Raw genomic sequence first — 55,551 nt, 5'->3', positions numbered from 1 at the left:
CCGGCAAGCCTGGGCTGCGAGATGCTGCAATTCAGCGCCAAGGCGAAGGCCAACCCCCTGGCCGAGCGCAAGCAGGATCCGAACAACCTCTTCTCCGAAGCTGTCGCCGTCGAACTGGACTTCACCGCCGAGACCGCCGTCTCCGTGCCCGCCGCCGGCTTTGCGGCGAGCATCAAGAAACTGTTCGCGCGCCAGGACAAGTCGGAAGCCGGGAACGATGCCCGCCATGCCGACACGCAGGAAGCCGTACAGACCGTTGCCAAGGAAGTGCAGACGCTGGGCGAAACCTTCACCAAGGCCATGAATGGCGTGACGAAGCGGCTGGATGCCCTGCAGGCTGATCAGGCCAAGGGCAAGGAAGAATTCAGCACGCTCAGGGGCGCGCTGGAGAAGAAGGAAGACTTCACCCGCCGCCCGCCCGCCACCGGTGGCGACGGCACCGTCATCGAAACCGACTGCTGAGCCGGCCGCCGGACAGCGACAACACCACCCATCCCGGAGCCAACTCAATGCGCAACGATACCCGCCGCCTGTACGCGGCATACGAAGCCAAAGTCGCCGAGATCAACGGCGTCGAGCGCGTGGACCGCAAGTTCAGCGTGCAGCCCAGCGTCCAGCAAAAGCTGGAAACCAAGGTGCAGGAATCCAGCGAGTTCCTCGGTCGGATCAACGTCTACGGTGTCACCGAGCAGGAAGGCGAGAAGATCGGTCTCGGCGTGTCCGGCCCGGTGGCCAGCACCACCGACACCGCGGCACAGGACCGGCAGACCAGCGATATCGCATCGCTGGATGACCGCCGCTACCGCTGCGAGCAGACCAACTCGGACACCCACATCACCTATCGCATGCTGGATGCATGGGCCAAGTTCCCCGACTTCCAGACACGGATCCGCGACGCCATCCTGCGGCGCCAGGCGCTGGACCGGATCATGATCGGCTTCAACGGCGTCAGCCGCGCCGCCACGTCCAACCGCGCGACCAATCCGATGTTGCAGGACGTCAACAAGGGCTGGCTGCAGCATCTGCGCGAGGAAGCGCCCGAGCGCGTGATCAAGGAAGGCAAGGCCGTCGGCAAGATTGTCGTGGGCGGCCCGGACACCGATGCTGCACGCGACTATGCCAGCCTCGACGCCCTGGTGTTCGACATGTGCAGCCACCTGGTGGCGCCGTGGTATGCCGAGGATCCCGACCTGGTGGTGGTGTGCGGTCGCCAGCTGCTGGCCGACAAGTATTTCCCGTTGCTGAACAAGGACCGCGACCCGACGCAGAAGCTGGCAGCGGACATCATCATGAGCCAGAAGCGCATCGGCAACCTGCCTGCGGTGCGGGTGCCCTACTTCCCGCCCGATGCGCTGCTGGTCACGCGCCTGGACAACCTGTCGATCTACTACCAGGAAGGCTCGCGCCGCCGCACGATCGTCGACAACGCCAAGCGCGACCGCATCGAGAACTACGAGTCCAACAACGACGCATACGTGGTCGAGGACCTGGCTTGCGCCGCGATGGCCGAGAACATCGAGGTGGCACAGGCATGACGAGCCCCGCCCGCAACCATTTCCTGCGCGTGAGCGCCCAGCGGGTGGCAGCCTCGGCCGAGGCCGACAACCCCCTGCGCCACGCCTCCGGCCATGAGCTGATGCTGGCGCAGCTGGCCGAGCACAAGCGCCAGCTCAAGCAGATCCAGTCGATCGAGCGCAAGGCCGACGCCAAGCGCGCCATGCTGCCCGCCTATGCAGCCTGGGTACAAGGGGTGCTGGAGGCCGACACCGGTGTGCAAGACGAGGTCTTCATGTCGGTGATGGTCTGGCACATCGACGTGGGCGACTTCGCCGGCGCGTTCCCACTGGCGCGCTACGCCATCCGGCATGGCCTGGTGATGCCCGACCAGTACCAGCGCACCACCGCCTGCCTGATCGCGGAGGAGTACTCCACCATGACGATCAAGGCCGTGGAGGCCGGACAGTCGGTCGATGTCGACACCCTGGGCGAGATCGGCGCGCTGGTCCACGACCAGGACATGCCCGACGAGGTGCGCGCCAAGTTGCACAAAGCCATTGGATACGCGCACGCTGCCCTGGTCGACACCACGGCACCCGACCGGCAGCAGGACCGGCGCGAGTTCGCCCTGCGCAACCTGCGCCGCGCCCTGGAGCTGCATGACAAGGTCGGCGTCAAGAAGGACATCGAGCGCCTCGAGCGCGAGATCAAGAACGCAGCACCGGCCGGCGCCAAGGAGGGCGACGGCCGCGGCTGACACCGAGCGTGACCCCGCGCATCAGGCGGCACGGGGCATCCGAGGGGCGCACCGGCCTCGCGCCGGCCAACCCTGCAGGTTGCCCCGTCCACCGCCTCCACGACCAGCGAACCCATGTCATCTTTCATCGCCACCGCCCCAGCGAGCGCCGGCCAGAACCTGATCGTCAACGATGGCTTCTTCCCGGACATCGAGGTTGACCAGGCGTTGGCCGCGATGCGCCAGGACGGCACTGTGACACCGGATCGCTTGCGCGCGGCCCTGGTCGAGGCGGCACTGTCGGTCAACGCGGAACTGGACGCCTGGAAGGCCGGCCAGCAGGCCGCCGGCCATGCCTCCCTGCAGGCGGTACCGGCCGCGCAGATCGACGGAAAGTCCGCCAACCTGCACCGCTACTTGCGTGCGCTGTACTGCCAGGCGCGCGCCGGGCTGATCGAGCGATACCGCGACTACGACGCCACCGCGTCCGGCAACAAGGCCGCGGAGGCGCTACTGCAGGCAGTGGATGACCTGCGCCGCGACGCCCGGTGGGCCATCAGCGACCTGCTCGGCATCACCCGCAGCACCGTGGAGCTGATCTGATGCGCGTGCGAGCCCTGCAAGGCGACACCGTCGACGCGGTATGCCAGCGCGTCTACGGGCGCACCGCCGGCGTCACCGAGGCCGTGCTTGCGGCCAATCCCGGCCTGGCCGATCTCGGTCCGGTCCTCCCCCACGGTACGGTCATCGACCTGCCCGACACCTCTCCGCAGCCGGCCGTTCAGCGCGTGCAGCTGTGGGACTGACCCAAGGATTCGACCATGGCTGAACCCATTTCCACCGGCACCACCACCGCCATTGCCGTAACCGGCGTTGGGGCCATCACCCTGCTGCCAGGCGTGGACGCGGCGACGGTGCTTGGTGCCTTCGCCGGCGCTGCGGTGTTCGCTCTCAATTCCGACGACATGTCGACCGCCAAGAAGCTGGCCTTCCTGGTGCTGTCCATCGTGGCCGGCTGCCTTGCCGCACCGCTGGCCGCGGCGCTGATCGCCAAGGCGCTGCCCACCGACGCGGAGGTAAGCCATGGCGTCGGGGCACTGGTGGCCTCGGCGGTGATGGTCAAGCTCCTGATGGTTCTGATCCGCCTGGCTGGCAACGGCGACTGGCTTGTCGGGATCTTCCGGGGCAACGGACAAGGAGGCAACAAGTGACGATCCTCTTCATGATTCAGGCGGCGCTTTGCGCGCTGATCGCCATCCGCCTGCTGCTGTTCCGGCGCGATGGCGCCGCTCACCGACCCTGGGCTGCACGACTGGCCTACGCGCTGATTGTGCTGGCGGGCGCCGTCACCATCGGCGTGCTGTTCGGTCGCTACGAGTGGGCGATGCTCGCCCAGAGCGGCATCACCACGGTGCTGTGCCTGGCGGTGTATGCCGTGCGGGGAAATGTGGTGGAGCTGTTCCGCATGACGGAGACCGACGGCGGTTGCTCCTGGCTCGTCCGATTCCTGCGGAGATCCTGCGATGACTATCCTGCGACCCGGTGAAGTCGGCGCGGACGTCCGCGAGCTGCAGCGCCTGCTGCGCGAGCGCGGCGCGCGGCTCGACCTGACAGGTGACTTTGACGCCGTGACGCTCGCCGCCGTGCGGGCCGCGCAAGCACGCTACGGCCTGGTGGTCGATGGCATCGCCGGCCCGAAGACGCTGCAGGCCCTGCAGCGCGACACGCGGCAGCCACGGCACCTGAGCGCCGCCGATCTACAGCGCGCCGCCGCAAGGTTGGATGTGCCCCTGGCGGCGGTGCGGGCGGTGAATGAGGTGGAGAGCCGCGGTTCTGGCTTCCTACCGGATGGGCGCCCGGTGATCCTGTTCGAGCGGCACATCATGTACCGGCAGCTGGGCGCGGCCGGTCGCGACGCCGATGCGCTGGCACGGCAGTTCCCGAACCTGGTCAAGCCCGCGCGCGGCGGCTATGCGGGCGGTGCTGCGGAGCACATGCGGCTCGCCCGCGCCGCCGAGATCGATGAAGCCTGCGCGCTGGCCGCCGCCAGCTGGGGATTGTTCCAGGTGATGGGCTATCACTGGGAGCGCCTTGGCTACGCCAGCGTGCAGGCGTTCTCGGCGTGCATGTGCGATAGCGAAAGCACGCAGCTCGACGCGTTCCTGCGCTTCGTCCTGACCGACCCAGCGCTGCACAAGGCGCTCAAGGCGCGCCGATGGCCGACGTTCGCCAGCCTCTACAACGGCCCGGCATACCGGGACAACCTGTACGACGTGAAGCTGGCGCGCGCCTTCGCACGCTATGACGCCGAAGAAAAGGAGCCAGCATGAACCGAACATTGGCTCTCGTTCTCGCCGGCGCCGTGCTGGTGCTGGGCGTCGCCGGCACGGGCGCTTGGATGACCGACCGCTACAAGGCAGCGCAGCAGCGCGCCAGCGACGCCGAAGCGATCACCGCCAGCTTCCGGGCACAGCTCGACAGCACCGAGGCCGGCGTCATCAAGGTGACCGAGTACGTCGACCGCGTGCAGACCGTCTATGTCAAGGGCGACACCATCATCAAGGAGATCCCGCGCTATGTCCCCGCTCAAGCTGATGCCGCTTGCACTGTTCCCGTTGGCTTTGTCCGCATGCATGACGCCGCCGCTGCCGGCACCGTGCTCGGTCCGGGTGCCGGAGATTCTGATGCGGCCGGCTCGGGAATTGCACTCTCTGCCGTCGCCGGCACCGTTGCCGGCAACTACACCAGCTGTCGCGCCAACGCCGAGCAGCTGAGCGCGTTGCAGCAGCTGCTGCGTGACCAGGGCGCGACGATCATTGGGGAGGCACCTGCGCCATGATGAAGCCCAACAGTCTGCGCGAAGCGCTGACGGCAGCGGTACCGGATCTGGCCCGCCACCCTGAGAAGCTGCACGTGTTCGTGGACGAAGGGCGACTGGTGGCTACCGGCGCCAAGACGCTCTCGTTCGAGTACCGATACACGCTGACGCTGATCGTAACCGACTTTGGGGCCGGCTCCGACGAGATCATGGTGCCGGTGCTGGCCTGGCTGCGCGCCAACCAGCCCGAGCTGTTCTTCAGCCCAACCCAGCGCGAGGATGGCGTGAAATTCGAGGCCGACATCCTCAACCACACCACCGTGGATCTGGCCCTGAAGCTGCCGCTGACCGAGCGCGTCACTGTGCGCGTCAGTGGGACCGGCTACCAGGTAGAGCACCGCCCGGAACCGGTCAACGAGGACGACGACCCATCCACGTGGCGGCCGGTGGTGCCATGAACGACTTCCGCGCCCTGGAGGCATGGGCAGGCGCCCTGCTGTCGAATCTGGAGGCGCCAGCGCAGCGCGCGCTGGCGCGGGCCGTGGCCGCGGAGATGCGCCGCCGCCAGGGCGCCCGTATCGCCGAGCAGCGCAATCCTGACGGGTCGGCCTATGAACCGCGCAAACCGCAACTGCGGCTGCGTCCGGGGCGCGTGCGCCGCGCGATGTTTGCGCGCCTGCGCACTACCCGCTTCCTCAAGACCGAGGCAAGCCCGGACACGGCGGTCGTGACCTTTGTCGGCCGCGCGCATCGCATCGCTGCGGTACACCAGTTCGGGCTGCGTGACCGTGTCAACCGCGCCGGGCTCGAGGTCACGTACCCGCAGCGCGAGCTGCTCGGCTTTGACGACGCCGACGTGGACCGAATCACCGAACTCGTCCTCGCGCATCTCACCGCCTGATACCGGCTGTTGTACGGGCTGATGCCACAACACCCGCCGCGTGACGGGCTCGCGCGCGCACGGCACGCTGGCGGGCATGGACTCCACCACCGAACTCGCCCGCCTGATCGAGAACCTGATTCGCCTCGGCACCGTTGCCGAGGTCGAAACCGGCACGCCACCGCGCGTGCGCATCGCCACCGGCGGCATCACCACCGACTGGCTCCCCTGGCTCGAGCAGCGCGCCGGCGCGACGCGCACCTGGAACCCCCCGACCGTCGGCGAACAGGTGGTCATGCTGTGCCCGAGCGGGGAGCCGCGCAACGGCATCATCCTGACGGGCCTGCCCTCCGACGCACACACAGTCCCCAGCCACAGCGCTGACGAAACCGTCACCCTGTACCCGGACGGGGCCAGCACGCGCTACAACCACGCAGCCGGCGCGCTGGAGGTGAGCGGCGTAAATACCGTGCTGCTCCGGGCTGGCCAGGAGGTGGTGGTGGACTGCCCTCAGACCATCTTCAAGGGGAAGGTCACCGTCGAAGGCCTGTTCACCTATCAGGGCGGCATGTCCGGCCAGGGTGGCAGCGGCGGCGCCGGCACGCAGATCCGCGGAAACCTCACCCACACCGACGGCGCGCTGTCGTCCAACGGTGTGGTACTGGACGATCACGACCACGGCGGCGTCCTGTCCGGCAGCGCCTGGACGGAGGACATCCGGTGACCTACCGCGGCATGAACGCCAGCACGGGCCGTGCGCTGACGGACCGCGAGCACATCGTGCAGTCGGTACGCGACATCCTCACCACGCCTATCGGCACCCGCGTGATGCGGCGTGACTATGGCTCGCTGCTGCCGCAGCTGGTCGATCAGCCCCTGCACCGCGCCACGCTGCTGCGCGCGATGTCTGCTTCGGTCATGGCCCTGATTCGCTGGGAGCCGCGGCTGCGGGTCACCCGCGTGTCGTTCGAGGCCGGCGCGGATGGTGCGCTCTTTATCGACATCGAAGCCGAGCGGGTGGACGGGCCGCGCGCTCAGGCGACCAGCCTGCGCATCCCGCTGCGTGGAGGCAACCCATGACCACAACACCCATCGATTTGTCCCGCCTGCCCGCACCGAACGTAGTCGAAGTGATCGACTACGAAACGCTGCTGGCCGAGCGAAAGGCGCATTTCGTCTCGCTGCATCCCGAGTCAGAGCGAGCGGAGGTCGAAGCGACGCTCAAGCTCGAATCCGAGCCGATCGTCAAGTCGCTGCAGGAATCCGCCTACCGCGAGATGGTGCTGCGCCAGCGGGTGAACGATGCGGCGCGCGCGGTCATGCTCGCCTACGCCAGTGACGCCGACCTGGACCACCTCGGTGCGCTCTTCGGCGTCGAGCGCCTGACCATCACACCCGCGGATCCCGAGAACGGGATCGCCGCGGTGATGGAGAGCAATACGGACTTCCGCAAGCGCGTTCAGCTCGCGCCACAGGGCTTTTCCGTGGCTGGCCCTGCCGGCGCCTACCGTTCGCACGCGCTCGGCGCAGATGGCCGCGTCCTTGACGCCCTGGCGACCAGCCCGGCGCCCTGCGAAGTCGTGGTGACGATCCTCTCCCGGGAAGGCAACGGCCAGGCGCCGCAGGAATTGATAGACGCGGTGGCCGGCGTGCTGGGCGCTGATGATGTGCGCCCCCTGACCGACCAGGTCACGGTTCAGTCGGCGCAAATCGTGCCCTACCAGGTACGCGCGAAGATCTACACGTTCCCCGGCCCGGACTCGGGCGTGGTGCTTACCGAGGCCAACATGCACCTGGGAGCTTATACGGCGGAAACGCACCGGATCGGACGCGAGGTCACGCTGTCGGGTCTCTACGCCGCCTTGCACGTCGACGGCGTCGAGCGCGTCGAGCTGCTGGAGCCGCTGGCCAACGTCAACGCGACCCAGACCCAGGCAACCTACTGCACCGGCACCGATATTCAGCACGGTGGCATCTATGGCTAACCTGCTGCCGCGCAACACGACACCGCTCGAGCGCAACCTGGCCAAAACCAATGCCCAGCTCGGCGACGTTCCGTCGCCCCTGCGCGCGCTGATGCGGCCCGACGAGATACCGATTTCCGTGCTGCCCTGGCTCGCCTGGCACATGGGCGTCGACGCCTGGAAAGCCTACTGGCCCGACCAGGTCAAGCGCGCCCGCGTCAAGGCAGCCATCCCGATCGCACGCAAAAACGGTACCGCGGCCGCCGTGCGCGAGGTCGTCGCGGCCTTCGGCGCAAACATCGCCCTGCGCGAGTGGTGGCAGCTCAACCCGAAGGGCCAGCCCGGCACGTTCTCCCTGGTCCTGACCATCAGCGGCCGCGATGGGCAGGCGGCGACGGCGGACTTCGTCGCAGACGTGATTGCGGAGATCGACCGGACCAAGCCCGTACGCGCCCACTACACCGTCACCCAGGGCCTGCAGGCGCAGGGTGGCCTCGCCTTCGGCGGCGGCGCGCGCGCTGCCATCTACACCCGCCTCTCTCTTTCGGACGCCTGAGACATGCCAGGACTTCTCTTCAAGCTCACCAGCGCCGGCCGCGCCGCCTTGGTCAACCCGGACAACACCGGCACCGTTTCACGCGAAGTCGTGTCGGTCGGCATTGCTACCGCCCCATTTATCCACGATGACGGCCTGACCGCGCTACCGAACGAGCGCGTGCCGCGGCTGACCACCGTCGCGGGAGATACCGTTGCCCCCGACACAGTCCACGTCACCATGACGGACAACTCGGCCGACCAGTACACCATGTACGGGTTCGGCCTGTACCTGGACAACGGGACCCTGCTGGGCACCTACGGCCAGAACACTCCGATCCTGGAGAAGTCGCCGGCGGCAATGATGTTGCTCGCGACCGATATCCTGCTAACCACGATCGATGCCGCGTTGCTGACATTCGGGGACACTTCGTTCCTGAACCCTCCGGCGACGACGACCGTGCAGGGAGTTGTCGAGCTGGCCGACAACACCGAAACACAGGAAGGCACCGACGACACACGCGCCGTCACGCCGGCCGGCCTGGCATCGCGCACCGCCACATCGACCCGCACCGGTCTGGTCGAGCTGGCCGACAACACCGAAACGCAGACCGGCACCGATGCAACGCGCGCCGTGACGCCGGCCGGGCTAGCGTCGCGCACTGCGACGGAAACGCGAACTGGCTTGCTGGAGATCGCGACGCAAAGCGAGGTCGACGGCGGAACCGACGACGCGCGCGCAGTGACTTCTAAGAAGTTGCTCGCTCGCCTCAAGGCTCTTGGGTTCGCCGGCACGGATACGACCGGCAGCATCGGCGACATGGACGATGCAACGGTGCCTGGTGGGCTTCTGTACGTGACAGGCGCCACAACCAATATCCCGATGAACCTCGGCTCCGGCGTTGTCCTGCATCGTGTTTATGGCACCGCCGGAATGCAGCTATTTTTCCCATACAGCAGCAGCCGCGTTGTATTCCGTCGCCGCCGGGACAACGTATGGCAGGCGTGGTTCGAGCTGGCAATTACCGACAGCCCGACCTTTATCGGCACGCCGATCGTGCCAACCGCGGCCAAGGGCACGAACAGCGGCCAGGCGGCCAGCACGGCATTTGTTGCGAGCGCTATCGCCGACCTGGTCGCATCCTCTCCTGGCACGCTCGATACGCTCAACGAGTTGGCCGCGGCGCTGGGCAATGACCCGAACTTTGCGACCACCATCACAACCCAGCTCGGCAACAAGTTCGACAAGGCCGGCGGCGTCATCGGCGTGCAAACGTCTGGCTGGGACGCCATCAATGCACCCACCGCGCGAATCGTCGATGGCGGCAATACACAGGCGGCCGCAGGTCCGAATGGTGGCCTGGCGATTGAATCCTACGGCCCCGGCGTGCAACTGATTGACCGCTCCGTAGGGACGCGCAATGCGCGCTTGATGCTGGACGGCAGCACGATGTCGATTGCCTTCGACACGACGGCCGCGCCCGGTTCTTACGTAGGCACGTTCTGGTTCAACGCGGACGGATACATGGCCCTCGGCCAAATGTCGTCTGCCGCTCTTTTCCGCCTCGGTCTAACGGTGCCTGGTGGCGCCTCTACGCAGTACGGCATCTACAACAACGTCGAGTTCAACGAGGCAACGACTTCCGCTGGCGCCACCTATTGCGCGGTGCCGCGTGTCAAGGATGCCGCTTTTACGATGGCGAACCTGGTCGGCTTCTTTGCTCCATCGCCTGCTGTTGGCGCAAGCGCGACAGTGACTGAGTACGCCGGCTTCATGGTGAATGACCTCGCACATTCGAACATCGTGCGCAAGATCGGCGCCAGGCTTCGGCTGATTGCAGGCCCGGATAAGTGGAACGTGTACGCGGACGGTTCGGCTTCGAACTACCTTGCAGGCAAGCTGCTGATCGGAACTACGACTGACAGCGGCCAACTGCTACAGGTCAACGGCGCGTCGCACTTCGCTGGGCGCCTGCTGCGCGGCTTGTCTGCCGAGTTTTCTGTCGGTGATACCGGCATTGCCGGCGTACAGAATGCAGGAACCGGGAACGACGGCTACATGAGCACGTCGCGCTTCTCGAATGACACCAATCCGGCCGGCCTGAACATCGGGAAGTCCCGCGGCAACACCATCGGCACGCAGGGGGCTGTGCTCGCCGGCGACTACATTGCCCGAATCAACTTTTGCGGCTCGGATGGCGCCGGCATCGTCGCCGGCGCGCAGATCGACGCGCGTCCCAGCGAGAATTGGACGTCAGCCGCCCGCGGCACACACCTGGAATTCCGGACCACCTCCCCCGGCTCCGTGGTGCGATCGCAAAAGATGATCCTGACGGACGTTGGCAATCTGCTGATCGGGTCCACTGCCGATGACGGCAGCAGCGCCAAGCTGCAGGTGACAGGGTATGCGACCGCCGACACTCCGCCGGCCGGCGACAGTACGCGCAAGCTCGCCACCACTGCCTGGGTCATGTCGACCCTGCTCAACGCCGCGATCGGCCAAATCATCATCGAGCCACGCACCACCGCGCGCGCCGGATGCTTGAAGCTGAACGGTGCGCTTCTGAACCGTGCCGACTACCCCGAGCTGTGGGCCTACGCTCAGGCGAGCGGCGCCATCGTTACAGATGCCGCGTGGCTGGCCGGTTCCTGGGGATGCTTTTCGCACGGCGACGGCAGCAATACGTTCCGCATTCCTGAGTACCGGGGCGAGTTCTTGCGCTTTTGGGATGACGGGCGTGGCGCTGACGTTGGCCGAGGCATCGGCGTATTCCAGGACAGCCAGAACAAGACCCACGCGCACACCGCGTCGGCTACGGCTGTCGGCGACCACGCACATACGGCCTGGACTGATGCGCAAGGCTGGCACGGTCACGGCGTCAGCGATCCGACCCACGCGCACACCTACGATGTGCCACCGCCGGCAACAGACTGGGACGGCCAAGGCGCGGCGTCGGGCGGTAGTTGGCTCGACCTGACGAAGTACGGCCAGCGCGGCACCTACGGCGCCTATACGGGCGTCTCAATCAACGGTGACGGCTCGCACGGCCATAACGTAGGCATCGGCAACGCAGGCGCTCACAACCACACCATCACTGTCAACGCAGACGGCGGCGCAGAGGTACGGACGCGCAACATTTGCGCGCTCGCCATGATCCGCGCTTTCTAAGGAGTTTCAGCAAATGATGATCCACCACTACGACAGCCATACTGGCCAGTACATCAGCAGCGCGCTTGCCGATCCGGACCCGCGCAATCCCAGCACCTGGCTGCAGCCGGCATTCACCACGCTCGTTCAGTTGCCGAATCGCAACCGCTACGAGTGGCCGTTCTTCCGTGACGACGCGTGGGTCATGCTGCCGGATTACCGAGGGGTCATTCTGTACCGCACCGAAAACGGCGAGCCGGCCGAGCTGGGCGCGCCTGGCGTTACGCCCCAGGAGGCCGGACTTACCCCTGATCCGCGGCCGTCTGAGCTGCACCGCTGGACCGCTGAAGGCTGGGCGCTCGACGCGTCCCTGGTCGCGGAGCGAACCCGCGCCGCCGCGATGGCGGAGTTCGACCGGCTGATGGCGATTGCCAGGAATGCGAATGCCGGCAAGGCCGACGCACATGCCGCCGGCCTGCTGAACGCCGTGGAAACCGCCCTCTTCAAAGCTTGGTCCGCTTACCAGTTGGACCTGGTGCGCGTCGTCAACTCGAACGACTTCCCCATCGTTGCCGACTGGCCCGAGGAACCGAACGTAGAAGCCATTGCCGCAGCCGTCGAGGCCGAGGAAGCAGCAAAGGCTGCTGCGCGCGCCGAATATGACGCCCTCCTGGTGCTGGCAAACGAAGCGACGGCCGGCAAGGCCGAGGCATACGCGGCTGGGCAGCTCGACGCTGTGCAGAAGGCCATCTACGAGGCGTGGCTGTCGTTCCTGCTGCAGCTGCAGCATCTGGCACTTGCCCCGACCTTCCCCCTTGGCGTCACCTGGCCGGCACAGCCGGATGAAGCGGCGATCGAGGCTGCGACCCTGGCCAAAGCGGAAACAGGTAGCGCTCCCGACGGCGCGTAAGCAACCACGACGAGGGCGTCAGACACACCGTCCTCAGCTTTTCGTTGTGCCGCTTCTGCCTACAACAGTAAGCGGCAGACCGCCACGCGCGTGCGCGGCATCCTACCGGGACGATGCTTTCCATCGTCTGCCAAATCTCCCGGAGGACTGCATGGCAACCGATTACCACCACGGCGTACGTGTCATCGAGGTCAACGATGGCACCCGCCCAATCCGCACCATCGCCACGGCCATTCCGGGCCTGGTGACCATCGCCGATGACGCCGATGCCACGGCGTTTCCCCTCGACACGCCCGTATTGCTGACCAACCCGCAGGCTGCCATCGGCAAGGCCGGCACGCACGGCACGCTGCGCGCGAGCCTGGAGGCCATCACCGATCAGGCCAATCCCATGACGGTCGTCGTTCGTGTCGCCGAAGGCGCCACGGAAGCCGAGACGACCAGCAACCTGATCGGCACCACCAACGCCGCCGGCCGCTACACCGGCATGAAAGCATTGCTGGCCGCGAAGACGCGCTTCGGCGTGACGCCGCGCATCCTAGCCGTGCCGGGACTGGACAAGCTGGAGGTCGCCACGGCGCTCGCCTCGATCTGCCAGAAGCTGCGCGCCTTCGGCTATGTCAGCGCACACGGCTGCGCCACCAAGGAAGAGGCGGCCACCTACCGCGACAACTTCGGACAGCGCGAGCTGATGCTGCTGTGGCCGGACTTCGTGGGCTGGGACACGGCCAACAATACCGAGCGCAACCTGTGGGCAACCGCACGCGCGCTCGGCCTGCGCGCCAAGCTGGACGAGTCGGTGGGCTGGCACAAGACGATTTCGAATGTCCCGGTCAACGGCGTAACCGGCGTCTCGAAGGACATCTACTGGGACCTGCAGGATCCGGCGACTGATGCCGGCTACCTCAATAGCAACGAGGTCACCACCCTGATCAACTTCGAGGGCTTCCGCTTCTGGGGCTCGCGCACCTGCAGCTCGGATCCGCTGTTCGCCTTCGAGAGTGCCACCCGCACCGCGCAGATCCTCGCCGACACCATGGCCGAGGCGCATGCCTGGGCTATCGATCTGCCGCTCACGCCCTCGCTGGCACGCGACATCGTAGAAGGCCTCAACGCCAAGTTCCGCGAGTGGACGCGCCTCGGCTACCTGATGGGCGGCGGCGCCTGGGTCGATGCCGGCATCAACACCAAGGACACGCTGAAGGACGGCAAGCTGTGGATCGACTACGACTACACGCCGGTTCCGCCGCTGGAAAACCTGCAACTGCGCCAGCGCATCACCGACCGCTACCTGATGGACTTCGCCGCGTCGGTGAACGGCTGATAGCGGGCATTCAAGAGAGGAAACCACCATGGCAATGCCACGCAAACTCAAGAACTTCAACGTCTTCGCCGACGGCGTGAGCCACGTCGGCGAATGCGAGGAAGTCACCCTGCCGAAGCTCACGCGCAAGCTGGAGGAATACCGCGCCGGCGGCATGAACGGCCCTGTCGATCTGGACCTGGGCAATGAGAAGCTCGAGCTGGAGACGACCTACGGCAGCATCATGCGCGAGATCCTGAAGCAGTACGGGGTCACGCAGGCCGCCGCCGCGATGGTGCGCTTCGCAGGCGCCTACCAGCGCGACGACACGGGCGACATGGACGCTGTCGAGGTCGTCGTACGCGGCCGGCACACCGAGATCGACCTCGGCACCGGCAAGGTTGGCGATAGCAGCCAGTTCAAGGTCAAGTCGTCGTTGACCTACTTCAAGCTGACGATGAACGGCGAAGTGTGGATCGAGATCGACCACGTCAACTTCATCGAGATCGTGTTCGGCGTCGACCGCCTGGCCGAGCAGCGCCGCGCAATGGGTCTGTAACAGTCCGCTGGCCCGCCCGGGCCAGCCCTCCTATTCTTCCCGAGAACCATCATGAACGAAGCGAAATCCGAAACCATCACGCTGGACACTCCCATCAACCGCGGCAAGGAAGTCATCACCGCCATCACCGTGCGCAAGCCTGCCGCCGGCGAACTGCGCGGCTGCAGCCTGGTCGACCTGATGCGCATGGAGGTCACCGCCCTGCATACGGTGCTGCCGCGCATCACCACGCCGACGCTGACCGCGCATGACGTGAGCCAGCTGGATCCGGCCGACATGACGCAGCTTGCCACCGCGGTGAGCGGTTTTTTGCTGCCGAAGGCGGCGAAGGCCGAGGCCTACCCGCCCGAGTCGAAGACGCCATCGCCGACGTTGCAGTGATTTTTCATTGGCCGCCCGACCGTCTGTTTGACATGGGTGTGGCCGAATTGATGGAGTGGCGCGAGCGCGCCCGGCAACGAAGCGGAACCGACGAATGAGCGTGCCTCGCAACCTGAGACTGGAAGTCGTCCTGCAGGCGGTGGACCGCCTCACCCGACCCTTCCGCAACGCCATGGGCAGCAGCACCGAGCTGGCGCGCACGGTAAGGGCCGCGCGCGACCAGCTGAAAGAGCTGAACCGCACGCAGGCCAACATCGACAGCTTCCGCAAGCTGTCCAAAGACGCGGCGATCGCGGGCAACCAGCTGCGTGCCGCGCAGGCCCGCGTCAAAGCCCTCGCGCAGGAAATGGATGGCGCCGAGCGCCCGTCGGCCGCCATGACGCGCAATTTCAACGCGGCGGTCCGCGAGGCGCAGTTGCTCAAGCAGCGCGGCGCTGACTTGCAGCAGAACCTGGAAGGGGTGCGCGGCCGGCTGCAGGCCGCCGGCATCAGCACCACATCGCTCAGGCAGGCCCAGGGCGACCTGCGCAGCCAAATCGCTCTGGCCACCCAGGCGCTGACGCAGCAGGAAGCCCGGCTGAAGGCGGTCGGCGAGCACCAGCGGCGCCTGGCTGCCGCCCAGGCCGGCTATGCCAAGGGCATGGCCACCCGCAATGCCATGCTTGGCGCGGGCGTGTCAGCATCGGCCGCCGGCGGCGTGGCTCTCACGCCAATCGCCAAGGCGGTGAAGGACTATGTGTCCTTCGAGGACGCCATGCTGGGCATTGCCCGCCAGGTGGAGGGCGCGCGCGATGCAGGAGGCAAGCTGACTGCGGTCTACTACGACATGGCCAGGCAGATCAAGCTGCTGGGCGAAGAGCTGCCGATCCCGACCACGGCCATCGCGGAGATGGTGACTGCCGGCGCGCGCATGGAAGTGCCGCGCGAAGAGCTGGTCGCCTACACCCGTACGGTTGCCATAATGGCCACCGCCTTCGATGCGGTGCCGGACGAGATTGCCGAGAGCATGGGGAAGGTGGCGAAGAACTTCCGCATCCCGGTCAACCAGATCCAGGCACTCGCCGACTCGATCAACTACCTGGACGACAACGCCATCAGCAAGGGCGGGGACATCATCGACGTGCTGAACCGGATTTCCGGCGTGGTGTCGACGGTGAAGATGTCCTCGTCGGATGCCGCCGCGCTCGCCTCGACCCTGCTCACGCTGGGCGAGCGACCGGAGACAGCCGCTACGGCAGTCAACGCCATCGTCCAGAAGTTCGCAGCTGCCGAGAAGGGCACCAAGAAATTCCAGGCCGCCGTGCAGGAGATCGGCCTGTCCAGCGCCGCCATCCAGAAGGGCATGGCCACCGACGCCACCGGGACGATCTTCCAGGTGATCGAGGCGGTGCAGAAGCTGCCCAAGGACAAGCGCATCGGCGTGATGGTGGAGCTGGTCGGCATGGAGCACTCCGACACGCTGGCCAAGCTGGTCGACAAGCCGGATGAACTGCGCCGGCAGCTCATGCTGGCTAACGGCAGCGACGCCGAGGGGTCGATGGCCCGGGAGTTTGCAGCGCGCCAGGAGACCATCTCCGCACGCTGGCAGCGCCTGCAGAACCAGCTGTTCAATGGCAGCAGTGCCGCCGGCGAAGCGCTGCGCTCGACCATCGTCGGGCTGATGGATACCGTCGGCAACCTGGTCAGCCGCTTCAATGCCTTCGCACAGGCGAACCCGGCACTGGTGGGATGGCTGATGAAGGGCGCTGCGGCGGCGGGCGTGCTGCTTGCCGCCATGGGCGCGCTGACGCTTGCCATGGCTGCGGTGCTGGGGCCGCTGGTGATGACCCGATATGGACTGCAAATGCTTGGCATTCGGCTCTCCACATTAGCGCCAACCCTCACCCGCGCATCGACGGCCACCACCCTGCTCTCGCGCAGCGCCCAACTGCTGGGCGGCGTCGGCAGCCGGCTGGCGCCAATCTTCAATGTCGCCACCAGCGCGGCCGGCCGCTTCGGCACGCTGCTGGCCGGCGTGACGAGCCGGGTCGGGGCACTCTTCAATGTCGTGCGTGGGCTGGCGCTGCTGCCCTTTGCCTGGCCCATCCTGGCCGCGGTGGCGGCGCTGGCCGCTGGCGCAGCGCTGGTCTACAAGTATTGGGCTCCCATACGGGCATTCTTCTCCGGCCTGGGCAGCGGCATCGCCAGCGCCTTCGGGCCGGCGGCCGCAGGCTTCGCCGACGCCTTCATGCGCGCGGTGACGGCGGCCTGGCGCCTGGCCACTGCAATTGGCAGCGTGGTCCTGGCCATTCCGGGCGTCAGCACCGCGTTTGCCCTGGTGTGGCAGGTCGTGGGCCCGCTCTTCTTCAATCTGTGGGGATGGCTGACGCGCCTGGTCACACCGGTGGAGGATATTGGCGGCGCGGCGCAGTCGATGGGGCAAAGGATCGGCCAGGCCCTCGGCACGGTGCTGGGCATGCCGCTGCAGTTGGCGACGGCCTTCTACGATGCCGGCGCGCAGGTGATGGCGGGCTTTGCCAACGGCATCACCAGCGGCCTCGCCCGCGTGCGGGATGCTGTGACCGGTGCGGCTGGCGCGGCGGTCACCTGGTTCAAGGAGAAGCTCGGCATCCACTCCCCCAGCCGCGTCTTTGCCGAACTGGGGGGATTCACCATGGCGGGGCTCGAGCAGGGCATCAACCAGGGCCAGGGCGGGCCGATGGGCGCCATCGCGCGCGTCACGCAGGCCCTGACAGCCGTCGGGGCCGGGGTGGCAGTTGGCGCCACGCCCGCGGTGGCAGCCGTGAAGTTCGATACGGGGCCGCCTGTGTCCGCGCCGGCCAGCGCTTCCGCGGCAGCCCCGATGCTTCAGGCCGCGCCGATCACCATCAACGTCTACGGCGCGCCTGGCATGGACGAGCGGGAAATCGCGCGCCTGGTGGAAGAGAAGCTGCGGCAGGCCGAAACCCAGCGCGCCGCCCGGGACCGTTCCCGCTTAACCGACAGGGATTGACACCATGATGATGGCCCTCGGGCAATTTGTGTTCAGCTTGGACACTGCTCCCTACCAGGACTTCCAGCAGCAGATCGGCTGGCGGCATCCGGCCAACAGCCGCACTGGCCGCCGCCCTGCCCGCCAGTTCCTCGGCCCCGACGACGAGACGATCACGCTTGCCGGCGTGCTGGCGCCCGAACTGACGGGGGGCGACGACTCGATCGAGGATCTGCGCAAGCTCGGTGACAGCGGCGAGGCCTATGTCCTCATCGAGGGCACCGGGCGCAACTACGGCCTGTTCGTGGTCGAGAACCTGCAGGTCACGCGTACCTACTTCTTCCAGGACGGCAAAGCCCGGCGGATCGAGTTCACCGTCAAGCTGACCCGCGTGGACGACGAGGCCGAAGCGTTGATCGGCAGCGGGGAGGGTGATGTGGAATGACGCTTTCAGCCGACCGCGCCGAGCCGCGCACCACTGCTGGACGCGAGCCGCGGCCGGTCTACCAGTTGGTCCACAACGGGAAGAACATCACCACCCGCTTCCAGGGGCGGCTGATGTCGCTCACCCTTACCGACAACCGCGGCTTCGAGGCCGACCAGCTCGACATCGAACTGGACGACCACGACGGCATGCTGGACCTCCCCGAGAAGGGCGTGCGGCTGGCGCTGGCGCTTGGCTGGAGCGACGCCGGCGTGGTGGACAAGGGCATTTTCAAGGTGGACGAGATTGAGCACAGCGGCCCGCCTGACCGGCTCACGATTCGCGCGCGCAGCGCCGACCTGGGCAGCGACCTGACGACGCGGAAGGAGCGGAGCTTCCGGGACAAGACCATCGGCGCCGTGGTGCGCGCGATCGCCAGCCGCAACCAGCTCGCCGCGGTGGTCGCGCAGCAGCTGGCCAACCAGGTCATCGAGCATCTGGACCAGACCGGCGAATCTGACGCCAACTTGCTCTCTCGCCTGGCGAAGGACTATGACGCGATCGCGACGGTCAAGCAGGGCAAGCTGCTGTTCATCAAGGCCGGCGAGGCACTCAGTGCGTCCGGTATCCCGCTGCCCACTGTCCTCATCACGCGGGCCAGCGGCGACACCCACAGGTTCATGGTGGCCGACCGGGAGAACTACAACGGGGTGAAGGCAAGCTACCAGGACACGCGCCTGGCGAAGAAAGGCGAAGTGGTGATCGATGCGTCGAATGCCGCGGCGGTCACCGAGAAGCCGGCCCAGGGCAAGAAGGCGCGGTCAGTTGCCACGGCGCCCAACCCCGACAATGTGAAGGTGCTGCGCCATACGTATGCGTCGAAAGCCAATGCGGAGCGGGCGGCGCGCGCTGAATGGCAGCGGATCCAACGCGGCATGGCGACCTTCACGATCATCCTCGCGCGCGGCCGGCCGGATCTTTTTCCGGAGCTGCCCGCAGCGGTACATGGCTGGAAGCCACAGATCGATAACACCGCTTGGATCGTCACTAAGGTCACCCACAGCCTGACTGAACAGGGATACACCACGTCGCTAGAGTTGGAAATCAAGCCCTCCGCGCTGGACGATGCGGAGCAGAGATAGGCGACGGCGGTCAACGCTTTTGTAGCTTCAGCGCCCACAACACCCTGAGGATGCACTTCGCACGCGCGCGGGGCATCATGGCGGTGCCCTGTGATACCGGCGCGACCAGAATAGGCGCGCGGAGAATGGGGGGCCTCGCAAGGGGCGCGCCGGCATAGAGCCGGCGCCGGGAAAAAGACGCGGCGACGTGGCAGGTGTTGGAGCACCGGCCACGACCCGCACCAGCAGAACGGACCTGCCAGTTCGGCCAGGGCCGCGCCACCTCGCGAGGCGCCGGCATCCTAGCACATCGCTGGAAGATCAACCGAATGCAGGAAATCCGCTGCGGCAGCTGCAACCGCAAGCTCGGCGTGGGCGAATACACTCGCCTCGCCATCAAATGTCCGCGCTGCGGCACCATGAACCAACTGAGGGCCGAGCGCCCCGCACCAGAAGGCCGTCGAGCTTCGTGTACTGGAGATGCCATCCATGAACCCGACCGCCCACGCGCCGGCCCTCGATTGCCTGTACCGTGAAAACGCGCTCGATGTGCTGCGCGGCTTGCCCGACCAGTCCGTCGACCTCTTCTTCACCGATCCGCCCTATTCGTCCGGTGGCCTGCATGCGACCACGCGTGCGCAGACGCCTGGCCAGAAGTACATCGGCAGTGACGTCAAGATCAAATATCCTGAGTTCGGCCACGACAACAAAGACCAGCGCTCATGGACCTTCTGGTGCATGAGCTGGCTAGGCGAGGCGTTTCGTGCGGCCAAAGAAGGCGGGCACCTGGTGTGCTTCACCGACTGGCGGCAACTGCCGAGCCTCACCGATGCCATTCAGGGTGCTGGATTCATCTGGCGCGGCGTGGCCGTGTGGGACAAAACCTCGGGCGGTGCGCGCCCGCGCCTGGGCGGCTTCTCACAGCAGTCCGAATTCATGGTATGGGCGACCAAGGGCGCGGTGCCGACGGGCCATAAGGTCCACCTGCCCGGCGTGTTTGCTGAGCGCCTACCTCGCCCCAAGCGCCACATGACCGAAAAGCCTATGGGACTGGCGCGAGAAGTGGTCCGCCTAGTGCCGCCAGGCAGCGTGGTTTGCGATCCGTTCGCCGGTTCGGGTACTTTCCTGGTTGCCGCCAAAGAAGCTGGCCACCGATGGATTGGCTGTGAGCTGGAACCCGCTTACCACGAAGCGGCGAACGACCGGCTGATGGGGATCGAGGCGAGCGCCGCCTAAGCGCCGAGGAATCCGATTGTTACAGGCGTCCAGGGACAGCTCGGACGCCTACTACCTGCTTTGCGAGCGGATCAAAGTCGCATTGATAGAGGTGGTTCTGCATGGCGCCAAAGCCATTTTGGAACTGGATCTTGTCGCCGATATAGGTGATCGCCGAATGGTCCTTGTTCGCCCAACGGAAGCGGGGGAACTTGGTTTCCATCATGCCGTCGGTCCACTTGTGACTGTACTTGGCAAGTTTTTCAACTGCGGGCGCGCAAGCAATGCCCGCGGCGATTGCGTGCTTGTCGCCCCAGCATTGCAGGTCTGACCTGCAGGCAGCTTCCTTGGCGGCGATTTGCTCAGGAGTCTCCTTGGCAGCTGCATCCGCCTTATCTGTGCCGCCTTCCTTCGAACCGCCCATGCATTGCATCAACATCACGGCGACCGTTAGCATCGCCACCAGGCCTATAAGCGTCTCCTTGCCACCGACAGCGGGATTCTTAACGCCACAATGCGGACACAGCTTCGCCTTATTTGAAACTTCCTTTTTGCATTCTTTGCATTTGACCAGAGCCATTTTTCTTATTTCCTTCGCGGTTCTTGTGAATGTATTAAAAGCGTCGTTTTAACGCGCTGCCGAGATTGCGCGCTGGCACCCACTTCGGTGTCGATTCACCTTCCGCTTGGCACTCGTACACGCCCACTGGCGGCATTGCCGTGACGCTGCCGATCGAATACGGCTTGCCTTGGAACTGGCAGATATTGACGGGCACATTGGGCTCCGCTGCCACGCGATCCCAAATCAGGAAACCGCCCGCAGCTGCCGCGCAAACTGACAGGAGCCAGTGAAGCGCGCCCAACCTGGCACGCCCGCCGCGAGCAGGGGCAACAGGCTTCGGATCGATCATCACCGGTGGCGAGATATCGACCGGTGCCGGCGCGGCGTCATTCGCTGCGACGGATCGGCTCTTCGCTTCACTGAGCGCTACAGCCAGGTCGTCCATGATGGCGCGGAACCGATCGGCCGGCATGACCTTCATGTTCTGCGCGTCGTGATCGCTGAGCAGCGTCTTGTAGATGGCCAGGCGCTCGACTCCCTCAGCCTTGGCCACCTCATCAACCTTGGCGGAAATGACCTGACGCTGGCGCCACGACAAATACTTCGGCTCCTGAACAGCCGACTGCAGGTTGTACGTGACGGTGTTGTTCTGCTGGTGCACCGTGGCCGGTGCTTCGTGGACGACGTTGCCGGAAACAAGTTGGCTCACATCGCCGCTGACTGCGACTTTGCGCTGCATTGTGCTACTTGACCCCACACTGCAAAAACAGGCCGCTCACCCTGTTCTTGCGTGACTGGCCAAGCGGCCAGAAGCCAGCCCCGCCCCCATTAACGGCCTACTTTCGGCTCTTTTTATTGATGGTGAAGTTCATCGGCGCTGTGACCGTCATGCCCCCGTGGACGACCTGAGAGACCTCGCCTTCGATTTGCACTGCTGCTGGAGACTGCATGCCACCAATCAATGCCAGCACACCGGCGCGCCCACGGTCGTCCAGCGTCCGGTAGCCCTTCACCAACGCGACCTCTTCGTTAGATAAGCCTGCGGAGGTGGCATTGCCTGTCAGGATGTACGGCACATCGAAGCCTGCGCCCGCGATGGCGGCCAAATAGTTGGCGTCCGGAACTCGTTCCGCTTTCTCGTAAAGGACTTGCGTCTTGACCGAGACCCCGCCAATGGTCGCGAAAGCGGCCTGGTTCAAGCCCTTCCGTTTCCGTTCCTCAGCCAGCCGGTCGCCGATGCTTACCGATTGGTTCATTTCGATGTTGTCAAATGCACCGTTCGGTGCATATAATTTGTTGTGCAACGCTAACTCACACAAGTATATCCGCCATGACCACAGCCAAAACGCCGCGGACCCGCTCCCCACGTGGGGTTCTCAGCGACAAGCCGGTGTGCGTTCGGCTGCTCCCTACGGAGCGGCAGAAGCTGGAACGGCTCGCCCTGCAGGAGAACCGCTCCGTGTCGAGCCTGGCCCGTCTGGTACTGCTTGAGGGCCTGGCGGTGTATGAAAGCCGCTCCTCCAGAGCGTCGTGATCCTTTCCGTTCCTACCGAGACTGGCAATGTATCCCGACCCGAAACGTGTTCGTGACAACCGCGTAGTCCTGCGTTTCAACGACTACGAGTTCGACCTGATCACCGCCCTGGCCAACTACCAGGGCGAACAGCCCGCCACCCTCCTGCGCCAGATCATCTTCCGCGAAGCCGAGCAGGTCCTGTCGCTGGGAACCACTGTAGAGACGCGAAGCGCCTGAGCGAAGTCACTTTTGAGCTGCCGAGAAGATGCCGGACATCGAAATCCAACTGACCGAGCAAGCAGAGGCAGTGCTGGAACGGGTACGTCAAGAGCAAGGCCTGACGACGCTACAACAGGCTGCCGAATGGCTGGCCAAGGCCGGACTGCGCCGCACTGCCGAGCGCATGACCGGCAAACGACGTGCTTTTAAATTGGTAGTACCTCCGGGGAAATCGCTGTGAAACTGACCTGCCCGCATTGCGAATCGCGCATGAAGATCCGCACCAGCCGCGTGGTATCGCTGCTTTCGAAAGAGAGCTACTGGCAATGCCCCAACATCGAGTGCGCCTACACCTGCAAGGCCATCACCTCGGTGATCTCCACCATCGCGCCCAGCATGCGTCCCAATCCCAAGGCGTACCTGCCCGTTGGCAAGGTGCGTCCGGGCCTGATGGACGAGCGGCAGATGGACCTGCTGCCTACCTGACCGCAGCCTAACCCCCTTCCCTGTTGATTCCTTTGCTTCATGCCCCTTCCGGGGCGTGAGGGACTCCTTTTGCCTGACGATTCATGAACCCATCCCTGCACAGCGAAGTCACCGGCCGCCTGCTGCGTGACTACGCCTTCAAGCAGAAGCGCGGCGGCGAGAAGCTGGAGGCCGGTCAGTGCCCTGCCTGCGCCAAGAAGACGCTGTGGGCCTTCGGCAATGCGCCATGGGTGCTCAAGTGCAACCGCCTGAACCATTGCGGCGCCGAGCTGCACATCAAGGACATCTACCCGGACTTGTTCGAGAGCTGGAGCGACCGCTTCAAGCCCACACCGGAAAACCCCAAGGCGGCTGCCGATGCCTACATGCGCGACGGCCGCGGCTTCAACCTCGACAAGGTCCGCGACTGGTACACCCAGGAGAGCTACTACAGCCACGAACTGAAGCTGGGCAGCGCCACCGTGCGCTTCGTGCTGGGCGCCGGCGTGTACTGGGAACGAATCATCGACCAGGCGCACCGCTTCGGCGACCGCAAGGCGACCTTCCACGGCAGCTACGGCGGCATGTGGTGGCAGCCGCCGGGGCTGAACGCCGGGAGCGTGGACGAGATCTGGATTGTCGAGGGCATCTTCGACGCGATCGCGCTGTGGCATCACGATATCGCGGCCGTGGCCGCCATGTCGTGCACCAACTACCCCTCCAAGGCATTGGCCGGCCTGGCAGAACAGCTGGCTGCGGCCAGCAAGCCACGCCCGAAGCTGGTGTGGGCACTCGATGCCGACCGCGCCGGTACGCGCTACGGCCTGCAGTGGCTCAGGCGTGCCCGGGACGAAGGCTGGGAGGCTTCCATCGCGCTGCCGAAGCAGGTCGGCACCAAGAAACGCGACTGGAACGATCTGCACCAGCTCGGGAAGCTCGATGCCAAGGACCTGGACGAGTACCGCTATCTCGGCGGCCTGATGGCCGCTCCCAGTCCCGCGGAGAAGGCTCGGCTCATCTATGGGCGCACCAGCATGAGCCAGTTCGCCTTCGACTTCGACAGCAAGCTGTACTGGTTCAAGGTCGATCTGGAGGCATTGACACGCGAGATGGGCGAAGTGCGCAACGCCCATGACGACCTGACCGAGGATGAGATCCGCGACGAAGCCATGCTCAAGGCCGGCGTGGTGACCAACATCGCCACCTGCCTGCCCACGGTGCTGTACTACCAGGCCAATGCCGCCACCGACGAGGCCTGGTACTACTTCCGCGTTGCCTTCCCCCACGACTCGGAGCCGGTCAAGAACACCTTCACTAGCTCGCAGGTTGCGTCCGCCACGGAGTTCAAGAAGCGACTGCTGGCGGTGGCGCCGGGGGCGTTCTACACGGGCACGAACGCGCATCTGGACAGCTACCTCAAGGAGCAGATGCACCGCATCAAGAGCGTGCAGACCATCGACTTCGTGGGATACACCAAGGAGCACGGCTGCTACGTGTATGCGGACGTGGCGGTCAAGGACGGCAAGCTCTACACCCTCAACGACGAGGATTTCTTCGACGTGGGCCGCCAGTCGATCAAGACCATCGGCGGATCGGCCGGCCTCTCGCTGAACCGGGACTTCAAGGCATTCCGGCACGAATGGCTGGAACTGATCTGGCGTGCCTTCGGCGCCAAGGGCATCGTTGCGCTGGCGTTCTGGCTCGGCAGTCTCTTTGCCGAGCAGATCCGCGAGGGCAAGGACATCAAGCAGAAGAGCTTCCCGTTCCTCGAGGTGGTGGGCGAGCCGGGCGCCGGCAAGTCGACGCTGATCGAGTTCCTGTGGAAGCTGTGCGGCCGGCGTGACTATGAGGGCTTCGACCCGTCCAAGTCCTCGCTGGCGGCGCGTGCCCGCAACTTCGCCCAGGTGTCGAACCTGCCGGTGGTGCTGATCGAGGGCGACCGCGGCGAAGACGGCGCCAAGGTGAAGGGCTTCGACTGGAATGAGCTGAAGACCGCCTACAACGGCCGCAGCACACGGGCCCGCGGCGTGAAGAACGCGGGCAACGAGACCTACGAGCCGCCCTTCCGTGGCACGGTCGTCATCAGCCAGAACGCCGAGGTCAATGCCAGCGAGGCCGTGTTGCAGCGGATCGTGCACCTGTACTTCGACCGCACCGGGCAGAACGCCGACACCTTCGCCGCGGCGCGCGCGCTGGAACAGATGCCGGTGGAAGACGTGTCGGGCTTCCTGCTGACGGCCATCCTTAAGGAGCGCGACATCCTCGCCTCCTACCTGGAGCGCATGCCCACGTACCAGGACCACCTAGCCAAGCACCCGGAGGTCAAGCACCAGCGCCTGGTGAAGAACCACGCCCAGGTGATGGCGCTGGTGGATTGCCTCGGGCACGTGCTGCCGCTGCCCAAGGAATACCGGGACGCCGCCATCAAGCAATTGGTGACCATGGCGGTCGAGCGCCAGCAAGCCATCGGCGCGGACCACCCGCTGGTGCAGGAATTCTGGGAGCTGTACGACCACATCGAATCGGCGGACGACGATCACGCCGTGCTCAACCACGCCCGGGGTGACGGCGGCACCATCGCCATCAGCCTGCGGCACTTCGAACAGGTGGCCAATGACCGCCGCCTCAACCTCCCTCCGCTTACCGATCTCAAGCGGGTGCTGCGCACCTCGCGGCATCGCAAGTTCGTGGAACTGAGGGTCGTCAACAGCGCGATCAACGCGCGTCACAACACCGACTATCCCGCCGCGCCAAGGCGCCCCACCACGGTCAAGTGCTGGGTCTTCGAGGATCGTTCGGGCAACAAAGGAGCTTGAGCATGAATTCCATCAAAACCTCCCTATGCGCCGCGGCCAAGATCGCCGTGAAGCCAGTTCAGTTCCAGTTGGCCACCCACGACGATCGGCCCTATTGGTTCGCCACCCAGACGCTGGAAATCACGCTCCACGACGGCAACGAATGCTCTGTCGTGATCCATCTGGAAGAAGGCTGCTGCGCGTTGCTGGCCGGCGAGCCGGTCGTGATGCCCACCGTCCCCGAATCCGCGGGAGCACCGGCATGAGCGCGTTCCTCGTTTTCATCGTGTCGCACAGCGGTGTGCGCCTGCAGTTCACCGCGATCGCCCGCTGTCGCCTCGATGCGCAACTCGGCGCCCTGGATCACCTGACCGAGCCGCCCCGCTTCTGTTGCGCGCGCGCCATTGGGAGGGCCATCTGATGCTCGCGCTGCTCAACCTCTGGATGATCGCCACCGCGGTGGGCTCGATCTACCTGCTCAACGCCGGCGCCGCGCGTGCCCGCTGGGGCTCCCTGGTCGGGCTGCTTGGCCAGCCGGCCTGGCTGTACCTGACCGCCGCGACGGGCGAGCCCGGCATGTTCTGGGTGAGCCTGTTCTTCACCGTGTGCTACGGCCGCGGCGTGTGGGCCGGCTTCTTTCGTCGGGGAGCGCGCCGTGGCTAAGCCCGCCGTCACCGACGCCGATCTGCGTCGCGCCCATCGCGCGATGCGGATCGCCACCCCGTTCGACGCCATGTCCGACCTGCTGCGCGCTGCTCTGGCAGCCGCGGCCCGGGCCACGGCCAGCCGCGAGCTGCAGCGCGCGGCCCGCCGCCCCGCTGGCGGTGCCCCCGACCTGAAGCGCCGCGCCGCCGGCGATTTCGACGACTGACCCAGCCCTGGAGAGCAACCATGCCAGCCAGCAAACACCGCAAGACCCGCCGGCCGCGCCCCGCGCGCACCTGCGGCCTGCCCGTGATGTTCCGCTTCAGCCGCAACGCCGAGGTGGACCTGCAGCTCATTCCGCATGTCGAGCTGAGCAAGATCCTCGATGGGACCGCCACCGAGGCCGCGTGGCACACCCTCGCCTTTCGTATCAACGTCGGCCAGGCGGTGGCGACCCTCTACTACGCCGACAACCAGGCGCTGCGCGATGCCATGGACGCCGCCGTGATCGCGGTTGCCGATGTCGGCAAGCGGCTTGCTCGGCGCGGCACGCTAGGCGTCACCGGCGACGAGTTCCGCGCGATCGGCCAGGGCCTGAACCTGACCGACGACATGCAGCGCGCCTGCACGCGCCGCCAGCTGCTGGTGGCGACCCTGCAGGCCGAAAGCCGGGCGACCGCTCAGGGTCCGGTGGCAGCCGGCCAGATCGTTCACCTCGCAGAAGCAGCATGACCAACGTGACCACCTCCCAGCAGCCCGTGCCCTATGTCCGGCGCGTGGCCCAGATCATCTGCACCGGCCTGTATCCCGAGGCCGACGCCGCCGGCAAGACGCTGGCCCATTTCCCGAGGTCGACGCGCGAGAACCTGCTGACCATCGCCGAGGCGATCCTGCTGGAAACCGCGACGGAAGCCCAATCAGCTCAGCGGTATGCCTGGTGGGTGACAGCGCGGGAAGAGTTGGACGGCCTGGCGCCGGCGCAGCTCATCATCGGCGGCCCGCTGGACACCGCCGACGGCACGCCGCTGCAGGTCGATGCGCACCAGCGCAGGCATTTCCTGAGACCGTGGCGCGAGCGCTTGGCGATGCTGTTGCAACTGCTTGCGCTATCTGAGTGTGAGGTGGGCGGTTCGGTAGTTCTCGCGGCGGCCATGGCAATTGGGCCGGGTGCATCGCCTGCCGACCGGATGGAGGATGCACGATGAGCCGCCTGTGGGAGCTGATCGGCGGCGCCGGCACGTGCGCGGCCAATCCCTGGATGTGGGTGATCGAGTTTCGCAGGGTGACGGCGTGACCCTGTACGGCCCCACGATCGATCTGGGCGCCGCGGCCGCGCTGCTCGGCGCCCACCCTGAAACGGTGCGCCTCAAGGCTAAGGCCGGCGCGCTGCCCGGCCGCAAGGTCGGCAAGCGCTGGATGTTCTCGAAGATTGCCCTGGAGCGCTACCTCGCCGGAGAATGGATCCCGCGAGTTGTGCAAGGCGATCTGGCAAAGGAAGGTGAGCCATGTCGCTCTTCAAACGCAAAGGCAGTACCAAGTGGTATTACAAGCTGTACCCCCCTGGCGGCGGCACGCCGCTACAGGGAAGCACTGGCACCAGCGACGCCAGGCAGGCGCAGGAATTCCACGACAGGCTGAAGGTGGACCTGTGGAACCAGGCGAAGCTGGGGCAGCGCCCCCGCTACACCTGGAACGACGCGGTGGTGCGCTACGTGGGCGACCGCGCCGGGCTGGCCAGCCTGGAAACGTCGAAGATCCACCTGCGCTGGCTGCACGCGCATCTGGACGGCACCGAGCTGGCCACCATCGACCGCAACCGCGTCGATGCGATCGCCGCGGTAAAGCGGGCCGAGCGGCGCACGGTGCGCACCCGCCAGGGGGTCAAAGAGCTGGACGGCACCGTCAGCGCCGGCACGGTGCGCCGGGTGATCGGCGTGCTGACGGCGGTGCTGAATGCCGCGGTGGAGTGGGGGTGGCTCGACAGCGCGCCGAAGCGCAAGCGCGCCAAGGTGGCCAGCAAGCGCATCCGCTGGCTGACTGCGGCACAGGCGGAGCGGCTGCTGGCCGTGCTGCCCGAGCACCTGGCCGACATGGCGCAGTTCAGCCTGGAGACGGGCCTGCGCCGGGCCAACGTGACCGGGCTGGCGTGGTCGCAGGTGGACCTGGTGCGGCGCGTGGCCTGGATCCACCCGGACCAGGCCAAGGCGCGCAAGGCGATCACGGTGCCGCTGTCGGACACGGCGATCGCGGTGCTGCGTCGGCAGCTGCCGAAGAAGCGGGATCCCGAGCACGTGGAGGCCGTCTTCGTCTTCCGCGGCAAGCCGGTGTACCAGACCAGCACCGCCGCGTGGCACAAGGCGCTCGCGCGGGCCGGTATCCGGGACTTCCGCTGGCATGACCTGCGGCACACCTGGGCCAGCTGGCACGTGCAGCGCGGCACACCCCTGCAGGTGCTCAAGGAGCTGGGTGGCTGGGAAACGATGGAGATGGTGCAGCGGTATGCGCACCTGTCGGCGGATCACCTGGCGCAGTGGGTGGCACCACTGACGGCAGCGCCGGCGTCGAAGTTAGCTGCAGTTTAGCTACAGTCGCCCTTCGCGGCGGTGGTGGGAAAAGCCGGAAACCCTTGTGGGGATTGGCGCGCCCGGCTGGGATCGAACCAGCAACCCCTGCCTTCGGAGGGCAGTACTCTATCCATTGAGCTACGGGCGCACAGAGACGGTTTTTCAACCGGCATTGCAGGTACAGCGGTTGCGGCGCGCGAATGCCGCCGCAGGAAAGTCGCATAGGATACCGCTTTTGTCCCCCGCCGTCCATGAGGGCTCTCCGGAGGCTCAGGCATACGTCTCGCAACCGCCGCTTTTGGCACTGGCAAAGGGTGGAATGGGGCTATAATCGCCAGCTATTTGCGTCAAATCGTGCCCCTCACGCGTTCGACCAGGATCAAGGCTTTGCGACTTTGATTCGGCGACAATCCGGGGCCCGGCCCGGGGGACAGTCCGAAGTGCGCAAATTGCGACAGACCCAAGTCAGGCTACGGCCGCAAGGCAGCATTGGCGGACTCCTGTCGGGCCCCTTGCGGGCCTGGTAGTGGTCAGACAAGGGCCAGATAAAGCAAGCCGAGGGTGAGCGGCCAGAAGGTTTCCTGCAAAACTGAGAGTTCTGTATGAGCGACGTCCACAACGAACACCACGAACACGAGTCTCCTATCAAGACACCCAAGCAGCTGATCGCCGTGGTGGTCGCGGCTTTCCTGGTACCGATCCTCGTGATCGTCCTGCTGGTCAACTTTGTGGGACACGGCTCTACTGAAAGCGCCGGCACGGTCGCCACGACAGAAGCCGTCAACGACCGCATCAGGCCGGTCGCGTCGCTCGAAATCAAGGATCCCAACGCACCGCGCGTGTTCAAGACCGGCGAACAGGTCTACAAGGAAATCTGCGCGGCCTGCCATGCCACCGGCGCGGCGGGTGCGCCCAAGTACGGTACCGCCGGCGACTGGGCCGCGCGCATCGGCCAGGGCTTCGACGGCCTGATGAAGTCGGTCCTGGGCGGCAAGGGCGCGATGCCGCCGCGCGCCGGCAGCACGCCTGACGACTACACCGATTACGAGCTGGCACGCGCCGTGGTCTACATGGCCGACGCCGGTGGCGCCAAGTTCCCCGAGCCGCCCGCACCGGCTGCCGCTGCACCCACCGCCGCCGCGGCGCCCGATGCGGCTGCCGCGCCGGCTGCTGCCGCTGCGCCGGCACCGGCCGCCCCCGCTGCTGCTGCCCCGGCGGCTCCGGCAGCCGCTGCCGCGGCACCCGCTGCTGCGTCGGCCGACATCGGCAAGAAGGTCTATGACCAGGTCTGCGCCGCCTGCCACGCCGCCGGCGTGGCAGGTGCGCCCAAGTTTGGCGACAAGGCCGCCTGGGCGCCGCGCCTGAAGGAAGGCATGGACGCGGTCCACAACTACGCGCTGAAGGGCAAGGGCGTGATGCCGCCCAAGGGTGGCTACAGCGGCCCGGACGCCGATGTGATCGCCGCGTCGGACTACATGGCGAACGCTGCCAAGTAAGACACGACTGCGCTGCAAACAACGACGCCCGCGAAATTCGCGGGCGTTTTCGTTTTATTTATGCCTGGCGGCGGTTACACGACGCGCGAGTAACGCGCCCGCGGCACGATGCGGATCGGCTGCGCGCCGTCGTTGGCGGCCTGCTGCGTGTCTTGGCTTTCGGGCCCGGCGACCGCGGCGCGGGCGGCATCGTCGCGCAGGTAGCGGTCGAACACCATGGCCACGCGCCGTACCAGCAGCCGGCCCAGCGGCGTGACCGTGATGCGGGCGGGCTCGACCTGCACCAGGCCATCGGCCGCCAGGGTCGCAAGTTCGGCCAGCTCAGGCGCGAAGTCCGTGCCAAAGTCGACGCCGTGGCGCCGCTCCAGCGCGGGGATATCCAGCACGCCGTTGCACATCAGCGCGCCGATCAGTTCGCGGCGCAGATGATCGTCAGCAGTCATTTCCACCCCGCGCGCCAGCGGCAGGCGGCCCTGGTCGAGCGCGCCATAGTAGTGATCCAGAGTGCGGGCATTCTGCACGTAGCGCCCCGCCACCGCGCCGATCGCCGAAATGCCGAGGCCGAGCTGGTCATAGCCGGCGTGCGTGGAATAGCCCTGGAAGTTTCGCTGCAGCCGGCCTTCGCGCTGCGCCACGGCCAGGTCGTCGTCGGGCAGCGCGAAGTGGTCCATGCCGATGTAGACGTAGCCCTCGGCGGTCAGGCGTTCGATGGTAGAGACCAGTATGTCGAGCTTCTCGCCGGCCGGCGGCAGCGTGCTTTCCTCGATGCGACGCTGTGGCTTGAAGACATGCGGCAGGTGCGCGTAGCTGTAGACCGAAAGACGGTCGGGCCGCAGCGTCAGCACCTGGTCAATGGTGCGGCCAAAGCGTGCGGCGGTCTGGTGTGGCAGGCCGTAGATCAGGTCGAGGCTGACCGAGCGGAAGCCGAGCCGGCGCGCGGCGTCGACTACGGCACGGGTCTCTTCGTAAGACTGGATCCGGTGGATGGCCTGCTGCACCTCGGGATCGAAATCCTGCACGCCCAGGCTGACGCGGTTGAAGCCCAGCTCGGCCAGCAGCGCCATGCGGGTGTCGTCAACACGGCGCGGGTCGATCTCGATTGAATGCTCGCCATCGGGCGGCAGTTCGAAATGCTCGTGCAGCAGCACCATCACGCGGCGCATTTCGTCGGGATCCAGGAAGGTCGGCGTGCCTCCGCCCCAGTGCGACTGGAGCACGCGCCGGCGCGTGCCGAGCTGCGTGGCCAGCAGCGCCATCTCGCGGCCCAGGTACGTGACGTAGCGGGCGCTGCGGCCATGGTCGCGCGTGATGATCTTGTTGCAGCCGCAGTAGTAACAGATGTTCTCGCAGAACGGGATATGCAGGTACAGCGACAACGGCGCGGGCGCATCGGCACGGCAGGCGGCCAGGGCGTCGTGGTACAGCGACAGGTCCGGGCCGTTCCTGAAGCGGTCGGCAGTCGGGTAGGAGGTGTAGCGCGGGCCGTTGCCGTCGATGCGGCCGGCGAGCGCGCGAAAGTCCGACAGCGCGCGGCGGTCGGGCGCAGGGGTAGTCATGGCAAGCGGGTTCATGGGGGCGCTGGGGAACGGTTTTTGACAGTCCATGCTAGGACCGCACGCCGAGCGTTGTGTTGATCATCGTCAAGCGCAGCGCCGGCGTGGCACAGGCGCGTGGGCGCCCGGCGTCACACGGCGGTCATACGTGGCGGATACGCTGCGCGCCGGCGCGACTTGCGCCCCTTTCCTATTGCGCGATGCCGATGCCGGACTCCCTGCCCCTGACTTCCCTGCCGTACCTACCGCTGCGCCGACGACTGCTGGTTGCCGGTGCAGCCGCCCTGGCGCTGCCCGCCGCACCGCTGCTGGCCCAGTCCCCGGCGCGCCGCACCGTGGTGGTGGGCCACCTGATCGACCGCGCCAGTGCGCAGGCCGACCTGGCGCGCGACTATCTGGCCGGCGCCAAGGTGCTGTTCGATGCGGCCAATGCCGCCAATGGCCCGGTACGGATCGTCCATGTGGTGCGCGAGGCCGATTCCGATCCGCGCCGCGTGCTGGCACAGGCGGTGGCGCTGGCCGACAGCGAGCGCGCCGAGCTGCTGTTCGGCGCAGGCGACCGCATCCTGCCGGCGCTGGCGTCATCGGCCGAGCTGGTCCGGCGCGGCGTGCAGATCGTCGCGCCGCTATCTGGCCTGGCGTTGGCTGGCGACAACGTCTGGTTCACCCGGGCCGACTACCAGGCCGAACTCGATACAGCGGTGCGACAGTTGCGCAGCTATGGCCTGAGCGCGATCGCGCTGGCGGTGGCGCCGGACTTCGCCACGCCAGCGCTGGCCCGGCTGGAGGCGCAGACCGGCACGCGCGCGGTGCCGCTCGATCCCAAGGCCGACCCGGGTGCCGACGCCGCGGCACGGCGCATTGCAGCGTCCCGCCCTGGCGCCGTGATCGTGGCGGGCGATACGCTGGCGTATGCCGGACTGGGCCGCGCGCTGGCCGCGCAGGGCTGGTATGGATTCCTGGTCGGCCTGTCGTCGGTCAGCGCCACGGCCGCGCGCGAGATCCTGGGCCCCGGCTACGCCGGCGGCATGGTGCTGACCCAGGTCGCACCCGGTCCGCAGCAGGCCACGCTGCGCGTGGTCAGGGAGCACGTGGCGCGCATGAAGCAATACCTGGATGAGCCGCCGTCCTCGGCGACGCTGGCCGGCTATATCGGCGCCGCATGGCTGGCGCGGGCGCTGGCCGGCATGCGCGCCAGCGGTGCCGCCGAGCTGCGCCGCGCGTTGCAGGGCCGTGTCGACGTGGGCGACTTTACCCTCGACTTCAGCCACGGGCAGCGCGGCTCGCAGTACGTCACGCTGGCGGTGTCAGGCGCGCGGTAGCGACAGGCGCGCACGCAGGCCGCCTTCGGGACGGTTGGACAGAACCAGCTCGCCGCCATGCCGCGCGGCGATGTCGGCCGCGATCGACAGGCCCATGCCGACGCCGCCGGTGGCGCGGCTGCGCGACGATTCGAGCCGGTAGAACGGCTCCATCACGCGCGCCAGCTGGTCCTCCGGGATGCCGGGGCCGTCGTCGCAGATATCGATCAGCACCCGCGCGGGGCTGTCGGCCAGCACGATGCTGGCCGCGCCGCCATAGCGCCGCGCATTCTCGACCAGGTTGACCACCGCGCGCCGCAGCTCCGACGGCCACGCCAGCAGCGGCTGCGCCTGGCCGCTGAGCGCGACCTCGTGGCCGGTGTCGGCGGCGTCGTCGACCACCGCCTGCAGCAGCGCCAGCACGTCCACGCGCTGGCGCGGGCCGCTGGCTTCGTCGCGGTCGCGCAGATAATAGAGCGTGGCGTCGATCAAGCCGTTCATCTCGGCCAGGTCCTGGCGCAGGCGGTAGCGCACCTCGCCCGCGTCGATGCGTTCGATGCGCAGGCTCATGCGTGTCAGCGGCGTGCGCAGGTCATGCGACACCGCGGTCAGGAAGCGTGATTGCTGGGCGAGCTGGGTGCGGATGCGCTGCTGCATCAGGTTCAGCGCCTGCGCCGCGGCGCGGGCTTCGGTCGGGCCACCGGTGTCGTCCAGCGGCGGTGCGTGCACGTCCTGCGCCAGCCTGCCGGCGCCGCTGGCCGCTGCGGCCGCGCGCCGAAGCCGTGGACCGCCTGCACCAGGCGCTCGAACAGGACCGCCGCGCCGTGCGCGAACGCTGGCTGGCGCTCGACGACAGCCTCGATTCCGCCCAGCGCCTGCGCCTGCGCCTGCGCCTGCGCGGCGCGCCCGATGCTGCGCGCTGGCTCGGACTGCCGCCAGGGCCGATGATGGCGCCGCAGCCGCAGGGGCGTTGAGCGCCGCGCCAAAAAAATCGCCCCCGCACGCTAGCGCGGCGGGGGCCAATACAGGGAAAAACCAGACGTGATGTCTGGAGCGGCAGGACCCGGGCAGGCCCTGCCGCCGCACAGCCGCACAGCCGTGAAAAGCGCAGCGCAGGCGGCACAACCGTCATGCTAACGAGCGCGGCGCGCGCGGTCTTGTCGGCCTGGTAGGGTTTTGTATCGGGACTGTACTGAACCTCAGCCAGCCGCCGCCTTGCCGGGGCCGCCGAGCAGCGCCTTGAGCGCGCCGAGCCGGTCCTTGGGGCTCATCGCCGGGGTTTCGTCCCTGGGCGCCGGCGCTTCTTCCAGCTTCATCTCGCCGATAAAGCGCGACGGCTGGCACGAGTAGGTCTCGCGCGCACGCTTGCGCTTCTTGCACCAGCTGATCTGCAGGCTGCGCTGCGCGCGCGTGATGCCGACGTACATCAGCCGGCGCTCTTCCTCGATCTTCTCGTCGGTCATGTCGTCGTCTTCGCGGCAGTGGGGCAGGATGCCCTCTTCCACGCCGACCAGGAACACGTGCGGATATTCCAGCCCCTTGGACGCGTGCAGCGTGGACAGCCGCACCGCGTCCGGGTCTTCCTCGCGCCCTTCGAGCATGCTCATCAGCGCCACGGTCTGCGTCAGCTCGAGCAAATTCTTGCCTTCGCTGCCGAAACCGTCGGCGTTGTCATAGCCGGTGGCTTCCTCGCCCTCGGCCGCTTCCGGCTTGGTGCCCTTGCGCTTGAGCCATTCAAGGAACTCCAGCGTGTTGGTCCAGCGAGACTGCGCCTGGCGCTCGTCGAAGCTGTCATACAGGTAGGCCTCGTAGTGGATGCCGGCCATCAGGTCGTCAAGCACTTCGGTAGCCGGGTCCTTGGCCGCGCGGTCGGCCAGCCGCACCATCGATTCGCAAAACACGCGCAGCGGCTCCAGCTGGCGCGGCTGCAGCTTGCCCTCGATGCCGCCCATCATCGCCGCTTCGAACAGCGACACCTTGGCCTGCCCGGCGAAGGTGCCCAGCACCTCGAGCGTGGTGTTGCCCACGCCGCGGCGCGGCGTGGTGATCGCGCGGATGAAGGCGGGATCGTCGTCGGGATTGGCGATCAGGCGCAGGTAGGCGCAGATGTCCTTGATCTCGGCCTTGTCGAAGAAGCTCTGGCCGCCCGACAGCACATAGGGGATGCGCTCGCGCCGCAGGATCTGCTCGAACAGCCGCGCCTGGTGGTTGCCACGGTACAGGATGGCGTAGTCGCGGAACTGCGCGCGGCGCTCGAACTTGTGCGCCGACAGGCGGAACACCACCGACTCGGCCTCGTGCTCCTCGTCGTTCATCGGATGGATGGCGATGGGATCGCCCATGCCATGCTCGCTCCACAGCTTCTTGTCGAACAGCTTGGGATTGTTGGCGATGACCGCGTTGGCCGCTTCCAGGATGCGCACGGTGGAGCGGTAGTTCTGCTCCAGCTTGATCACCTTGAGGTCGGGGAAGTCGGTCTGCAGCCCGCGCAGGTTGTCGAGCGTGGCGCCGCGCCAGCCGTAGATGGCCTGGTCGTCGTCCCCCACCGCGGTAAAGGCCGGCGCGCGCAGGTGCGAGCCGCCCGCCAGCAGCTTGAGCAGCTGGTACTGGCAGGCGTTGGTGTCCTGGTATTCGTCGACCAGGAAGTAGCGCAGCCGGTTCTGCCACTTCAGCTGTACCGCTTCATTGCGCGCGAACAGTTCCGCGGGCAGGCGGATCAGGTCGTCGAAATCCACCGCCTGGTAGGCGTTCAGCGTGGCGACGTAGTTGCGGTAGACCAGCGCGGCCTGGTGCTCGTCGGCATTGGCGGCCTGCGCGATCGCGGCCTCGGGATCGACCATGCCGTTCTTCCACAGCGAGATCGTGCTCTGCACGCCGCGGATCAGCTTCTTGTCGGTGGTGCCGAGCTGCTCCTGGATCAGGCCGAAGCAGTCATCCGAATCCATGATCGAGAACTGCGGTTTCAGGCCGACGTGCTCCGCCTCCATGCGCAGGATCTGCACGCCGAGCGAGTGGAAGGTACAGACCGTCAGCTGCTTGAGCGGGATGCGCTTGCCCTCGCGCGTGGTCTTGCCTTCCATCAGCTTGCCGATGCGCTCCTGCATCTCCTTGGCAGCCTTGTTCGTGAAAGTGACGGCGGCGATATGGCGCGGCTCGAAGCCCTTGTCTTCGATCAGGTGCGCGATCTTCTGCGTGATCACGCGGGTCTTGCCGGAACCCGCCCCGGCCAGCACCAGGCAGGGTCCGTCCAGATAGCGGACGGCTTCGGATTGGGCGGAATTCAGGCCGTGGCTCATGCGAAGGGCGGTCGGGAGATGGGGCGGATGAATGGGGCGAATAAATGGGGCGAATGCGAGGCGCGCGCCAGGGGCAGCAAACGCGCCCGGCGGCAAAGCTGTTGATGTTAACACGCTGGCCGCGCCTGGTCAGTCAGCGCCTGCCGCATCGTCTGCCCTCCTTGTGTCACTGGCGTAACACTTCGTAAAGGCCGGAGCCGATGAACGTGCGCCAGGTTCTAACAGTCATGTCCAGGCGTGTCTCGGACATGCAATATTCATCACTCGGAGCCAACAATGAAGATCCTGCAGACATTGACCAAGGCGACCCTGATCGGCGCGACGGTCGCGGCATTCGCTGGTTGCGCGGATATGACCCCGAAGCAGCGCAATACCGCCATTGGCGCGGGCGCGGGTGCCGTGGGCGGTGCCATCCTGACCGAGGGCAGCGCACTGGGTACGCTGGGTGGCGCGGCCGTGGGCGGCGTGATCGGTAACGTCGTGACCGACGACAAGAATAAATAACGCTACGTTCCGCCCCTGGCGGCGGGGCGCAGGAACGGGTACAGCCGCCGGGCGGCCGTCCGGCCTGGTTTGACAAAGGCCGGGGCCTCCCGTACATTGCGCGCATCCGACCGGGAGAGCGCGCAGAACTGCGCCGCCGAAGGGGTATCACCCGAAAACTCTCAGGCACCACGGACCGTTCGGATCGGCATGCAACATGCACACGATGCATGCCGCACTCTGGAGAGCGGCACCCGCCATTCGTGGCGAGCGTGCCCACCGAAGGGGCGCGCGAGGTTGGGTCCACTGGATCCGCTTCGTAATCTCTCAGGTATCGAGGACAGAGGGGTCATCCGCCGCAGCGGATTGCTTGCCATATTGGCGTAGCGATCGCCGCGGCGGATGGCCCTTTTTTGTTTTCGCAACCCGACATTGCCCCCGAGGATTCCATGACGCTCCAGGCCACGCCCCTCAACGCCATCCACCGCGCCCTCGGCGCCCGCATGGTCGATTTCGGCGGCTGGGACATGCCGGTCAACTACGGCTCCCAGATCGAAGAGCACAACGCCGTGCGCACCGACGCCGGCATGTTCGACGTGTCGCACATGTGCGTGGTCGATCTCAGCGGCCCCAATACCCGCGCCTTCCTGCGCGGCCTGCTGGCCAACAACGTCGACAAGCTGCAGACGCCGGGCAAGGCGCTGTATTCGTGCATGCTCGACGAAAAAGGCGGCGTGATCGACGACCTGATCGTCTACTTCTTTGCCGAGGACCGGTTCCGCCTGGTGGTCAACGCCGGCACCGCGGTCGGCGATATCGACTGGATCCGCGCCCGCAACGATGCCACCGGCAGCGGCGTGACCATTACCCCGCGCCGTGAAGACGTTGCGCCCGAGGGCGTGCAGCCGCTGGCGATCGTCGCAGTGCAGGGGCCCAACGCCCGCGCCAAGGTGTGGAGCACCTTCCCCTCGACCCAACCTTCCGATGCGCTCAAGCCGTTCAACGCTGTGGTGGTGCAGGACCCCGCACTCGGCGAGGTCATGGTCGCGCGCACCGGCTACACCGGCGAGGACGGTTTCGAGCTGGTGGTGCCGGCCGCCAGCGTCGCCGGCCTGTGGGAAAAGCTGAACGCCGCGGGTGTGCGCCCGGCTGGCCTGGGTGCGCGCGACACGCTGCGCCTGGAAGCCGGCATGAACCTGTACGGCCAGGACATGGACATCAATACCTCGCCGCTGGACGCTGGCCTGGCCTGGACCGTCGACCTGCAGAGCGAGCGCGACTTCACCGGCAAGGCGGCGCTGGCCGCCAACGGACAACAGCGGCAGTTCCTCGGCCTGATCCTGCGCGAGAAAGGCGGCGTGCTGCGCGCCCACCAGAAGGTCATCACGCCCGCCGGTGACGGCGAAATCACCAGCGGCACCTTCAGCCCCTCGCTGTCGCAATCGATTGCGTTCGCGCGCCTGCCGCGGGGCGTGAACGTCGGCGACACCGTGCAGGTGGAGATCCGCGACCGCAAACTCAACGCGACTGTGGTTAAACTGCCGTTTGTGCGTAATGGCAAGGCACTCGTGAGCTGAGGGAAACACCCGCTCACCCAACGGTCGCCCTCGCCTGCCGGCAGCGTTGCCGGGCAGGCATCACCCAACAAGAAACAGATCTGAATCCGGAGAACCTTCATGAATTTCCCCGCCGACCTCAAATACACCGAGTCGCATGAGTGGGTGCGCGTCGAAGCCGACGGCACGCTCACCATTGGCATCACCGACCACGCACAGGACGCGCTGGGCGACATCGTCTTCCTGGAACTGCCCGAAGTGGGCAAGTCGGTCGGTGCCGGCGACGCGCTGGCAGTGGTCGAATCGGTGAAGGCTGCTTCCGACATCTACGCCCCGGTGGCCGGCGAAGTGATCGCCGTCAATGAAGCCGCCACGGCCGCGCCGGAAAGCGTCAACGCCGACGCCTTCGACGCCTGGCTGTTCAAGCTCAAGCCCGCCAACAGCGACGACGTCAACGGCCTGATGTCAGCCGACGCGTACAAGGCCAGCGTCGGCGCCTGAAGTCCGTCATTCCCGCGAAGGCGGGAATGACAAGCAAATTGCAGCGCCGCGGCACGGCTGACCACCTGCCGCAGCGCTCCCCACGAGGTTCTTGCCCATGAACGCCCCGCTTCCCATGACTGCCGCCCAAGGTAACCGGCCCACGCTGGCCGAACTGGAGGCGCGCGACGCCTTCGCCGCCCGCCATATCGGCCCCGATACCCCCGAACAGCAGCACATGCTTCAGGTGCTCGGCTATGACAGCCGCGCCGCGCTGATCGACGCCGTGATCCCCGCCGCCATCCGCCGCCGCGACGGCATGCCGATGGGCGAGTTCACCGAGCCGCTGAGCGAGGAAGCCGCGCTTGCCAGGCTGCGCAGCCTGGCAAGCAAGAACCGCGTGCTCAAGAGCTTTATCGGCCAGGGCTACTACAACACCGTCACGCCCGCGGTCGTGCTGCGCAATATCTTCGAGAACCCGGCCTGGTACACGGCGTACACGCCCTACCAGCCGGAAATCTCGCAAGGCCGCCTGGAAGCGATGCTGAACTTCCAGCAGATGGTCACCGACCTGACCGGGCTGGATATCGCCAATGCGTCGATGCTCGACGAAGGCACCGCCGCCGCCGAAGCGATGACGCTGCTGCAGCGCGTGAACAAGCACGACTCGAACACCTTCTTCGTCGCCGACGACGTGCTGCCGCAGACGCTGGAAGTGGTACGCACGCGCGCGCTGCCGCTGGGCATCGAAGTCAAGGTCGGCCCTGCCGCCGACGCCGCTGCCGCGGGCGCCTTCGGCGTGCTGCTGCAGTACCCGGGCGTCAACGGCGACGTCAATGACTACCGCGCCATCGCCGACGCCGTGCATGCCGCCGGTGGCCTGGTGGTGGCTGCCGCCGACCTGCTGGCGCTGACGCTGATCGCCGCGCCGGGCGAATGGGGTGCCGACGTGGCCGTGGGCAACTCGCAGCGCTTCGGCGTGCCGCTGGGCTTCGGTGGCCCGCACGCCGGCTACATGGCGGTGAAGGATGCGTTCAAGCGCTCGATGCCGGGCCGCCTGGTGGGCGTGACTGTCGACGCGCAGGGCAACAAGGCATATCGCCTGGCGCTGCAGACGCGCGAGCAGCATATCCGCCGCGAAAAGGCCACCTCGAACATCTGTACCGCGCAGGTGCTGCTGGCGGTGATGGCGTCGATGTACGCCGTGTACCACGGCCCGCAAGGCCTGAAGCGCATCGCGCAGCGCGTGCATCGCCTGGCCGCGACGCTGGCCGCCGGGCTGGAGCAGCTCGGCTTCGCCCGCACCAACGCCACCTTCTTCGACACGCTGACGCTGGAAACCGGCTTCAACACCGAAGCCATCCACGCCGCCGCCACCGCGCGCGGCATCAACCTGCGCCATGCCGGCGCCACGCGCGTCGGCATCTCGCTGGACGAGACCGCCACCCGCGCCGACGTGGTCGCGCTGTGGGAAATCTTCACGCAAGGCAAGCCGCTGCCGGCGGGCCTCGATTTCGACAAGCTCGAAGCCGCCACCGATGACGCGTTCCCGGCCGCACTGGCACGCACCAGCGAATACCTGACGCACCCGGTCTTCAATACGCACCACGCCGAGCACGAGATGCTGCGCTACCTGCGCATGCTCGCCGACAAGGACCTGGCGCTGGACCGCACCATGATCCCGCTGGGCTCGTGCACGATGAAGCTGAACGCGACCAGCGAGATGATCCCGGTGACTTGGCCCGAGTTCAGCCAGATCCACCCGTTTGCCCCGCTGGACCAGACCGTGGGCTACCGCGAGATGATCGACCAGCTCGAGGCCATGCTGTGCGCCGCCACCGGCTACGCCGCGGTCAGCCTGCAGCCCAACGCCGGCTCGCAAGGCGAGTATGCCGGCCTGCTGATCATTCATGCGTATCACGCCAGCCGCGGCGAAAGCCATCGCGACATCTGCCTGATCCCGTCGTCGGCGCACGGCACCAACCCGGCGTCGGCGCAAATGGCCGGCATGAAGGTGGTGGTGGTTGCCTGCGATGAGAACGGCAACGTCGACCTGGAAGACCTGGCGAAGAAGGCCGAGCAGCACAGCAAGAACCTGGCTGCCATCATGATCACCTACCCGTCCACGCACGGCGTGTTCGAGCAGGGCGTGCAGCAGATCTGCGAGATCGTGCACCAGCACGGCGGCCAGGTCTATGTCGACGGCGCCAATATGAACGCGATGGTCGGCACCGCCGCGCCAGGCCAGTTCGGTGGCGACGTGTCGCACCTTAACCTGCACAAGACCTTCTGCATCCCGCACGGCGGCGGCGGCCCGGGCGTGGGTCCGGTCGCGGTCGGCGCGCACCTGGCGGACTTCCTGCCCAACCAGGACAGCGTCGGCTATCGCCGCGACGACCGCGGCATCGGCGGCGTGTCGGCGGCACCGTTCGGCTCGGCCAGCATCCTGCCGATCTCGTGGATGTATATCGCGATGATGGGTTCGGCCGGCCTGACCGCCGCCACCGAGAACGCCATCCTGGCCGCCAACTACGTGGCCAAGCGCCTGGCGCCGTACTACCCGGTGCTGTACACCGGCCAGCACGACCTGGTCGCGCACGAGTGCATCCTGGACGTGCGCCCGCTGCAGAAGGAAACCGGCATCAGCAACGAAGACGTGGCCAAGCGCCTGATGGACTACGGGTTCCACGCCCCGACCATGAGCTTCCCGGTACCGGGCACGCTGATGATCGAGCCGACCGAGAGCGAGGCGCTGCACGAGCTGGACCGCTTTATCGACGCGATGATCGCGATCCGCCAGGAAATCGGCCGCGTCGCCGACGGTACTTTCGACCGCGAGGACAACCCGCTCAAGCACGCGCCCCACACCGCCGCGGTGGTGACCGCCAACGAGTGGACCCACAAGTACACGCGCGAGGAAGCCGCTTATCCGGTGGCATCGCTGCGCACGCAGAAGTACTGGCCGCCGGTTGGCCGTGCCGACAACGTGTACGGCGACCGCAACCTGTTCTGCAGCTGCGTGCCGGTCAGCGACTACGTGGTCGACTGACGCACGCCCAGGCCGGTGCCGCCGCGTCCGCGGCGACGCGGCCGTCGCACTATTCTCAAGATGACGGACCCGCCGGCGGCGGTGTCCGCTGCAGTACTTCGACCGCCTAAAAAGAGCCTCTGCAGGGCCACACCCATTGCTGGAGACATTCCGTGGCAGTCAGCGTCTTCGATCTGTTCAAGGTGGGCATCGGCCCGTCGAGCTCGCATACCGTGGGCCCGATGCGCGCGGCCCTGATGTTCGCGCAGGGGCTGGAGCGCGACGGCCTGCTGCCGCAGGTGGCCAGTGTGCGGGTCGAGCTGTACGGCTCGCTCGGCGCCACCGGCAAGGGCCACGGCACCGACAAGGGCGTCATCCTCGGCCTGATGGGCGAGTCGCCCGACACCATCGATCCCGATTCCATCGACACTAGGCTCGCCGCGTTGCGCAAGACGCGCGTGCTGTCGCTGCTGGGACGCCATATCGTGCCCTTCGTCGAGAAGGAGCACATCGCGTTCTACCGCCGCGAGGCACTGGCCGAGCATCCCAACGGCATGAAGTTCCATGCCTTCGACAGCAGCGGGGCGAGCCTGCGCGAAGCGCGCTACCTGTCGGTGGGCGGAGGCTTCGTGGTCACGGCGGGTGCGCCTAATACCCAGGTGCTGAACGCCGCGCAGCAGTTGCCCCATCCGTTCCGCAGCGGCAAGGACATGCTGGACATGGCGCAGGCCAGCGGCAAGAGCATTGCGCGGCTGATGCTGGAAAACGAACTGACCTGGCGCAGCGAGCAGGAAGTCAACGACGGGCTGCTGCATATCTGGGACGTGATGCAGACCTGCGTCGCGCGCGGCTGCCGCACCGATGGCGAGCTGCCGGGGCCGTTCAAGGTGAAGCGGCGCGCGCCCGAGCTGTACCGCAGCCTGACCGAGCGCGCCGAGCGCACCTTGTCGGATCCGCTGTCGGTGATGGACTGGGTCAACCTGTACGCCATCGCCGTCAATGAAGAGAATGCGGCGGGCGGCCGCGTGGTGACCGCGCCGACCAATGGCGCCGCCGGCATCATCCCCGCCGTGCTGCACTACTACGACCGCTTCGTGCCGGGCGCGAACAAGCAGGGCGTGGTGGACTTCCTGCTGACCGCGGGCGCGATCGGGCTGCTGTACAAGCTCAACGCATCGATCTCCGGCGCTGAGGTCGGCTGCCAGGGCGAGGTCGGCGTGGCCTGTTCGATGGCCGCCGGCGCGCTTGCCGCGGTGCTCGGCGGCAGCCCGGCGCAGGTGGAGAACGCGGCCGAGATCGGCATGGAGCACAACCTCGGCCTGACCTGCGACCCGGTCGGCGGGCTGGTGCAAATCCCGTGCATCGAGCGCAATGCGATGGCGTCGGTCAAGGCGGTCAACGCGGCACGCATGGCGCTGCGCGGCGACGGCACGCACTACGTATCGCTCGATTCGGTGATCAAGACCATGCGCGAGACCGGCGCCGACATGAAGACGAAGTACAAGGAAACGGCGCGCGGCGGGCTGGCGGTGAATATCGTGGAGTGCTGACCTCCCATAAACAAGTGAGAGGTGCCAGAGGACGCCTGTTGCGCACCCAATGCGCATCCATTGCGGCGTATCATGGCGGCGTTCCCCGACTGCAGAACAAGAGGGCCCGCCATGCAGACCTTCCACCAGCTCTTTGACGATACCTCGTCCACCTTCACCTACCTGCTGATCGATGCGGAAACGAAGGAGGCGCTGCTGATCGACCCGGTCGACCACCAGTTCGAACGCGACCTGGCGCTGGTAAAGGATACCGGCGCACACCTGGCCTGGGTCATCGAGACCCACGCCCACGCCGACCACATCACCTCCGCCGGCCATCTCGCCATGCAGACCGGCGCGCACACCGCGGCGCCATCGGGCTGCGATATCAAGCCGGCACAGAAGCAACTGATCGACGGCGACACTGTCGCATTCGGCAAGCAGGTGCTGCGCGCGATCCATACGCCCGGCCATACCGCCGGCAGCATGAGCTACCTGTGGGAAGAGCCCACATCCGATGGCATCGTGCGCCGCGTCTTCACGGGCGACGCACTGCTGATCGACGGCTGCGGCCGCACCGATTTCCAGTCGGGCGACGCCGGCACGCTGTACGACAGCCTGACCCGCAAGCTCTTTGCGCTGCCCGACGATACCCGGGTCTACCCCGCGCACGACTACAAGGGCCAGACCTCGTCGACCATCGGCCATGAGCGCGCGCACAACAGCCGCGTATCCGGCCGCACGCGCGAGGAGTTCATTGACATGATGCGCAACCTGAACCTGCCCCGGCCCAGGCTGATCGATATTGCGGTGCCGGCCAACCAGCGCCTGGGCCTGCGCGACGGCGAGAGCGTGCCGCACGGCGCCTGAAGCATTCCCAACATTAGGAGTCTGCGCATGTCCGTATATACCGCCGAGGTCCTGTGGCAACGCGACGGGCAGGATTTCATCGGCAACCGCTACAGCCGCAGGCATGTCCTGCGCTTCGATGGCGGCGCGGAAGTCCCGGGTTCGTCGTCGCCTGATGTGGTGCCGTTGCCGATGTCGGATGCCAGCGCGGTCGACCCGGAAGAGATGTTCATCGCCTCGCTGTCGAGCTGCCACATGCTGTGGTTCCTGTCGCTGGCGGCGAAGCAGCGCTTTGTCGTCGACCGCTATGTCGATGCCGCCACCGGCGTGATGGAAAAGAACCGCGAGGGCCGGATGGCGATGACGGTGGTGACCTTGCGCCCCCATGTCACCTTCTCCGGCGAGCGCGAACCGACCCGCGACGAGCTGGAGCGCCTGCATCATGCCGCGCACGATGCCTGCTTTATCGCCAATTCGGTCCGGACCGAAGTGCGGTGCGAACCGGTGGTCGCCGGCGCCTAGCCCGCCTGCCATGCGGGCAACCGCGCTGCCTGCGGCACGGTCCGCGTCGGCGCGGCGGCGGCTGCGCTGGCTGCTGGCTTGCGTGGTCCTGCTTGGGTCCGTCCTGATGCTGCAGGATCGCTTCCTCTACTTTCCCGACAAGGCCTCGGTGGACGACATGGTCTCGCCCGGACTGCGCGCATGGCCGGGCCCGGATGATTTTCGCGGCCTGCTGGCCGAGCCGCACGGCCCCGCCCGCGGGACCGCCATGGTCTTCCACGGCAATGCCGGGCACGCCGGCCATCGCGGCTACTACGCCAGCGTGCTGACGCGGCTGGGTATCCGCGTGATACTGGCCGAATATCCCGGCTATGGCCCGCGCGACGGCGCGCTTGGCGAGCGCAGCTTCGTCGACGATGCCGGCCAGGCGATTGCGCTCGCCCGGCACCAGTTTGGCGGCCCCCTGCTGCTGGTCGGCGAATCGCTCGGCGCCGGTGTTGCCGCGGCCGCCGCAACGCGCCAGCGCGAGCATGTCGATGCCTTGCTGCTGATCACGCCGTGGGACAAGCTTGCCCACGTTGCCGCCCACCACTATGCATGGCTACCAACCGGATGGCTGCTGCGCGACCGTTACGACAGCGTGGCCAACCTGGCCGCCTTTGGCCGCCCGGTCATGGTGGTTGTGGCCGAACGCGACAACATCGTGCCGCCCCGGTTCGGCAAGGCGCTCTATGAAGCGCTGGACGAACCCCGCCGCCTGGCGGTCATCGACCATGCCGGGCACAACGACTGGACCGGGTACGTCGACGAGGCATGGTGGCGCAACGCGCTCGCGTTCCTGCTGTCGCCGCCCGCATCCCGCTGATCCGCGCGTGCTGCCGGGCACCTGCGGGCACGCCTTGGTACCCGCCACGCCCGGCGCTTTGAAAGGATGCATTGACTTAGCCACGCTGGCTGCAATACTGGCCTTCACACACACGGCCGCTACCGCACACGGCGGCGGCTGCCAACGGCGGGGGATCGATCATGAAACGAAGGCAGAACCGCACGCTGTTCCGCGGCCTGGGCATGCTGGCGGCAGCGCTGGCGCTGGCCCCGGCCCCGGTGCTGGCGCAAGGCAAGCCCGTGGCCTATCCGGCCAAGGGCCAGAGCCAGCAGCAGCAGGCCAGTGACGACGGCGCCTGCTACAGCTGGGCCAAGCAGCAGTCCGGTGTCGACCCCGCGCAGGCTGCCGCGGCACCGCCACCGGCGCAAGCGCAAAGCGGGCAGCGCGTGCGCGGTGCCGCCGGCGGCGCGGCTGCCGGAGCAGTCGTTGGGGCAATCGCGGGCGATGCCGGCAAAGGCGCGGCGGTTGGCGCTGCAACGGGTACGGTGGCAGGCGGCGTGGCACACCGGCAGTCACGGCGCCAGGCCAACGCCGCCAACCAGCAGGCGCAGGCCAACACCAATCAGGCGATGGGGTCGTATTACCAGGCCTGGTCCGCGTGCATGCAAGGGCGCGGCTATAGCGTGAAGTGAGCCGCGTGCATTGAGTGACGTGCAGTGGCGGCGGGTAGCGGCGGGTAGCGGGCGGCGTTACACCGCCCAGCGCTCGCACGCCTTGCGCACGGTCTCGCGCTGGCTGCGCGCGTCGGCATCGGTCTGGCGCAGCCATTCGGCATCGCCGTCGCGGCGCTCGGCCAGCGCGCGGATATTGGCCAGTGCCGACAGCGAACCGAGCGCCTCGGCATGCGGCACCAGCGCATCGCAAATCGACAGGATATGGTCGGCGATCGGCATCCGGGTCAGCTCGTTGGGATGCACGTATTCACCGTCCAGCCCGAAGCGGCACGCCTGGAAGCGGTTGAAGGTGTACACCAGGTAATCGTCTTCCTGCGGCATGAACGGGCGCGACAGCAGCAGGTAGCGCGCCAGCATCTGGATATAGGCGGCGATATCGCAGGCGCGCTGCACCGTCAGCGGCGTGTCCATCACGCGGACCTCGATGGTGCCGAATTCCGGCTTCGGCCGGATATCCCAGTAGAAGTCCTTCATGCTCTCGATCACGCCGGTATTGCGCATTTTCTCGAAGTACGCGGTGAAGGCATCCCAGGTCAGCAGGAAGGGCGCGCGCCCGCTCATCGGGAAGGCCGCGACCGAATTCAGGCGCGCCGAGGCAAAGCCGGTATCGACACCCTGCACGTACGGCGACGACGCCGCCAGCGCAACGAAGTGCGGCACGTAGCGGCCGATGGCGTGCAGCAGGAACAGCGACTCGTCCGCGCTCGGGCAGCCGATATGCACGTGCTGGCCGAACACGGTGAACTGCTTGGCCAGGTAGCCATAGAGCTCGGAGATGTACTGGTAGCGCGGCGAATCCGAGATGGTGCGGTCGGCCCATTGCATGAACGGATGCGTGCCGCCGCCGGAAATACCCAGGTTGAGCGAGCGCGAGGCCGCCACCATCAGGTCGCGCATGGTGGTCAGCTCGTCCAGCGCCTGCTGGTAGCTGTGGCAGATGCCCGTGCTGATCTCGATCATCGACGGGCTGATCTCCGGCTTGATGTCGCCGGCGTGCTCGGCGCCCTTGAGCGCGCGCAGCAGGTCGGGCGCGAACGGCGCCAGGTCGTAGTCGTGGCGGTTGACCAGCTGCAACTCCAGCTCCACGCCGAAGGTCAGCGCCTCGGATTGCTTGAACGATTCGAGCGACATCAGCGCCCTCCTCCGTTGGCCCGGGATTCGCCGGCGAAGCGCAGCGCCCACGCTGCCATCACCGGGCCGAGCAGTTGTTCGATCGCCAGCGCGCACAGGATGATGGCGGCCAGCGGCTGTCCGGTCCCGGGGTAGATGCGCGCGACGTCACTCATCAGCAGGTAGGCCAGCCCCGACATCGGCGCCAGCGCCACCCCCAGGGCCATGCACTGGCGCATGCTCAGGCCCGAAAACGATCCCAGCGACACCACGCCGGCAAGCTTGGCGAGGTGGCGCAGCAGCACCAGCACGACGGCATATGCGCCACCCACGACCCAGTCATGCGCGGTCAGCGGCAGGCCCAGCGACACCACCATCACAATGATCAGCAGGCTGCCGGCGCTGCCGAAGTGCGGCGGCCAGACATGCGGCTGGCTGTCCTGGTGCTTGAACACCACGCCGGCCAGCAGCAATGTCAGCGGCATCGACAATTTTAGTACCCGGGTCAGCGCCAGCGTGAACAGCACCAGGCCCACCAGCACCAGGAAGCTGTAGTGGTCATCGGCCGACATGCGCTCATAGATCACATGGCCGACCTTCCCCACCACCCATGCCAGCAGGCACGAACCCACCAGCAGGTAGAGCGGGTGCAGCAGCGCGGCGCCCAGGTTGCCATATTCGGAATGCAGCCAGCCGGTGGTCAGCTGCACGATCGCGGCGGCATAGATGCTGTTCAGCGCTGCCATCGCCATCAGCCGCTCGGTGACCTGGCCTTCGGCGCGCAGTTCGTTCTTGAGCTGCAGCACGATGGTGGGCGAGGTGCTGACGGCAATGCCGCCGGCCAGGATCGCCACGCCGGGCGAGGCGCCGATCCATTGCAGCACCGCCGCGACCAGGCCCCAGGTCAGCAGGCTCTCGAAGGCGCTGGTCAGCAGCAGCCAGCGGTTGGCGCGCAGCCAGGTCAGCGACAGCCGGTGCCCGAGTTCGAACAGGGCCAGTGCCAGCGCCATATCGATCAGGATACGGGTCTGGTTGATCATGTTCTCGTCGACGATGCCGCGCCCGAGCATGCCGGCGAACAGCCCCACGACGGCGTAGCCCACGATGCGCGGGCAGCGCAGCCAGCGGCGGCTGACTTCCCCCGCGAGGCCCGCGCCTACCAGCGCGAGTCCGACCCAGAACAAGCCGCCTGGGGCGAGGGGGAGTGTTGGAAATAGTTGGCTCAGTCCGTTCATGGTCGACATGGTAATGTAAGCACATGACAATCCATGTCAGTGATTGTCCGACACCGCACCAAACGAGCGACTAACTTCGGTCAACTTCATGTAAAAAACGCCATCTCCCGGATGGCGTTTTTTACATTTTTGCGAGGACCCCGGCGCGGCCGGGTGTCCGTGCGGCGTTTCAGACGCCCCAGACTTTCCAGCGCGGGCGGGTTGACTTCAGCGCCGTCTCCATCTGCGCGTACAAAGTGCGCGTAGCGCCCTGCGCGGCACCGCGGGCGCGGGCCTTGTCGAAGTAGGCCAGCGCCGTCTCGCGCTGCTGCAGCCCGAGCGCCGACTCGACCACGCGCAGGCATACCTCGGCATCCCAGTCATCGCGCACGGCAAAGGCCGCGACGAAGTCTGCCATGGCCGCGTCGTGGCGCCGCGCGGCGTTGTGGACCAGTCCGCGCTGCACCCGTGGCCCGGCCTGGTCCTCGGGATCGCCTTTGGTCAGGGCGACCGCCTGCTCGAACATCGGCAGCGCGCGCTCCGTGTCGCCCAGTTCACGCCACAGCAGGCCGAAGCGGTTGTACAGCCAGGCATCCTCGACCAGCAGCGCGCGGCGCTGCTGGGTCTCGATCTCGGCGAGCGCGTCGGCACGGTCATGCTCGTCCATGCGCGCCATCTGCGCCTGCAGCAGCGCGGCAAAGTGCGCGCGCGCATGCGCCATGGGGTGCGCGGCCTCGCTGCGGGCCTCCACCGGCAGCGCATCCAGGCGCGCGTCCATGTGCGCCATCGCGGCGCGCGCGGCCTCGGCCGGTTCAGCGCCGCCCATGGACTTCCACGCCGCGATCAGGCGGCTGAAGGCCCAGGTGACATCGGCCGGGTTGCGCTCGAGCGGATAGCGGTTCAGCACTTCGCCGGCCAGCTCGACCACCTTGCCGTGCTGGCCCGCGCCGGCATGGCAGTCGAGCAGGTCGATCCAGTGGTCGATGAACTCGCTGGCGGCCATGCCGTGGCGATGCAGCGCGATGCGCTCTTCCAGGTGCGCGGCATCCGCGGGCAGGCTGCGCGCCAGCAGGCGGCACAGCAAGGAGTACACGTGCGGATCGGCATTGCCGCCGTGCCCGGCGGCATCGCCCTGGCCCGTGGCGAAGTACTGGTCGTAGCAGGCTACACCGTGGCGGCAGGCGGCCACTAGCGCGGGGCGCAGCGCCGCCTCGGCGGCGGGGACTTCGTCGATGAACTCGCCCAGCGCCATTGCGGCGCGGTAGTAGGCGGCGCCGTCGTCGGACTTGTCGGTGATGGCGAAGCGCAGCCAGGGCTCACGTTCGGCATCCTGCACGCCGGCCTTGGCCAGCTGATGGCGCCAGGCCAGTTCGCGTACCTGTGCCTGCGGGTCGGGCACCTGGCGCAGGTAGACCGCAAGATCGTCGAGCGCTCCCTGCATGTCGCCCACGCCCCAGCGCAGCGGCGCGCGCAGCCGGCGTGCCTCGGGATGGTCGGGATGGTCGGCCAGCACGCGGGCGGCCTGGTCCGCTGCGAGCGCGTCGCCGGCATCGGCGTCGAGTTGCAGCAGGTGCGGATTGTCCAGCGCCACGCGCCCCAGGCAGATACGCATCAGCGGCTCCACCGGCACGCCGGCCGCCTCGGCACGGGCAATGTAGTCGCGCACCAGCGGTGTGATGTCTTCGGCGCCCAGGTCGGGATTCCGGAACATCAGATCGTGCCAGTAGCGTGCCGCGGCCGCCATGTCGTTCATGCGCAGCGCGGCCAGGCCGGCGTGGAAATGCGCCGGCCATTCGCCCGACAGCAGTCCGCTGCGCTGCGCGGCCTCGTGCAGCCACGGGCGCGCCTCGGCGTCGCGGCCCAGGCTCATCAGCATGGCGCCGTAGCGGTGCGCGATCACGCCGCGCGAGGCCCAGCGGTGCGGCGGCTGCAGCGGCAGGCTGTCCAGGCGCGCAAGCGCCTCGTCCAGCACTGCGAGCGCCGCGGCGGCATCCCCCTTGTCGAAGTGCAGCCGCGCGCGCAGCGTGACGAAATCGACCACCTCTGGCCGAGCCTGCGCAAGCTGGTCGGCGATCTGCAGGGCTTCGGCAAAGCGGCCCTGGTTGGCAAGCTCGATGGCGTGGTCGTAGCTGACTTCCGGCACGGACACGTACTGCTCCTTCTGCATTTTGGTAAGCGAGTGCGGGATTATGCGCCATGAGAGCGATCCGCATCCGGACAACCATCGGCACGGCCGCCGCTTTCTTGACATTTGCCCAATGCAAAACGCCACCCGAGGGTGGCGTCCTGCCTAGGCGGGCAACGATTCCTTACTTGCCGCCGACCGTCTCCAATACGGTCCACTTGCCGCCCACCACCTTGTAGACGGTGATGCCGCCGTCCTTCAGGTCGCCGCGGGCGTCATAGGCCAGCGTCTTGGTGGTCACGCCCTGCATGCTGGTCGCGGCCAGCACCGGCAGGTAGCGCGCCGGATCGGCCGAACCGGCCTTGACCATCGCACTCATCATCGCGGTGGCGCCGTCATACGAGTATGGCGAGTAGGTCTGCACCTTGGAGCCGAAGCGCTTCTCGTACTTCTTCTCGTAGGCGGAGCCGCCCGGCATCTGGTCCAGCGGCAGGCCGGCCAGCGACACCACGGTTCCTTCGGCGGCAGGGCCGGCCAGCTTCAGGAAGTTGTCGGTCTTGGACATTTCGCCCGAGACCAGCGGCGCCTTGATCCCCAGTTCCTTGACCTGCTTGGCCATCGGCGCGGACTGGGTCTCGGCGCCGCCGTAGAAGATGATGTCCGGGTTGCTGCGCTTGATGTTAGTCAGCACGGCCTTGAAGTCCACCGCCTTGTCGTTGGTGAACTCGCGGCGCACGACCTTGCCGCCGGCGGCCTTGGCGGCCTTCTCGAACTCGTCGGCCAGGCCCTGGCCGTAGGCGGTGCGGTCATCGACGATGGCGATGTTCTTCGCGCCCAGCTTCTTCACCACGTAGGCGCCGATCACCGAACCCTGCTGGGTGTCGGAGGTCATCATGCGGAAGGTGGTCTTGAAACCCTGCTTGGTGTATTCCGGCGCGGTCGCCATGGCGATCTGCGGAATGCCGGCGCGGTTGTAGACCATCGACGCCGGGATGGTGGTGCCCGAGTTGAAGTGGCCGAGCATGCCCTGGATGCCGTTGTCGACCAGCTTCTGCGCGACCACCGAGCCGGTCTTGGGGTCGGCCTGGTCGTCTTCGGAGACCAGCACGAACTTGACTTCCTTGCCGCCGATCTTCGGCTTGGTGGCGTTCATGTCCTCGATCGCGAGGACGATGCCGTTCTGCATGTCCTTGCCGTACTGGGCCTGGCCGCCGGTCATCGGGCCGGCATAGCCCAGCTTGATTTCCTGCGCTTGCGCGAAGGCTGCGGAGGCGGCGGTCAGGCCGGCCAGGGTCAGGGCAACGGTCATTGCCGTCTTGTGGAAAGTCGAGCTCATCAGATCTCCTTGGGTCCCAATTGGTGCCACTCTGGTGCCGCGGTGGTGCCGGTATGGCGCCCTGAGCGGCGTATTTTTCGAGGCGCGGCCTGGCAATGCCGCGCCCTCCTTGGTATGCGCGCCGGGGCAGGATCGCCGCCACCGGTGCGCGCTTCGACAAGACGCGCGTCCGAGAATGCCTCAGCCGATCGTCATCAAACTTGCGTTGCCGCCCGCGGCCGCGGTGTTGACCGACAGCGAGCGCTCGATCAGCAGGCGGTCGAGCGCGACGTTCGGTTCGCCCTGCGCCAGGCCCTGCACGCCGATGATCGGTCCCGGGCGCGCCGCCACCTGCTCGCACACCGTGCGCAGCTGGTCGGAGTCGCCGTGGTGCAGCACCGCATCGATGGCGATGTCCGCGGCGGTCCAGTCAGCCACCATGCGGACGCGCGATTGTACGCCCTTGGGCAGGCGCGCAAACAGCCCCCGCGCAACAGGGTTCTCCGGCCATACGGCACGCGCGCCGACGGTCAGCACGGCGCCCAGCTGCAGCGCCAGGTCGGCTTCCTGCGCGGCCAGGCACAGCACGTGAGCGCGCGGCAGCAGCGTGTAGGTGTTGCGCTCGCCGGTGGGGCCGGCCAGCGTCACCGCCAGGCCCGACGGCGATGTCTCGGCAAAGCGCGCGCAGGCGTCGGCGACCGCGGGCAGCTCGGTGGCGGCCCAGTTGCGGAAGGCTTCGGCGGCATGCGCTGCTTCATCGTCCGGGCCAACCTTCTCGGCGTGGTTCGTCACGTCGGCGGCGCGCACGCTGCGTGCCACCGCGTCCTGCGGACACACCGACAGCAGCCGGTGCAGGTAGAGCGGGCCGCCCGCCTTGGGACCGGTGCCCGACAGCGCCTCGCCACCGAACGGCTGCACGCCCACCACCGCGCCGACGATGTTGCGGTTCACGTACAGGTTGCCCACATGGGCGCGGCTGACGATAAACGAGATGGTCTCGTCGATGCGGGTATGGATGCCCAGCGTCAGGCCGTAGTTGGTGCCGTTGATCTGGCTGACCATGGTGTCGAGCGCCGCGCGCGGGAAGCGCACCACGTGTAGCACCGGGCCAAACACCTCGCGCTTCAGTTCCTCGATGCTGTCCAGCTCGATCAGCGTCGGCGGCACGAAGGTGCCGTTGCGGCAGCTGGCGCCCTGCGCGGCGTCGGGATCGGCCTGGTGGACGCGGCGGCCCTTGGCACGCATGGCGTCGATATGGCGCACGATGTTGGCGCGCGCCTCTTCGTCGATCACCGGCCCGACATCGGTCGACAGGCGGTCCGGGTTGGCCATGGTCAGTTCCTGCATCGCGCCCTTGAGCATTTCCAGCACGCGGTCAGCCACGTCCTCCTGCAGGCACAGCACGCGCAGCGCCGAGCAGCGCTGGCCGGCCGAGTCGAAGGCGGAGTTGACCACGTCGCCGACGACCTGCTCGGCCAGCGCCGAAGAGTCGACGATCATCGCGTTCTGGCCGCCGGTCTCGGCGATCAGCGGGATCGGGCGGCCGGCGGCGTCCAGGCGCCCGGCGACATTGCGTTGCAGGATGCGCGCTACCTCGGTCGAGCCGGTGAACATCACGCCCTTGACGCGCGCATCGCCCACCAGCGCTGCGCCGACGGTTTCGCCGCGGCCCGGCAGCAGCTGCACCGCGCCGGGCGGCACGCCGGCCTCGCGCAATAGCTTCACCGCGGCGGCGGCGATCAGCGGGGTCTGCTCGGCGGGCTTGGCCAGTACCGGGTTGCCGGCGGCCAGCGCCGCGGCGACCTGGCCGGTGAAGATCGCCAGCGGGAAGTTCCACGGGCTGATGCAAACCACCGGGCCCAGCGGGCGATGAGTCTCGTTGTCGAAGCCGCGGCGGATCTCGGCGGCGTAGTAGCGCAGGAAGTCCACGGCCTCGCGCACTTCGGCGATGGCATTGGAGAAGGTCTTGCCGGCCTCGCGCATGATGATGCCCATCAGCGACTGCATCTGGGCTTCCATCAGGTCGGCGGCGCGCTCCAGCGCGGCGGCGCGCACGTCCGGCGGCGTCGCCTGCCAGATCGGCGCGGCGTTCACCGCGGCCTGCAGCGCGGCGTCGACGTCGGCCTGGCTGGCTTCGGTGACCTGGCCGACCACGTCGCGGTGGTCGGCGGGGTTCAGCACGGGCGTGGTGATGGCGTCGGCTGCGCGCGGCAAATCGGCGACCAGCGCGGCCCCCAGCATCGGCTCGGCGACCTGGCGCTCGCTGGTGCCCGCCAGCAAGGCCGACGACAGCGAAGCCAGGCGGTGTTCGTTGGCCAGGTCGATGCCGGCGGAATTGGGACGGCTCTTGCCGTACAGCGTGCGCGGCGACGGGATGCGCGGATGCGGCAGGCCCAGCGTGCCTTCGTCGCGGTGCATGGCTTCGACCACGGCGACCGGGTCGGCCACCAGTTCGTCCAGCGAGATGGTGTCGTCGGCGATGCGGTTCACGAACGAGGTGTTGGCGCCGTTCTCCAGCAGGCGGCGCACCAGGTAGGCCAGCAGCGTTTCATGCGTGCCGACCGGCGCGTAGATGCGGCACGGACGGTTGAACTTGCCGTCGGCGGTCGGGCCCACCACCTGGTCGTACAGCGGCTCGCCCATGCCGTGCAGGCACTGGAACTCGTACTGGCCGGGGTAGTAGCTGTGGCCGGCGATCTGGTAGATCGCGGACAGCGTGTGCGCGTTGTGCGTCGCGAACTGTGGATAAATCGCGTCGGGCACCGACAGCAGCTTGCGCGCGCAGGCCACGTACGACACATCGGTGTAGACCTTGCGCGTGTAGACCGGATAGCCCTCCAGGCCTTCCACCTGGCCGCGCTTGATCTCGCTGTCCCAGTAGGCGCCCTTGACCAGGCGGATCATCAGGCGGTGGCGGCTGCGGCGGGC

General features: G+C 67.1%; 62 protein-coding genes, 1 tRNA gene and 2 riboswitches (1 of these 65 only partly in view). Of the genes, 51 read left to right on the top strand and 12 right to left on the bottom strand.

Annotated features, from left to right (window positions below; translation table 11 throughout):
• From K309_RS0111705 to K309_RS0111590, 26 genes are all read left to right on the top strand, one after another.
• A protein-coding gene (locus K309_RS0111705; RefSeq protein WP_029046587.1) for a GPO family capsid scaffolding protein crosses the window boundary here: on the top strand, positions 1–462 show its 3' portion. It extends 372 nt beyond the left edge of the window; the window shows 462 of its 834 coding nt (coding positions 373–834); its start codon lies off the left edge, out of view; it ends in the stop codon at positions 460–462.
• Positions 463–509: 47 nt separating this feature from the next.
• Entirely contained in the window at positions 510–1,535 is a 1,026-nt protein-coding gene (locus K309_RS0111700) for a phage major capsid protein, P2 family (RefSeq protein ID WP_029046586.1), read from the top strand.
• Positions 1,532–2,254 carry a phage terminase small subunit gene (locus K309_RS0111695; protein ID WP_029046585.1) on the top strand — a complete coding sequence of 241 codons (723 nt, stop codon included), beginning with the start codon at positions 1,532–1,534 and terminating at the stop codon, positions 2,252–2,254. The genes K309_RS0111700 and K309_RS0111695 overlap by 4 nt, the downstream gene beginning before the upstream one ends.
• Positions 2,255–2,368: 114 nt before the next feature.
• Complete coding sequence (locus K309_RS0111690; RefSeq protein ID WP_029046584.1) at positions 2,369–2,836, top strand: head completion/stabilization protein; 468 nt, start codon at positions 2,369–2,371, stop codon at positions 2,834–2,836.
• Entirely contained in the window at positions 2,836–3,039 is a 204-nt protein-coding gene (locus K309_RS0111685; RefSeq protein ID WP_029046583.1) for a tail protein X, read from the top strand. The genes K309_RS0111690 and K309_RS0111685 overlap by 1 nt, the downstream gene beginning before the upstream one ends.
• A gap of 15 nt (positions 3,040–3,054) precedes the next feature.
• Positions 3,055–3,444: a putative holin gene (locus tag K309_RS0111680; protein WP_029046582.1), complete on the top strand. Its 390-nt coding sequence runs from the start codon at positions 3,055–3,057 to the stop codon at positions 3,442–3,444.
• Positions 3,441–3,779 (top strand): phage holin family protein, encoded by a 339-nt coding sequence (locus K309_RS0111675; protein ID WP_029046581.1) that lies wholly within the window; start codon positions 3,441–3,443, stop codon positions 3,777–3,779. Before K309_RS0111680 ends, K309_RS0111675 begins: the two co-directional genes overlap by 4 nt.
• Complete coding sequence (locus K309_RS0111670; RefSeq protein WP_029046580.1) at positions 3,757–4,563, top strand: N-acetylmuramidase domain-containing protein; 807 nt, start codon at positions 3,757–3,759, stop codon at positions 4,561–4,563. The genes K309_RS0111675 and K309_RS0111670 overlap by 23 nt, the downstream gene beginning before the upstream one ends.
• Positions 4,560–5,072: a hypothetical protein gene (locus tag K309_RS0111665; RefSeq protein ID WP_029046579.1), complete on the top strand. Its 513-nt coding sequence runs from the start codon at positions 4,560–4,562 to the stop codon at positions 5,070–5,072. Before K309_RS0111670 ends, K309_RS0111665 begins: the two co-directional genes overlap by 4 nt.
• Positions 5,069–5,509, top strand: a complete 441-nt coding sequence (locus tag K309_RS0111660; RefSeq protein WP_029046578.1) for a phage tail protein — start codon at positions 5,069–5,071, stop codon at positions 5,507–5,509. The genes K309_RS0111665 and K309_RS0111660 overlap by 4 nt, the downstream gene beginning before the upstream one ends.
• Complete coding sequence (locus K309_RS0111655) at positions 5,506–5,952, top strand: phage virion morphogenesis protein (protein WP_029046577.1); 447 nt, start codon at positions 5,506–5,508, stop codon at positions 5,950–5,952. Before K309_RS0111660 ends, K309_RS0111655 begins: the two co-directional genes overlap by 4 nt.
• Positions 5,953–6,028: 76 nt before the next feature.
• Positions 6,029–6,655: a phage baseplate assembly protein V gene (locus K309_RS0111650; RefSeq protein WP_029046576.1), complete on the top strand. Its 627-nt coding sequence runs from the start codon at positions 6,029–6,031 to the stop codon at positions 6,653–6,655.
• Positions 6,656–6,666: 11 nt separating this feature from the next.
• A complete protein-coding gene (locus K309_RS0111645; RefSeq protein ID WP_035877291.1) occupies positions 6,667–7,011 on the top strand; it encodes a GPW/gp25 family protein in 345 nt (114 codons plus the stop codon).
• A complete protein-coding gene (locus tag K309_RS0111640) occupies positions 7,008–7,916 on the top strand; it encodes a baseplate J/gp47 family protein (protein ID WP_029046574.1) in 909 nt (302 codons plus the stop codon). Before K309_RS0111645 ends, K309_RS0111640 begins: the two co-directional genes overlap by 4 nt.
• Positions 7,909–8,451: a phage tail protein I gene (locus tag K309_RS0111635; protein ID WP_029046573.1), complete on the top strand. Its 543-nt coding sequence runs from the start codon at positions 7,909–7,911 to the stop codon at positions 8,449–8,451. Before K309_RS0111640 ends, K309_RS0111635 begins: the two co-directional genes overlap by 8 nt.
• Positions 8,452–8,454: 3 nt before the next feature.
• Complete coding sequence (locus K309_RS39195) at positions 8,455–11,598, top strand: phage tail protein (RefSeq protein ID WP_051320423.1); 3,144 nt, start codon at positions 8,455–8,457, stop codon at positions 11,596–11,598.
• 13 nt (positions 11,599–11,611) lie between these two features.
• A complete protein-coding gene (locus K309_RS36410) occupies positions 11,612–12,487 on the top strand; it encodes a tail fiber assembly protein (RefSeq protein ID WP_064737439.1) in 876 nt (291 codons plus the stop codon).
• A gap of 151 nt (positions 12,488–12,638) precedes the next feature.
• Complete coding sequence (locus K309_RS0111620) at positions 12,639–13,811, top strand: phage tail sheath protein (protein ID WP_029046572.1); 1,173 nt, start codon at positions 12,639–12,641, stop codon at positions 13,809–13,811.
• A gap of 28 nt (positions 13,812–13,839) precedes the next feature.
• Positions 13,840–14,349: a phage major tail tube protein gene (locus K309_RS0111615; RefSeq protein ID WP_029046571.1), complete on the top strand. Its 510-nt coding sequence runs from the start codon at positions 13,840–13,842 to the stop codon at positions 14,347–14,349.
• 51 nt (positions 14,350–14,400) lie between these two features.
• Complete coding sequence (locus tag K309_RS0111610; protein ID WP_029046570.1) at positions 14,401–14,730, top strand: phage tail assembly protein; 330 nt, start codon at positions 14,401–14,403, stop codon at positions 14,728–14,730.
• 32 nt (positions 14,731–14,762) lie between these two features.
• A complete protein-coding gene (locus tag K309_RS43940; protein WP_369796417.1) occupies positions 14,763–14,828 on the top strand; it encodes a GpE family phage tail protein in 66 nt (21 codons plus the stop codon).
• Positions 14,825–17,722, top strand: coding sequence for a phage tail tape measure protein (locus K309_RS39190; protein ID WP_029046569.1), 2,898 nt, complete (start codon positions 14,825–14,827; stop codon positions 17,720–17,722). Before K309_RS43940 ends, K309_RS39190 begins: the two co-directional genes overlap by 4 nt.
• Before the next feature lie 4 nt (positions 17,723–17,726).
• Positions 17,727–18,146 carry a phage tail protein gene (locus K309_RS0111600; RefSeq protein ID WP_029046568.1) on the top strand — a complete coding sequence of 140 codons (420 nt, stop codon included), beginning with the start codon at positions 17,727–17,729 and terminating at the stop codon, positions 18,144–18,146.
• Positions 18,143–19,267, top strand: a complete 1,125-nt coding sequence (locus K309_RS0111595; RefSeq protein WP_029046567.1) for a phage late control D family protein — start codon at positions 18,143–18,145, stop codon at positions 19,265–19,267. Before K309_RS0111600 ends, K309_RS0111595 begins: the two co-directional genes overlap by 4 nt.
• A 308-nt stretch (positions 19,268–19,575) precedes the next feature.
• Positions 19,576–19,782, top strand: a complete 207-nt coding sequence (locus K309_RS39885) for a Com family DNA-binding transcriptional regulator (protein ID WP_084402400.1) — start codon at positions 19,576–19,578, stop codon at positions 19,780–19,782.
• Positions 19,736–20,482, top strand: coding sequence for a DNA-methyltransferase (locus K309_RS0111590; RefSeq protein WP_029046566.1), 747 nt, complete (start codon positions 19,736–19,738; stop codon positions 20,480–20,482). Before K309_RS39885 ends, K309_RS0111590 begins: the two co-directional genes overlap by 47 nt.
• Before the next feature lie 19 nt (positions 20,483–20,501).
• On the opposite strand, the gene K309_RS0111585 is transcribed toward K309_RS0111590, so the two are convergent.
• From K309_RS0111585 to K309_RS0111575, 3 genes are all read right to left on the bottom strand, one after another.
• Positions 20,502–21,041 carry a hypothetical protein gene (locus tag K309_RS0111585; RefSeq protein ID WP_029046565.1) on the bottom strand — a complete coding sequence of 180 codons (540 nt, stop codon included), beginning with the start codon at positions 21,039–21,041 and terminating at the stop codon, positions 20,502–20,504.
• A 34-nt stretch (positions 21,042–21,075) separates the two neighbouring features.
• Entirely contained in the window at positions 21,076–21,762 is a 687-nt protein-coding gene (locus K309_RS0111580) for a hypothetical protein (protein ID WP_029046564.1), read from the bottom strand.
• A gap of 97 nt (positions 21,763–21,859) precedes the next feature.
• The gene (locus K309_RS0111575; RefSeq protein WP_029046563.1) at positions 21,860–22,279 is read right to left on the bottom strand and encodes a helix-turn-helix domain-containing protein; all 420 of its coding nucleotides are present in this window, start codon (positions 22,277–22,279) and stop codon (positions 21,860–21,862) included.
• 74 nt (positions 22,280–22,353) lie between these two features.
• Here K309_RS0111575 and K309_RS42905 point away from each other — a divergent pair, with 74 nt between their 5' ends.
• From K309_RS42905 to K309_RS0111510, 13 genes are all read left to right on the top strand, one after another.
• The gene (locus K309_RS42905; RefSeq protein WP_029046562.1) at positions 22,354–22,557 is read left to right on the top strand and encodes a hypothetical protein; all 204 of its coding nucleotides are present in this window, start codon (positions 22,354–22,356) and stop codon (positions 22,555–22,557) included.
• Positions 22,558–22,584: 27 nt separating this feature from the next.
• The gene (locus K309_RS0111565) at positions 22,585–22,776 is read left to right on the top strand and encodes a hypothetical protein (RefSeq protein ID WP_029046561.1); all 192 of its coding nucleotides are present in this window, start codon (positions 22,585–22,587) and stop codon (positions 22,774–22,776) included.
• Between the two features lie 28 nt (positions 22,777–22,804).
• Positions 22,805–22,999: a hypothetical protein gene (locus K309_RS0111560; RefSeq protein ID WP_029046560.1), complete on the top strand. Its 195-nt coding sequence runs from the start codon at positions 22,805–22,807 to the stop codon at positions 22,997–22,999.
• Positions 22,996–23,244: an Ogr/Delta-like zinc finger protein gene (locus K309_RS0111555; RefSeq protein WP_029046559.1), complete on the top strand. Its 249-nt coding sequence runs from the start codon at positions 22,996–22,998 to the stop codon at positions 23,242–23,244. Before K309_RS0111560 ends, K309_RS0111555 begins: the two co-directional genes overlap by 4 nt.
• 83 nt (positions 23,245–23,327) lie before the next feature.
• Positions 23,328–26,039: a toprim domain-containing protein gene (locus K309_RS0111550; protein ID WP_029046558.1), complete on the top strand. Its 2,712-nt coding sequence runs from the start codon at positions 23,328–23,330 to the stop codon at positions 26,037–26,039.
• Positions 26,040–26,041: 2 nt separating this feature from the next.
• Positions 26,042–26,284, top strand: a complete 243-nt coding sequence (locus K309_RS0111545; protein WP_035877263.1) for a hypothetical protein — start codon at positions 26,042–26,044, stop codon at positions 26,282–26,284.
• On the top strand, positions 26,281–26,439 hold the full coding sequence (locus K309_RS41655) for a hypothetical protein (protein WP_156914347.1): 159 nt from the start codon (positions 26,281–26,283) through the stop codon (positions 26,437–26,439). The genes K309_RS0111545 and K309_RS41655 overlap by 4 nt, the downstream gene beginning before the upstream one ends.
• Positions 26,439–26,681, top strand: coding sequence for a hypothetical protein (locus K309_RS0111535; RefSeq protein ID WP_029046556.1), 243 nt, complete (start codon positions 26,439–26,441; stop codon positions 26,679–26,681). Before K309_RS41655 ends, K309_RS0111535 begins: the two co-directional genes overlap by 1 nt.
• On the top strand, positions 26,674–26,889 hold the full coding sequence (locus tag K309_RS0111530) for a hypothetical protein (RefSeq protein ID WP_029046555.1): 216 nt from the start codon (positions 26,674–26,676) through the stop codon (positions 26,887–26,889). The genes K309_RS0111535 and K309_RS0111530 overlap by 8 nt, the downstream gene beginning before the upstream one ends.
• A 20-nt stretch (positions 26,890–26,909) precedes the next feature.
• A complete protein-coding gene (locus K309_RS0111525) occupies positions 26,910–27,395 on the top strand; it encodes a hypothetical protein (RefSeq protein ID WP_232232364.1) in 486 nt (161 codons plus the stop codon).
• Positions 27,392–27,868 (top strand): hypothetical protein, encoded by a 477-nt coding sequence (locus K309_RS0111520; RefSeq protein ID WP_029046553.1) that lies wholly within the window; start codon positions 27,392–27,394, stop codon positions 27,866–27,868. Before K309_RS0111525 ends, K309_RS0111520 begins: the two co-directional genes overlap by 4 nt.
• A 55-nt stretch (positions 27,869–27,923) precedes the next feature.
• Positions 27,924–28,301 carry a helix-turn-helix domain-containing protein gene (locus K309_RS42900; protein ID WP_232232367.1) on the top strand — a complete coding sequence of 126 codons (378 nt, stop codon included), beginning with the start codon at positions 27,924–27,926 and terminating at the stop codon, positions 28,299–28,301.
• Complete coding sequence (locus K309_RS0111510) at positions 28,214–29,245, top strand: tyrosine-type recombinase/integrase (RefSeq protein ID WP_255360108.1); 1,032 nt, start codon at positions 28,214–28,216, stop codon at positions 29,243–29,245. The genes K309_RS42900 and K309_RS0111510 overlap by 88 nt, the downstream gene beginning before the upstream one ends.
• Before the next feature lie 54 nt (positions 29,246–29,299).
• Here K309_RS0111510 and K309_RS0111505 read toward each other — a convergent pair.
• A tRNA-Arg gene (locus tag K309_RS0111505) sits at positions 29,300–29,375 on the bottom strand.
• A 454-nt stretch (positions 29,376–29,829) separates the two neighbouring features.
• On the opposite strand from K309_RS0111505, the gene K309_RS0111500 reads away from it, so the two are divergent.
• Complete coding sequence (locus tag K309_RS0111500; RefSeq protein ID WP_029046551.1) at positions 29,830–30,723, top strand: c-type cytochrome; 894 nt, start codon at positions 29,830–29,832, stop codon at positions 30,721–30,723.
• A gap of 74 nt (positions 30,724–30,797) precedes the next feature.
• Here the strand turns inward: K309_RS0111500 and hemN are convergent, their stop codons facing one another.
• The gene (gene hemN, locus K309_RS0111495; RefSeq protein WP_029046550.1) at positions 30,798–32,294 is read right to left on the bottom strand and encodes an oxygen-independent coproporphyrinogen III oxidase; all 1,497 of its coding nucleotides are present in this window, start codon (positions 32,292–32,294) and stop codon (positions 30,798–30,800) included.
• A gap of 182 nt (positions 32,295–32,476) precedes the next feature.
• Here hemN and K309_RS0111490 point away from each other — a divergent pair, with 182 nt between their 5' ends.
• Positions 32,477–33,598 (top strand): ABC transporter substrate-binding protein, encoded by a 1,122-nt coding sequence (locus K309_RS0111490; protein ID WP_029046549.1) that lies wholly within the window; start codon positions 32,477–32,479, stop codon positions 33,596–33,598.
• Here the strand turns inward: K309_RS0111490 and K309_RS36400 are convergent.
• Positions 33,584–34,306 carry an ATP-binding protein gene (locus K309_RS36400; protein ID WP_369796413.1) on the bottom strand — a complete coding sequence of 241 codons (723 nt, stop codon included), beginning with the start codon at positions 34,304–34,306 and terminating at the stop codon, positions 33,584–33,586. The two genes, K309_RS0111490 and K309_RS36400, sit on opposite strands and share 15 nt — an antisense overlap.
• Here K309_RS36400 and K309_RS42420 point away from each other — a divergent pair.
• On the top strand, positions 34,297–34,551 hold the full coding sequence (locus tag K309_RS42420) for a hypothetical protein (protein WP_198030810.1): 255 nt from the start codon (positions 34,297–34,299) through the stop codon (positions 34,549–34,551). The genes K309_RS36400 and K309_RS42420 overlap by 10 nt on opposite strands.
• Positions 34,552–34,776: 225 nt before the next feature.
• On the opposite strand, the gene K309_RS0111480 is transcribed toward K309_RS42420, so the two are convergent.
• Entirely contained in the window at positions 34,777–36,873 is a 2,097-nt protein-coding gene (locus K309_RS0111480; protein WP_029046548.1) for a UvrD-helicase domain-containing protein, read from the bottom strand.
• Between the two features lie 276 nt (positions 36,874–37,149).
• Here K309_RS0111480 and K309_RS0111475 point away from each other — a divergent pair, with 276 nt between their 5' ends.
• From K309_RS0111475 to K309_RS0111435, 9 genes are all read left to right on the top strand, one after another.
• Entirely contained in the window at positions 37,150–37,377 is a 228-nt protein-coding gene (locus K309_RS0111475) for a YMGG-like glycine zipper-containing protein (RefSeq protein WP_029046547.1), read from the top strand.
• A 101-nt stretch (positions 37,378–37,478) separates the two neighbouring features.
• Positions 37,479–37,565, top strand: a riboswitch (glycine riboswitch).
• Positions 37,566–37,586: 21 nt separating this feature from the next.
• A riboswitch (glycine riboswitch) is annotated at positions 37,587–37,710 on the top strand.
• Between the two features lie 95 nt (positions 37,711–37,805).
• Complete coding sequence (gcvT, locus tag K309_RS0111470; RefSeq protein WP_029046546.1) at positions 37,806–38,933, top strand: glycine cleavage system aminomethyltransferase GcvT; 1,128 nt, start codon at positions 37,806–37,808, stop codon at positions 38,931–38,933.
• A 99-nt stretch (positions 38,934–39,032) separates the two neighbouring features.
• Positions 39,033–39,413: a glycine cleavage system protein GcvH gene (gene gcvH / locus K309_RS0111465; RefSeq protein WP_029046545.1), complete on the top strand. Its 381-nt coding sequence runs from the start codon at positions 39,033–39,035 to the stop codon at positions 39,411–39,413.
• A 97-nt stretch (positions 39,414–39,510) separates the two neighbouring features.
• Positions 39,511–42,441, top strand: a complete 2,931-nt coding sequence (gene gcvP, locus K309_RS0111460; RefSeq protein ID WP_029046544.1) for an aminomethyl-transferring glycine dehydrogenase — start codon at positions 39,511–39,513, stop codon at positions 42,439–42,441.
• Between the two features lie 152 nt (positions 42,442–42,593).
• Entirely contained in the window at positions 42,594–43,970 is a 1,377-nt protein-coding gene (locus K309_RS0111455; RefSeq protein ID WP_029046543.1) for an L-serine ammonia-lyase, read from the top strand.
• A 111-nt stretch (positions 43,971–44,081) separates the two neighbouring features.
• A complete protein-coding gene (locus K309_RS0111450; protein WP_029046542.1) occupies positions 44,082–44,819 on the top strand; it encodes an MBL fold metallo-hydrolase in 738 nt (245 codons plus the stop codon).
• Positions 44,820–44,846: 27 nt separating this feature from the next.
• Entirely contained in the window at positions 44,847–45,320 is a 474-nt protein-coding gene (locus K309_RS0111445) for an OsmC family protein (protein WP_029046541.1), read from the top strand.
• 106 nt (positions 45,321–45,426) lie between these two features.
• The gene (locus tag K309_RS0111440; protein ID WP_232232363.1) at positions 45,427–46,164 is read left to right on the top strand and encodes an alpha/beta hydrolase; all 738 of its coding nucleotides are present in this window, start codon (positions 45,427–45,429) and stop codon (positions 46,162–46,164) included.
• Between the two features lie 161 nt (positions 46,165–46,325).
• Positions 46,326–46,817, top strand: a complete 492-nt coding sequence (locus K309_RS0111435) for a glycine zipper family protein (RefSeq protein WP_029046539.1) — start codon at positions 46,326–46,328, stop codon at positions 46,815–46,817.
• 57 nt (positions 46,818–46,874) lie between these two features.
• On the opposite strand, the gene K309_RS0111430 is transcribed toward K309_RS0111435, so the two are convergent.
• The 5 genes from K309_RS0111430 to putA all read right to left on the bottom strand — a co-directional run.
• Positions 46,875–47,990 carry a YbdK family carboxylate-amine ligase gene (locus tag K309_RS0111430; protein ID WP_029046538.1) on the bottom strand — a complete coding sequence of 372 codons (1,116 nt, stop codon included), beginning with the start codon at positions 47,988–47,990 and terminating at the stop codon, positions 46,875–46,877.
• Entirely contained in the window at positions 47,990–49,213 is a 1,224-nt protein-coding gene (locus K309_RS0111425) for a cation:proton antiporter (RefSeq protein ID WP_029046537.1), read from the bottom strand. Before K309_RS0111425 ends, K309_RS0111430 begins: the two co-directional genes overlap by 1 nt.
• A 160-nt stretch (positions 49,214–49,373) precedes the next feature.
• Positions 49,374–51,332: a tetratricopeptide repeat protein gene (locus K309_RS0111420; RefSeq protein WP_029046536.1), complete on the bottom strand. Its 1,959-nt coding sequence runs from the start codon at positions 51,330–51,332 to the stop codon at positions 49,374–49,376.
• Positions 51,333–51,492: 160 nt separating this feature from the next.
• Positions 51,493–52,644, bottom strand: coding sequence for a branched-chain amino acid ABC transporter substrate-binding protein (locus K309_RS0111415; protein ID WP_029046535.1), 1,152 nt, complete (start codon positions 52,642–52,644; stop codon positions 51,493–51,495).
• Positions 52,645–52,824: 180 nt separating this feature from the next.
• Positions 52,825–55,551 (bottom strand): bifunctional proline dehydrogenase/L-glutamate gamma-semialdehyde dehydrogenase PutA (putA, locus tag K309_RS0111410; RefSeq protein ID WP_029046534.1); only part of this gene is annotated, 2,727 nt, incomplete at its 5' end.

This window comes from Cupriavidus phytohabitans (assembly GCF_000426345.1).
Classification (GTDB): domain Bacteria; phylum Pseudomonadota; class Gammaproteobacteria; order Burkholderiales; family Burkholderiaceae; genus Cupriavidus.
The sequence above is the reverse complement of the archived record's forward strand: the minus strand, read 5'-3'. Positions and strand labels throughout refer to the sequence as shown.

Excerpts from the sequence above, each read along its gene's own strand:
- K309_RS0111700 (WP_029046586.1), top strand. The coding sequence starts at position 510 with ATGCGCAACGATACCCGCCGCCTGTACGCGGCATACGAAGCCAAAGTC.
- K309_RS0111695 (WP_029046585.1), top strand. The coding sequence starts at position 1,532 with ATGACGAGCCCCGCCCGCAACCATTTCCTGCGCGTGAGCGCCCAGCGG.
- K309_RS0111690 (WP_029046584.1), top strand. The coding sequence starts at position 2,369 with ATGTCATCTTTCATCGCCACCGCCCCAGCGAGCGCCGGCCAGAACCTG.
- K309_RS0111685 (WP_029046583.1), top strand. The coding sequence starts at position 2,836 with ATGCGCGTGCGAGCCCTGCAAGGCGACACCGTCGACGCGGTATGCCAG.
- K309_RS0111680 (WP_029046582.1), top strand. The coding sequence starts at position 3,055 with ATGGCTGAACCCATTTCCACCGGCACCACCACCGCCATTGCCGTAACC.
- K309_RS0111670 (WP_029046580.1), top strand. The coding sequence starts at position 3,757 with ATGACTATCCTGCGACCCGGTGAAGTCGGCGCGGACGTCCGCGAGCTG.
- K309_RS0111665 (WP_029046579.1), top strand. The coding sequence starts at position 4,560 with ATGAACCGAACATTGGCTCTCGTTCTCGCCGGCGCCGTGCTGGTGCTG.
- K309_RS0111660 (WP_029046578.1), top strand. The coding sequence starts at position 5,069 with ATGATGAAGCCCAACAGTCTGCGCGAAGCGCTGACGGCAGCGGTACCG.
- K309_RS0111655 (WP_029046577.1), top strand. The coding sequence starts at position 5,506 with ATGAACGACTTCCGCGCCCTGGAGGCATGGGCAGGCGCCCTGCTGTCG.
- K309_RS0111650 (WP_029046576.1), top strand. The coding sequence starts at position 6,029 with ATGGACTCCACCACCGAACTCGCCCGCCTGATCGAGAACCTGATTCGC.
- K309_RS0111645 (WP_035877291.1), top strand. The coding sequence starts at position 6,667 with ATGAACGCCAGCACGGGCCGTGCGCTGACGGACCGCGAGCACATCGTG.
- K309_RS0111640 (WP_029046574.1), top strand. The coding sequence starts at position 7,008 with ATGACCACAACACCCATCGATTTGTCCCGCCTGCCCGCACCGAACGTA.
- K309_RS0111635 (WP_029046573.1), top strand. The coding sequence starts at position 7,909 with ATGGCTAACCTGCTGCCGCGCAACACGACACCGCTCGAGCGCAACCTG.
- K309_RS39195 (WP_051320423.1), top strand. The coding sequence starts at position 8,455 with ATGCCAGGACTTCTCTTCAAGCTCACCAGCGCCGGCCGCGCCGCCTTG.
- K309_RS36410 (WP_064737439.1), top strand. The coding sequence starts at position 11,612 with ATGATGATCCACCACTACGACAGCCATACTGGCCAGTACATCAGCAGC.
- K309_RS0111620 (WP_029046572.1), top strand. The coding sequence starts at position 12,639 with ATGGCAACCGATTACCACCACGGCGTACGTGTCATCGAGGTCAACGAT.
- K309_RS0111615 (WP_029046571.1), top strand. The coding sequence starts at position 13,840 with ATGGCAATGCCACGCAAACTCAAGAACTTCAACGTCTTCGCCGACGGC.
- K309_RS0111610 (WP_029046570.1), top strand. The coding sequence starts at position 14,401 with ATGAACGAAGCGAAATCCGAAACCATCACGCTGGACACTCCCATCAAC.
- K309_RS39190 (WP_029046569.1), top strand. The coding sequence starts at position 14,825 with ATGAGCGTGCCTCGCAACCTGAGACTGGAAGTCGTCCTGCAGGCGGTG.
- K309_RS0111600 (WP_029046568.1), top strand. The coding sequence starts at position 17,727 with ATGATGATGGCCCTCGGGCAATTTGTGTTCAGCTTGGACACTGCTCCC.
- K309_RS0111595 (WP_029046567.1), top strand. The coding sequence starts at position 18,143 with ATGACGCTTTCAGCCGACCGCGCCGAGCCGCGCACCACTGCTGGACGC.
- K309_RS39885 (WP_084402400.1), top strand. The coding sequence starts at position 19,576 with ATGCAGGAAATCCGCTGCGGCAGCTGCAACCGCAAGCTCGGCGTGGGC.
- K309_RS0111590 (WP_029046566.1), top strand. The coding sequence starts at position 19,736 with ATGAACCCGACCGCCCACGCGCCGGCCCTCGATTGCCTGTACCGTGAA.
- K309_RS0111585 (WP_029046565.1), bottom strand. The coding sequence starts at position 21,041 with ATGGCTCTGGTCAAATGCAAAGAATGCAAAAAGGAAGTTTCAAATAAG.
- K309_RS0111580 (WP_029046564.1), bottom strand. The coding sequence starts at position 21,762 with ATGCAGCGCAAAGTCGCAGTCAGCGGCGATGTGAGCCAACTTGTTTCC.
- K309_RS0111575 (WP_029046563.1), bottom strand. The coding sequence starts at position 22,279 with ATGAACCAATCGGTAAGCATCGGCGACCGGCTGGCTGAGGAACGGAAA.
- K309_RS42905 (WP_029046562.1), top strand. The coding sequence starts at position 22,354 with ATGACCACAGCCAAAACGCCGCGGACCCGCTCCCCACGTGGGGTTCTC.
- K309_RS0111565 (WP_029046561.1), top strand. The coding sequence starts at position 22,585 with ATGTATCCCGACCCGAAACGTGTTCGTGACAACCGCGTAGTCCTGCGT.
- K309_RS0111560 (WP_029046560.1), top strand. The coding sequence starts at position 22,805 with ATGCCGGACATCGAAATCCAACTGACCGAGCAAGCAGAGGCAGTGCTG.
- K309_RS0111550 (WP_029046558.1), top strand. The coding sequence starts at position 23,328 with ATGAACCCATCCCTGCACAGCGAAGTCACCGGCCGCCTGCTGCGTGAC.
- K309_RS0111545 (WP_035877263.1), top strand. The coding sequence starts at position 26,042 with ATGAATTCCATCAAAACCTCCCTATGCGCCGCGGCCAAGATCGCCGTG.
- K309_RS41655 (WP_156914347.1), top strand. The coding sequence starts at position 26,281 with ATGAGCGCGTTCCTCGTTTTCATCGTGTCGCACAGCGGTGTGCGCCTG.
- K309_RS0111535 (WP_029046556.1), top strand. The coding sequence starts at position 26,439 with ATGCTCGCGCTGCTCAACCTCTGGATGATCGCCACCGCGGTGGGCTCG.
- K309_RS0111525 (WP_232232364.1), top strand. The coding sequence starts at position 26,910 with ATGCCAGCCAGCAAACACCGCAAGACCCGCCGGCCGCGCCCCGCGCGC.
- K309_RS0111520 (WP_029046553.1), top strand. The coding sequence starts at position 27,392 with ATGACCAACGTGACCACCTCCCAGCAGCCCGTGCCCTATGTCCGGCGC.
- K309_RS0111500 (WP_029046551.1), top strand. The coding sequence starts at position 29,830 with ATGAGCGACGTCCACAACGAACACCACGAACACGAGTCTCCTATCAAG.
- hemN (WP_029046550.1), bottom strand. The coding sequence starts at position 32,294 with ATGAACCCGCTTGCCATGACTACCCCTGCGCCCGACCGCCGCGCGCTG.
- K309_RS0111490 (WP_029046549.1), top strand. The coding sequence starts at position 32,477 with ATGCCGATGCCGGACTCCCTGCCCCTGACTTCCCTGCCGTACCTACCG.
- K309_RS0111480 (WP_029046548.1), bottom strand. The coding sequence starts at position 36,873 with ATGAGCCACGGCCTGAATTCCGCCCAATCCGAAGCCGTCCGCTATCTG.
- K309_RS0111475 (WP_029046547.1), top strand. The coding sequence starts at position 37,150 with ATGAAGATCCTGCAGACATTGACCAAGGCGACCCTGATCGGCGCGACG.
- gcvT (WP_029046546.1), top strand. The coding sequence starts at position 37,806 with ATGACGCTCCAGGCCACGCCCCTCAACGCCATCCACCGCGCCCTCGGC.
- gcvH (WP_029046545.1), top strand. The coding sequence starts at position 39,033 with ATGAATTTCCCCGCCGACCTCAAATACACCGAGTCGCATGAGTGGGTG.
- gcvP (WP_029046544.1), top strand. The coding sequence starts at position 39,511 with ATGAACGCCCCGCTTCCCATGACTGCCGCCCAAGGTAACCGGCCCACG.
- K309_RS0111450 (WP_029046542.1), top strand. The coding sequence starts at position 44,082 with ATGCAGACCTTCCACCAGCTCTTTGACGATACCTCGTCCACCTTCACC.
- K309_RS0111445 (WP_029046541.1), top strand. The coding sequence starts at position 44,847 with ATGTCCGTATATACCGCCGAGGTCCTGTGGCAACGCGACGGGCAGGAT.
- K309_RS0111440 (WP_232232363.1), top strand. The coding sequence starts at position 45,427 with ATGCTGCAGGATCGCTTCCTCTACTTTCCCGACAAGGCCTCGGTGGAC.
- K309_RS0111435 (WP_029046539.1), top strand. The coding sequence starts at position 46,326 with ATGAAACGAAGGCAGAACCGCACGCTGTTCCGCGGCCTGGGCATGCTG.
- K309_RS0111430 (WP_029046538.1), bottom strand. The coding sequence starts at position 47,990 with ATGTCGCTCGAATCGTTCAAGCAATCCGAGGCGCTGACCTTCGGCGTG.
- K309_RS0111425 (WP_029046537.1), bottom strand. The coding sequence starts at position 49,213 with ATGTCGACCATGAACGGACTGAGCCAACTATTTCCAACACTCCCCCTC.
- K309_RS0111415 (WP_029046535.1), bottom strand. The coding sequence starts at position 52,644 with ATGAGCTCGACTTTCCACAAGACGGCAATGACCGTTGCCCTGACCCTG.